The sequence below is a fragment of the Collimonas sp. OK307 genome (assembly GCF_900113705.1).
In the GTDB taxonomy this organism is placed as follows: domain Bacteria; phylum Pseudomonadota; class Gammaproteobacteria; order Burkholderiales; family Burkholderiaceae_D; genus Collimonas.
Genome location: NZ_FOQI01000001.1, coordinates 343,677 through 401,347, shown reverse-complemented (window position 1 = coordinate 401,347; position 57,671 = coordinate 343,677). Strand labels below are relative to the sequence as shown.

Genomic DNA, 57,671 nt, shown 5'->3' with positions numbered 1-57,671 from the left:
TCGGACATAATCCGGTCGTATTGCGCCCGCGTAGCTTTGAAGGCGATGAAATTGGCTCTGTCCTCATTCTCGAAAATGGTCTTTTCGTAGTCCTCTACCAGCTTATCCATTTTTTCCGAGTAGGCGTGCATTGCCGCCAGATCTTTTTTTCGTTGCTCCGGGTTATCCAAAGCTATCACCTGCAACGCCAGCAGATAACTCTGAGACCAGTTCGAGCGGATGCCGGTGCTCAACTCCAGACCGGGTATGGAGTCGGTCTGGAAACTGACGGTTTCATGTTCGATCGCTGCCAGCTTCAGGTAGGTGATGCCGGCCATGAATCCCATGAGCGCCAGAATGACACTAAAACTCACCAGCATTCTTTGCCGAATAGTCCATTGCTTCACGTGTTATTTCTCCTGTCGGAAATCGATGATCGCCGCGTTCTTTTTGGTCCGCGGCTTGAAATGTGATTTATTTGCTAAATTGATAACTGTTCCGTCATCGGCTAATCGTCAACTAATTTCTATGTGGACACAATAAACCAGTCAGATCTAATGCGCACGAGTTTTTAGCTACGCTGAGTCGGCTTCGGCGCGATTGCGCAAAATTTTTGTTGCTCCCCCTTCAGCTACACAACAACGCCGGCGTTAATGCAAAGGAAAGCTTGGAAGACGATCGCTTTCCGTGCCGACGCATGATCGCTGCACGCTACTAATAATTGCTTAGGAAAACGGGGACCCATTAATGAATAAATTGTCTTTTACGCAAAAACTCTGGCTGCCGCTGCTGGTCAGCCTGGTCGCATTATTTTCGATCTCCGTATTCAACGCTTATCAAGCGCGGCAGATCCGGCTGGAAGAACGTAAAAGCGATTTGATGAACGTATCCCACGTCGCCATGAGCATCATCAAGGAATACGGCGCCATGGCCGCCAGCGGCGCGCTCAGCAAGAACGAAGCGCAACAGCAGGCGCTGGCGCGGCTGAAGGCCATGTGGTTCGGCAAGGATGGCTATTTTTCGATTATTACTTCGAATGAGGTAATGGTCATGCATCCGATCAAGCCGGAGATGAACGGACGCAAGATGAGCGATTTCAAGGACCCCGAGGGCAATCTGGTATTTGCCTTGATTTCCAAGGCTGGCAGCCAGCCAGGCGGCGGTTTCATCGAGTATGTCTGGCCAAAAGTCGGCGCTGCCGAGGCCGTGCCGAAGATGTCGTTCGCGCTCGGCTACCAGCCATGGGACTGGATCGCCACTACCGGCATTTATGTGGATGACCTGAACCAGGCCTTCATGCAATCCCTGTATCAGGGCGGCGCCATATTGCTGGTGGTGGCATTGGCGCTGGGCGCGCTGATTACCTATTCCAACCGTAGCATGCTGAATGCGATAGGCGGCGATCCTGGCCAGGCGGCAGATATCGCCAACCGTATTGCCGACGGCGACCTCAGCCTGGATATAGCGACCCGTCCGGGCGATACGCGCAGCCTGGTGTATGCAATGAAATGCATGCGCACATCGCTGCTGCATACGATTTCCAACATCAAAAATTCCGCCGACACGATTGCCACCGCCTCCAGCCAGATCGCCAGCGGCAACCTGGATCTGTCCAGCCGCACGGAACAACAGGCCGGATCGCTGGAAGAAACCGCTTCGGCAATGGAACAACTGACCTCGACCGTCAAGCAAAACGCCGACAACGCGCGCCAAGCCAATCAACTGGCGGTTAGTGCTTCGCAAGTGGCAAGCGACAGCAGCGCGGTGGTGTCGCAGGTGGTCGATACCATGGGCAATATCCGCAGTTCGTCGAAGAAAATCGTCGACATCATCGGCGTGATTGACGGTATCGCCTTCCAGACCAATATCCTCGCCTTGAACGCTGCGGTAGAAGCGGCGCGCGCCGGCGAGCAGGGCCGCGGCTTTGCCGTGGTGGCCTCGGAGGTGCGCAGTCTGGCGCAACGCTCGGCCGCGGCAGCCAAGGAAATCAAAGTGCTAATCGATGAATCCGTCAGCCAGGTCGGCAGTGGCAGCAAACTGGTGGAGCAAGCTGGCGTGACCATGGGTGAAGTGGTGACCAGCGTTAAACGCGTGACCGACATCATCGGCGAAATCGCTACCGCCAGCCAGGAGCAAAGCACGGGTATCGAACAGGTCAATCACGCGATCACGCAAATGGATGAAGTAACCCAGCAAAATGCCGCCCTGGTGGAGCAAGCTGCCGCCGCCGCGGCGTCATTGCAAGAGCAGGCCATCCATCTGGCGCAGATGGTGGGCGTGTTCAAAACCGATAGCAGCCCGACTAACCATGGCGAGCCGGCCCGCCACGCCATGGACGTTACGCCACGACATGCGCAATTGTCTGCCAGAACGACGGCGCGGCGTATGGCAGCGTAGATCTATTTTTTTACAGGAAAGTGTGCAGGTATGAAAAATCTGAGTCTGAAAGCGAAGTTGTGGCTGGTGCTGGCGGTCATGTGGCTGGGGTTGTTGTTGCTGGCCGGCTGGTCCGCTTTAAATACCCGCGACACGATGATGCGCGAGCGCGAGGCAGGGTTGAAGAATGTGGTGGAGACAGCGGCCGGCATTGTCAAAGGCTATGCCGATGACGTTGCCGCCAACAAGCTCAGCCTGGCGGATGCGCAAAGCCAGGCTTTGCGGCGCGTCAGCAGCATGCGCTATGCGGACGGCAACTACGTGTTTGTCTTCGATTCGCAGCCGGTGGTATTGATGCACCCGACCAGCAAGGACATCGTCAACAAGAACGTCAGCGACCGTAAGGATACCGACGGCAAGTTGTATTACGTGGAGATGGTCAAGCTGGGCAAGCAGCAACAGCAGGGCATCGTGCATTACATGGGGCGCCTGCCCGGCACCGTCGATACCCGCGCCGAGAAAATCAGCCAGGTTAACTATTTTGCGCCTTGGGACTGGTACCTGGTATCGGGCGTGTTTGTGAACGATGTGGAAGCGGCATTTTATGACAATCTGCTCAAGCTGCTGCTGATCATGATCATCATCGGCGTGACGGTATCGGCGACCATGTTGCTGATCATCCGCAGTGTGACACGCAGCCTCGGAGGCGAGCCCGGCTACGCAGCGGCTATCGCCACCAGAATCGCCGCCGGCGAACTGGATTTGACGGTGCTGGTCGATGCCGGGGATAAAACCAGCTTGCTGCATGCGATGCGGCAGATGCAGCAGCAACTGGCGGCAGCCATCACCGAAATTCGCGAAGGTTCGCACAATATCGGCGCTTCGATCAAAGAGATTTCCGCCGGTAACAGCGATTTGTCGGCACGCACCGAGCAGCAGGCGGCTTCGCTACAGGAAACCGCCGCCAGCATGGAGCAACTGACTGCCACGGTGCGGCAAAACGCCGATAACGCCCGGCAGGCCGGCCAGCTGGCGCAGAGCGCTTCCAGCATCGCGGCCAAGGGTGGCGAGGTGGTCGGACAGGTGGTGCACACCATGCAGGGCATTACCGATAGCTCCAAGCGCATCGCCGACATTATCGGCGTCATCGACGGCATCGCCTTCCAGACTAATATCCTGGCGCTGAATGCGGCAGTGGAGGCGGCCCGGGCCGGCGAGCAAGGCCGTGGTTTCGCGGTGGTGGCGGCTGAAGTGCGCAATCTGGCGCAGCGCAGCGCCCAGGCAGCCAAGGAAATCAAGGAATTGATAGGGGATTCGGTCGACAAGGTTGACGGCGGCTCAGAACTGGTGGCCCGTGCCGGCCAGACCATGGATGAAATCGTGCAGGCGGTCAAGCGTGTGACCGACATCATGGCGGAAGTAACCGTCGCCTCGGAAGAGCAAAGCAGCGGCATCGAGCAGGTCAATCAGGCCGTCATGCAAATGGACAAGGTCACGCAACAGAATGCTGCGCTGGTGGAGCAGGTGGCGGCTGCCGCCAATTCACTGGAAGGGCAGGCGCAACGCTTGCAGGACGCGGTATCGGTGTTCCTGGTGGCGGAGCCGCAGCATAGCGGTAGCAGTAGTAACAACAATGCGCCGGCAGCGCCCCGGCGCACGGAGCCATCGTTCGCCGCCAGGCGACCGCTTGCGTCGCCTGCAAAGCGCGCCTCACCCCCGGTTCTGAGAACGGTCGGCGTAAACAAGGTGCGCGCCGCCGCTAACGTCGGCAAGGCCGCCGCCGAGGGGCCGCAGGCGCCGTGGAAAGCGCCCGCGGCCAAATTGGCAGCGTCTAACGCCGATGACTGGGAAACGTTTTAACGCTGAATGATCTAAGTTGTTTTACTGGCAAGAAACAAAGAAACGGCTCACTGCGGTGGTCAAGAGGTATACTTCGGATCTATCGAAGATGCCCGTTTGCTGCGATGGCAAACGGGCTGCGCAGATGATGCATTGGTAATGCGTTATGACCTGCTTCCTCCCTACCCACACTGATCGAGATCCTTCCATGCGTTTGATGCGTTTGAATTCCCCCACTGCCGGATTGCCTTTGGCCGAACGTCTTGCAGGCGTCCTATGACTACGACGGCAGGCGAACAGCCGACGATCCATTGGATCGAAGAAGATCAGCCACGCTCGGCGCGCTGGCGCTCGGAAAATGGCAATCCCGCGCCCAAGCGGGTGGTGATTGCCGACGACCGGATGACTGCCGATACGGCCTATCGCCTGGCTTGCGAAGGTACCGGCATGCTGTGGCGCGGAGATTTCCAGAATGCGCGCCAGTTGTTGCAGGCGCTCGCGCGCCGCGCCGAACCGAAGGCGGAAAAGCGCGGCAAGCCACGCAAGCAGCCAACTTCACCGACCGACGCCTTCAATCTGCATCGTCAGGCGCAATCGCAACGCGCCCGCACCTTGGGCATGCTGCTGCTGCCGTTTAACGCCGACTACAGTATCCCGCTGCGGCGCGCGCCCGATGTGCATCTGGCTTGCAACGAAGCCTACGGCGCGCCGACCGAACCGTTCGTGGCGTCGCTGCGTGAATTGCTGGGACTGATTGGCGCTCACGAATGGCGCAAGAAGGGCGTTGAGATTACCGCGTTAGGTGAAGGCGGGCGCATTCATCCTCACTATGGCGTGTATTCACCGGTCCGTGGCGAATACATCGAATTGGCGGCGGCGGCGCCGTTGCCGTCGATCAAACTGGCTTTTGATATCGGCACTGGCACCGGCGTGCTGGCGGCCTTGTTGGCTAAGCGTGGCGTGCAGCGTGTAGTGGCCACCGATATGGACCCGCGCGCGCTGACTTGCGCGCGTGAAAACCTGACGCGGCTCGATCTGAATGGCCAGGTAACCCTGGTGCAGGCCGACCTGTTTCCCGAGGGCCGTGCGCCGTTGGTGATTTGCAATCCTCCCTGGGTTCCAGCGCGCCCGAGCTCACCCATCGAGCATGCTGTCTACGATCCCGAGAGCCGCATGTTGCGCGGATTCCTGAGCGGCCTGGCGCAGCATCTGGAGCCTGCCGGCGAGGGTTGGCTGATCCTGTCCGATCTGGCTGAGCATCTGGGCTTGCGTTCGCGCGCCGAACTGCTGGCGGCGATCGATGCCGCAGGCTTGCAAGTGTTAGGGAAAACCGATATCCGGCCGCACCATCCGAAAGTTTCCGATCAGGCCGATCCGCTGTATGCGGCGCGTGCCGCTGAACTGACTTCCTTATGGCGGCTGGCAGTCCGTTGAACAGGATAGATTGCATAAAATTATAATTTCATTTCCGCACGGAAAGTATTTGTTGTAAATTCACCGGTTTCGCTTGATGAGACCGGTGTTTTTTGCGACGCAATGTTAAGGATTGTGAAATATATAAGTTTGCTATTGCGGCAATTAATCTCCAAACCTAGGCTATCTCTGTTCATCTGGCGATAAAAGGTGAATACAAGGGTGCTTGCTTCGTTCTGGGCTGTTTGCAGACGGTCAAGATGACATCAAGGGATAAATACTAGAGTGGACGAAATGAACAAAAGCAAGCCTAGCAAACCTAGCCAGCCTGAGCCAGATTCGCTATCGCCCATGAACGAGTCCGAGCTAGGACTTGACGATCTGTTCCTGGCCAGCGCAAGGCAAGATCTGCTCAGCATCGAGCAGGCGCTAGCTCGCCGCGACTACTGTGCCATACAGCAAACGGTACATAGCCTGAAAGGCGCGGCAATGATTTTCCGTGTACCGGCAACGGCTAATGCCGCGCTACACATTGAGGCGGTCCTGAACACCGGTTTGGCGGTCGATCATGATCAACTCACTGCGGCGTGTGCCGCGTTGCGACTGCAGATCGAACTGCTTTGAGCGCCCATGCAGCGCGTCTTTGCGCTAGTGTTGCCATGGCCGGTATTTACCTGACGCTTGTCCGGCAGCGGATTAGCAATATCCTCTTCTTCTAAAACAGCTATAGTCTCTATATCAGATCCGCGCATGCCAAGCCGGCATTCGTGGATTGGCAGTTTCACTTTGATATGGAGAGCGCATGGCATCTGTACACTTACAAAGCACAAGCGGCTTTGCCCAGCAAATCCAGGCCAGGTCGCACCAGCTGCGTGCCGACGAACCGCTCAGCAACGGCGGTACCGATAGCGGCCCCGCGCCTTACGAATTGCTGCTGGCCGGATTGGCCGCCTGTACCTCCCTGACGTTACGTATGTATGCCGACCGCAAGCAATGGGAGCTCGGCCTGATCGATGTGCGGTTGCGTTTTTCGCGCGACGAGCAGGGACGGGAAAAGATAGATCGCACAGTCGCTTTCGGGGCGCAACTTAGCCCGGAGCAGATAACCAGGCTGGCCGAGATTTGTGAAAAGACGCCAGTCACCAAAACCATCAGGCAGGGCACTGAAATTGTGACTACGTTGAGCCAGGTCAGGGTTGAAGGACAAGCTTGACCTGGTTGCTGATATACGTACTTGATATACGCACTTGAGCAACTCAGTCCGGTAACTCAAAGGAGAAGCGCATGACCAAGATAATTGGTGTGGCAGGCAGCCTGCGCAGCGGTTCGCTGAATGCCGCATTGTTACGCGCGGCGGCTGAACTGATGCCGGCGGGATCGGCAATCGAAATCGGTACGATCAAAGGAATTCCCTTATATGACGGCGATCTTGAGCAGGCAGAAGGGATTCCAGCTGCCGTGACCGTGTTGAAGGAGCAGATAGCGGTCGCCGATGCTTTGCTTCTGGTGACGCCGGAATATAATAATTCCATGCCGGGCGTGTTCAAGAACGCGCTCGACTGGCTGTCGCGGCCGCCGGCCGATAGCGCCCGCATCTTTCGTGGCCGACGGGTTGCGGTAATCGGTGCGTCGCCGGGTGGTTTCGGCACGATCCTGTCGCAAAATGCCTGGTTGCCGGTGCTGCGTACGCTGGGTATGCAACCCTGGTTCGGCGGGCGCTTGATGGTGTCGCGCGCGGGTAAGGTATTTGATGAAAATGGGGAATTGGTTGACGAGCAGGTACGCGAGCAACTCAGGGAGTTCAACCGGAATTTTGTCGAGTTTTTAAAAGCCTGAAATGAAATTCAAAGACTATTACAGCGCGCTGGGCGTCGAACGTGACGCCAGTGCCGCCGAGATCAAGCAAGCCTACCGCAAACTGGCCCATAAATATCATCCGGATGTCTCCAAGGATCCGGCCGGGGAAGAGAAATTCAAAGACATTGCGGAAGCCTACTCAACGTTGAAAGACAGCGAGAAGCGCGCTGCCTACGATCAACTGGGTAGCCATCATGAAGGAGAAAACGTTGAGCCGCCGCACTCCTGGCAACAAGGATTCGCGGCTGGCGGCGCGACGTTCGGCGATGTCGACATGGCCGATATCCTGGCCGCTTTTGCGGCTTCGCGCCATGGCGGCGGAGCGGGCGCCAGGACGCGTCCGACCAGAGGTGAAGACTTCGAAGTCAACGCACCTATCACTTTGGAGCAGATTTATGAAGGCGGCGAAACCGATGTCCGCCTGAGCATGCCCGAGTACGATGAACACGGCACCCTGCACCGGGTGCCGCGCACCTATCGGGTGAAGATACCGAAAGGCGCGGAAGACGGTCAAAGACTGCGCTTGTCGGGTAAAGGCGGGCAAGGGCTGGATGGCGGAAAACATGGTGATTTATATGTCGTGATGAAGGTGATTCCGCATCCGCTGTATCGGGTGAGCGGAAACGATCTGTACCTCGATTTGCCTCTGACGCCGTGGGAGGCTGTGCTGGGGGCTGCCGTGCAGGTACCCACTTTGGGCGGCAAGGTCGAACTGACCATTCCTGCCGGTACCGCCGCCAATCGTCAGTTCCGTCTGGCCAAGCGTGGCTTGCCGTCCGCCAAAGGCGAGCAAGGTAATTTATATGCGGTGGTAAGGATAGAAGTGCCGCCGGCGGCAACTGCACGCGAGCGCGAGCTATTTGAGCAACTCGCGGCCGAATCGAAATTCAATCCGCGTCAGCATCTTATTTAGGAGGGCGACAATGACTGCTCTGTTAGTAGAAGCCGTTTGGTTAAACGACATTGCGTTGTGTTCGCTGGATGAGCTGGCGGAATTTTCCGGACTTAGCCAGGACGAACTGGCGGACCTGATGGCGATTGGCGCCATCGAGCCCGATCGTAGCGCCGCGCCGGCCCATGTGTTTCCGGCGCAAACCATCGTGCTCGCCAGGACCGCGCGTCGTTTGCGCGACGATTTCGAACTTGATATACACGGCGTGGCGATGGCGCTCAATCTATTGGAAAAAATACATGCACTGGAAACCCGACTGGCTGCCTTGGATGCCAAATTGCCGCATCTGCCTTGATGCCTTGGTTGGTAACTAAGTCGGCAACCGAGTCAGCACTTCAGGATTAACGACATTGCGCGTAGCGTTGCCACTCAATGCATCCAGCAAATTTTGCGCTGCGCAGACCGCCATCCCGTGCCTGGTCTCGTGGGTGGCGGAGCCGATATGAGGCAACGCCACAACATTCGGCATCTTCAGCAAGCGCGAATCCGGCGCCACAGGTTCGCGCTCGAACACATCCAGTCCGGCGCCGCGCAGGCGGCCGTTTTCCAATGCTGAAATCAGCGCAGTTTCATCGATGATGCTGCCGCGGGAAATATTGACCAGGATGGCGCCGGGGCGCATCTGCGCCAATTCCTGCGCGCCTATCATGCCATGGGTTTCCGGCGTCAGCGGCACCGTGACGCAGACGAAATCGGCGCTCTGCAATAGAGTGTCGAGCGAGCAGAAGCGCGCGCCATAGGCTTTTTCAGCGGCAGGATCGGGGCGGCGATTATTGTATAAAACCGGCATGCCGAACCCTAACGAAGCGCGTCGCGCTATAGCGCCGCCGATCCGTCCCATGCCGACGATGCCCAAGGTTTTTCCTTGGACATCGGTGCCAAAACAGTCTTCGCCGATGCTGTGCGTCCAGCGGCCCTGGCGGACGTAATCTGCCAGTTCCACCACTCGCCGCGCGGTGGCCAGGATCAGCGCGAAACCGGTATCGGCCGTGGTTTCCGTCAGCACGTCCGGTGTGTTTAGAAGCACAATCCCACGCTTGCTCAGGTCGGCGGGGTCGAATTGATCGATACCGACGGAAATAGTGGAAATCGCCTTGAGCCTGGGGGCGTGATCGAGCACCGAGGCATCGATTTTGACGCTGGCGCCGATCAGGCCTGCAGCGTCTTGCAACTCTGCCATGAAGGCTGCGCGATTGTCGGCATTGATGTCGTCAAATTGCACAACCCGGTGCGCCTGCTGCAGCATCGCCAGGACATCGTCAGCGACTTTTTTATAAAGTACTATTTTTTCTTGCATAAGAATTCCTTCAGGATGCATGTCAACTTATCGGTGAGCCAGGGCGACCTCGGGAACGGCTGCTTCCGGTTTGACTGAAATCGTCAATGCCACAGCGGCCAATAAACCACCCGCCATGAACAGATAGGATGCAAACGGACTGCCGGTTGCGCCATTCAGGTAGCCAACCACATAAGAGCCAAGGAAAGAACCGAGCGCTCCCATGCTATTAATCAGCGCCATCGCACCGCCGGCGACATTCTTCGGCAATAACTCGGGAATGATGGCAAAGAAGGGGCCGTAGGGTGCATACATTGCCGCGCCCGCAATCACCAGCAGGGCATAGGACAACCAAAAACTGCTGCTGCCGAGTAAATAGGAACCGAGGAAAGCCAGGGCGCCAATCAGCAGTGCCGGCCAGACGAATAATTTGCGGTTTTGCATTTTGTCGGAAGCCCATGACGTCAGCAGCATGGCAATCACGGCGACAAGATAGGGTAAAGCCGACAGCCAGCCGGTTTCCACCATACTGATGTGGCCGGCGTTTTTCAAGATGGATGGCAACCACAGCACGAAACCGTACACACCGATGCTCCAGCAAAAATACTGGGCGCACAGTTTGACCACGGCTGCGGACTTGAATGCTTCGGCATAGTTACGCATCGGCTTCATGCCGACCTGCTCCAGATCGAGTACGGCTTTGAGATCGGCCTTTTCCTGCGGTTTCAGCCAGGTCGATTCTGCCGGTTTGTCCTGGACTACAAACCACCAGATGCACGCCCACACAATCGCCGGTAATCCTTCGGCAATCATCATGTGACGCCAGCCGAAACTGTTCACCAGATAGCCAGACAGCACGGACATCCACAACACGGTGACGGGGTTGCCTAAAATCAAAAACGTGTTGGCGCGGGAGCGCTCGGTTTTGGTGAACCAGTTACTGATGTAGATCAGCATTGCCGGCATCACTGCGGCTTCCACCACCCCGAGTGAAAAACGAATCACCATCAGCATCGGGATATTGCTGACCATGCCGGTCAGCGCGGCGCAAGCACCCCACAGCACCAGGCTCCAGAAAATCAATTTTTTGACGCTGCGGCGTTCGGCATAGATGGCGCCGGGAATCTGAAAGAAGAAATAGCCGAGAAAGAAGAGGGCGCCGATCAATGAAGATGTGCCCTGGGTAATACCCAGGTCATGATTGATGCCGGCAGCACTGGCAAAGCCGAAATTGGCGCGGTCGAGATAGGCCAGGCTATAAGTGATAAAAACGATCGGCATGATGAACCACCAGCGCCGGACTGCTAATTTTTTTGTTTCCATGTTGTGTCTCCTTAGATTTTTTCGCATTTTCAGGTTTGTACCTGTATTGTTTTTAGCGACTTTACTGATTTAACTGCTCTCTGGTCGGCAATCCTTCACTATCGCCGATTACCTGAATTGCCATCGCACCGATCTGATTACCACGCTCGACTGCCAGGCGGGGCTCATGTCCATCCAATAATGCGCTGATCACGCCGACCGCGAAACCGTCGCCGGCGCCGACGGTGTCGACCACGTTTGTTACCAGCGGCGCCGGAACGGTGGCTTCTTGTTCTGCGGTGCGCAAGTAGGCCCCTGAACTACCCAGTTTGATGATGACGCCAAGCGCGCCGCGCGCCAGGTAGAAGTCGGCGATCTCGCGCGGTGTCGTCAAGCCGGTCAGGATCCGGCCTTCTTCGAGGCCCGGCAGCACCCAGTCGGCGTACGAAGCCAAGGCGTTGAGCCGGTCCACCATGAGCTCACGTGAGCGCCACAATGTCGGCCGCAAGTTGGGATCGAATGTAATGCTCTTGCCGGCTGCGCGCATTTCGGTCGCGATATGGAAAGCCAGTTCCAGCGATGATTCGGAAATCGCCGGTGCGACTCCGGACAAATGCAGATGGCGTGCAGCCTTGAAATATTCCGGCCGGTAGTCTGCGACCGACAGGTGGCTGGCCGCAGAGCCTTTGCGGAAATATTCGATTTCCGGATCGCTGCCGTCGTCGTTGCGCGATTTCAGCTGAAAGGCGGTGGGGTAACGCTCATCAATTGTCACGGCGTCGCTATCGATGCCTTCATTCGCCAGAGTCTCCAGTACGTAGCGGCCAAACGAGTCTTTGCCGACACGGCTCATCCAGCCAACCTGAAACCCCAGGCGCGCCAGGCCGGTAGCGACGTTGAGTTCGGCGCCGGCAGCGCGCTTGATGAAATTTTTGGCTTTGGCAAGGTCGCCTGTTTCGGCGGCGACAAACATTGTCATGGCCTCGCCGTAAGTCACCACGTCCAGTTTTTTCATTGCGGCCGGTTCGTTTGCGGATTGCGCTGTTATTGACATGCATTCACTCCTTCAAGTGCCGCAAATGTCGGCTTGCAAGCCGAACGCAAGCGTTCAACATGCGTTGCCTGCGCATCTTCGCCCGCTGGCAGCGGATATTCAATTGCCCGCGGTACGTGGCCGGGTAACTTTGACAGGCAGGCACGCCAGTCGACGCTGCCATCGTCGGGCGCCACGGTAAAACGGCGCATGCCTTCGCCCCGCACGCCCTTGCAATGAATGTAACGTACGTGTGAAGCAAGCGTGGCAGCGGCTTCGATGGCGTTCTCCCCGGCCCAGCTCCAGTTACCGATATCAAAAGTCATGGCTACAGGGATGGCGGGTGCATACGCTTTGCATGCGGCAAAAAAGCTGGCGAACTCCGTGATCCGGCTGCCGCTATCTTGCTGGCCATTTTCAAGCAGTAATGTAACCGGTGTGTCGCTCAGCGCCTGTTGCAGGAGTTTTACGTCAACCCGGCCGGCGTAGCGATGCATTTGTAATTTGAGGGTTGCCGCACCCAGCGTTTCTGCTTCACCCAGACGCGTAATCAGCTCTTGCAGATTGAGATCGCCGTTCGGCAGGAACAAGGATTCCGGCGCGGAATACACTGCTTGCAATCCGTTTTCAGCTAATAGCGGCTTTAAGGCGGCAAGCTCCAGCGCGATTTCATCATCCGCCCGCAGGAATAACTCCCGGCGAATTTCGAGGCCATTGGCGTTGGCGCCGGCCGCAAGTGGAACTAGCGCGGCATGGCCGTTCTTCTGTACAAAATCGACGCCGTAGGCTGAGGCCACGATGAAGATATCCATGGTAGATGGCAAATCTGTCTCCTAAGTATTTCTAGTTGCTTTAATATTTTTATGTTTGGAACCGGTTCCATAACAAATTAAAAAAATTGCCAATAATTTATTAAATGAACATATAGATCAAGCTATTGGGTACAAGAATCTATGGAACCGGTTCCAAGTTAATCCAAAAAAAATCAACAGTCAAGCCTAAGTTACACTTTTCAGGGCTGCCGTGGAGCCGCGTATCTCCAATTCTCCGGGGAACGCCAGAAACCGCGGCGGAGCATTTGCGCCATCGATGCGTTGCACCAAAAATTCCAGCGCCGCATGACCGATATCGAAGGTCGGTTGACGAATGCCGGTAATGCCGCTGCCGGCCAGCACCGCCCAGTTAGGATCGTCAAAACCCAATAAGCCGACATCATCCGGCCAGCGCGCGCCCAAGCCTTGCAAGCCGAGCGCGGCATTCAGCAACATGCGGCCATTGCCGGCAAGAATTGCGCTGCGCTGTTTGCTATGCAGCGCAGCCTGTAACGCTAACTGCAATGCTGCGGCATCCGCTATATCGACTTCTGCGGTAATCGCGGCGTATTGTTTTCCGGCTTTCTTCACCGCTTGGTGGACGGCCTGTTCACGTTCGCTGCGGCTGCTGACCTGGCCAATCGGCTCCGTAAGAAAGTGAATCGCATGAAATCCCTGGGCAATCAGGTGTTGGGTCGCCAGGGTTGCAGCCTGGGTATTGTCAAGTCCGACCATGTCGCATTGCAAACGATCGGCGCGGCGATCGATAATGACCATGGGCAGTCCAGTGTTGCTGATGGCCGCCAAATCTTCCTCAGGCAAACCGATTGGATTGACTACCAGGCCTTCCACGCGGTAATTGACCAGCAAATTCAGATAACGCTTTTCCAGTTCAAGCTGGTTATCGGAATTGCAGACCATCAGCATGAAGCCTTGCTTTTGACAGGCGGCCTCGACGCCACGCATGACTTCAACCGAATACGGATTGCCGATATCGGCGACTACCATGCCAACCATGCGCGTGCGGCCGCGCTTGAGCCCGCGCGCCATCTGATTGGGGCGAAAGCCCAGCTTGCGGATGGCGTGCTGTATGCGTAGCCGGAGTGCATCGGAAAGGCTGTCAAATTCGCCGTTCAGATAGCGGGATACGCTGGTTTTCCCTGCCTTGGCTTCGCGCGCGACATCGTTGATTGTAGGCGTGCGGGTAGTATCGGTGTCGCGCATGGAGAGAGCCAGGAAAATGTCGAGAGTAGGGTGATTCGGATAATGTTGCTCACGCATTATTCCATGCTTGTGTTTGCCGTGACCAGAACCTTTTATTACATTGTGCCGGCCGCCTAACGCAAACCAATAGACATGCGGGCAGCCATGTCGTGCAATTTTACTTCGATCTTTTAGGGCTATAAATGCATCGTCATGGGTTGTCGCACTTCGTCATGCATAGCCACGCATTGCCACGCATCACCAATTAATATCGCGCAATGCTCAGGTGATGCCGCATCAGTGCGGCTGCCCATTCCCTGTTACCGCTTTCCAGCGCCTGGATGATTTGCAAATGCTCGTGGCATGAGTCGATCTGGCGCGGAGCGTGGTGAACCGCGATATGTTCGCTCTGGCGCCGAAGTTGATTCTGTTGCTGTACCGCTTGCAGCACAAAGCGATTGTTGGAAAAGCGCGCCAGCATTTCGTGAAAAGCGGCATTGAGCGAGAAAAACGCCAGGGCGGAATATTCGGCCGGACTCTGGCACAGCAGTTTTTCATGCGCCAGCCGGCTGTTCCGCAATGGAACGGCATCGATTTTGAAAGTGCTTTCCAACAGTCCGCCGCACTCCACCATGGTACGAAACTGGTAACTCTCCGCCATCAGCTCAGGCGAGCCTATGGCCGGCGAGAAATTCCAGCCCTGGCCGCGGCGTTTCTCTATCAGGCCGTCTGCCGCCATACGTACCAATGTTCCACGCAACAAACTGCGCGACACCGCGTAGCGGCCCAGGAAATCGGTTTCCGTCATCATGTCAGGCAACAGATTATTGGTGCGATCGTCGATCAGCCGCAAATACAGGGTGTCGCCGCTGACGCCGTCCACCACCATCTCCTCCGCTTTGCCGAGCGTGGCGTTAGCGCTGACGAAATAGCCGCTGTTCACGTGGTATTCCAGCAACTCTTGTGCAGCCACCAGGCGCAATGCCGCTTTGACCGGAGTCCGCGAAACATCAAACTGGTTTGCCAGGCCTTCCTCAGTCAAATGTGTTCCGGCAGGCAATTCACCGGTCGTTATCTGTTGGATCAGCCGATTCGCCAAGTCGAGTTGCAAGGGGCTCGGACGGCTGGATTTTTCTGGTTTTGTCATTCTCTTGCCACTGTCAGGTTTACATTTGATTGATGTTAAATGATTAATATCATTTAAGTAAACTATCGGGCAGATTCGGTTGGGATACTTAACAGATAAGACGATTCTTAAAAAACAGCATTCGTTTGGCTTTATCAAAAAATTAATACAGGCTATTTTGTGGTTATCTATTTGATAATAAATATGCAGGAGAGGCGTCCACATGGGACAAATAGCGCTGCGGTACAGGAATGTGGCGCTCAAAAAAACACATGTCCATGGCGGGTACGCAACCACAGGAGGGACAAGGAAACATGAGGCAAAAGACAAAAAAGACAATCGCTGCAGCAATGGCGGCCATGGCAGCCATGCTGGCCGGTGGCGCGCATGCGCAGTCCGGCCTCACCATTTTCGGCGGGATAGATACCGGCGTCGAAGTACTGAGCAATGTACCTGACGCCAATGACAATGCCAGCCGCAACCTGGCTCAGTCCGGCGCGGGCTTGCTATATTCCTTTATTGCTTCAACGCTGATGTGCAAGGTCACCGCGTCGCTGACAAAGGGCACGTAGCGCGCAAGCTTGTAATCGCTGCGTAAAATCTTGGCCGAGCCGTTGGCGCCGCAGGCCTGCTTACCGTAAGCGAGCATGAAACGGCAATTGAAATTGCTGATTTCCAGCGTTACCGGATGCGTGATGCCCTTGATCGTCAGGTCGCCGTCGACTTTCGTCAGCTGCTGTTCTTCGAAATGCAGGCTAGAGGATTTGAAACTGATCTTCGGGTAGTTGGCAGCGTCGAAAAAATCGCCGGAGCGCATGACCTGGTTGAAGCGGTCGCTACCGGTACTGACCGATGCCGCATCGATTTCGATGTCGATACTGCCGCTATGTGTGTCCTGGTCGATTTCAATCGATCCGGTGGTGGTGTCAAAGCGGCTGCGCTGCTTCGACAGGCCCCAATGGTTGTACTCGAAATACGAAAAAGTGTGTTCCGGATCAATCAGGTAACGGTCTGCAGCAAAACAGGCGCTGCTGCCAAGCATCAGCAGCAATAGTAAAGAGCGCGGCAAAGCGTTTTTCTTTGGTAACTGCTTTTGCAGAACTGCCATCTGGCTGTCGCTGGTTTGCATGGTGAGACATCACCTTCAATTTTTGGTTCTCTACTAAGCTTAACGATACAGATAGTACATATATTCCGATCCGGAAGCATATAAAATAGTTCTTTCGCAGCAACGCCAAAAATCCGTTGTCTGTAATCATTGTATGTAGTCATTGTCTGTATCTGGGATTAATCGTAGCAACTCAAAGCGGAGCGCCTTCCATCATGTATGAGCTGTATATCGCCAACAAAAATTATTCATCATGGTCGTTGCGGCCATGGGTACTGATGCGTCAACTCGGATTGACGTTTAACGAACACATTGTGCCGTTTACCGACGGCGCCGTAGGCTCTAACTGGGATACATTCCGCAGTTTTTCGCCATCCGGCAAGGTGCCGGCCTTGATACACGACGGTACTTCGCTATGGGATTCGCTCGGGATTGTCGAGTATCTCGCCGAGCGCCATGGCGGCGTCTGGCCGAGCGACCCGCAAGCCAGGGCCTGGGCGCGCTGCGCCGCTGCCGAGATGCATTCCGGCTTTGGCGCCTTGCGGCAGCATTGCACCATGAATTGCGGCATCCGGGTGCGGCTTGAGCACGTGTCTGAAGCGTTGCAGGGCGAAATCGCCCGCCTCGACGAATTGTGGAATGAAGGCCTGGCACGTTTTGGCGGACCTTTCCTGGCTGGTGCAAACTTCAGCGCCGTCGATGCATTTTTTGCGCCGGTAGCGTTCCGGGTACAAACCTACGGCCTCAAGTTGAGCCCGGCGGCACTAGCCTACGTGACGCGGTTGCTCGATTTGCCGGCCATGCGTGAGTGGCAGGCCGACGCATTGGCGGAAACCTGGCGTGAACCTGGCCATGAAGACGAAGCCAGCGCGGCAGGCACGTTGCTGGAAGATCTGCGTGGCGCGCCGTCGAAGTGAAACAGAAGCGCACAGTGGCGTGCCATAATATCGCGCATGTTTCCACCTAACGACGACAAACTGCTGCGCATCACCGACTCACTCGCCATCGCGCTGAGTGAGATCGAGATAAGCGCCGTCCGCGCTCAGGGGCCGGGCGGCCAGAACGTCAACAAAGTCTCGTCGGCGATACATCTGCGGTTTGACATCGGCGCATCGTCGCTATCCGATTTCTACAAGGAAAAGCTGCTGGCGTTGAACGACCAGCGCATTACCAAGGACGGGGTTCTGATTCTCAAGGCGCAACAGTCGCGCAGCCAGGAAAAGAACAAGGGCGAAGCCTTGCAACGCCTGCAGGAATTATTGCTGAGCGTGACTGTGATTCCCAAGAAAAGACGGCCAACGGCGCCCAGCCGGACTGCAAAATTAAAGCGGGTCGATAGCAAGACCCGGCGCGGCAAAGACAAAGCCATGCGCGGCAAGGTAATTCTCTGAAAAAGCCGGCGCTCCCGATTGGCGCACCGCGCCAGGGTTACGCAGGCACCAATCGCAAGCGCGTGATTTCCGATGGTGCGAACAAGCGTTTCGGCGGCCCCCAATAACCGGTGCCGCGGCTGGTATACACCCATAAATTGCGTAAGCGGCGCAGGCCGGAGGTATATGGCTGCTGCATCGGTACGAACAAATTCCAGGGAAAGAACTGGCCGCCATGCGTATGGCCGGATAACTGCAGGTCGAAACCGGCGTCGGCTGCGGCGGCGGCCGAGCGCGGCTGATGCGCAAGCAGCAGTTTCAACGCTACATGCCGCGGACCGCCGGCCAGTGCTGCATGCGGATCGCTGCGCTGGGCTTCGTCAAAATGATGGGCACTATAATCGGTGACACCGGCCACCAGCAGTGAGGCGCCCTGATGGTCGATCACCACGTGCTGGTTCATGAGCACCGTCAATCCAAGCCGGCGCACTTCCGCTACCCATTCTGGTGCGTTCGAATAATATTCGTGATTGCCGGTAACGAAATAGGCGCCGTGACGGGAGCGCAGCTTGGCCAGTGGCGCAGTGTGTGCCGCCAGCTGCTGCACGCTGCCGTCGACCAGATCGCCGGTGACCGCGATCAAGTCTGGCTTGAGAGTGTTGACCTTGTTGACGATAGCATCCAGGTAACTATGCTTGATGGTCGGGCCGACATGAATGTCGCTGATCTGCACGATGCTGTAGCCGTGCAGGGCGGCGGGCAAGCCGTTGATCGGGACATCGACGTCGACCACCGCAGCCAGGCGGCGCGCATTGAAAAATCCGATGACGCTGGTCAGGGCGGTCACGAGCAGCACCGCCACCGCGCTCCAGAATGCGAATTGATCTTGCTTCAGTGTGAACCAAGGTGACAGCCACAGGCATAGCTCACGTAACAGAGTCGTCAGTAACAGCGATGAAAATACACCCATGGCCAGCATGCCGGCCCATGCCATGCGATCGGACAGGGGCTGGCGCTGGATGGCGCGGGCCAGCAGGCCGGCTGGAATCAGCAGGAACGACAGCAGTAGCCAGCTACCTAGCAAGACTGGCAAGAGCGGGATAGCCGACAGCGCCGGTATCAGGAGCCAACCGATAAGCGCATGCAATACGCCCAGCAAAAACAGAACAACCACGATGGCAAAGCGCGAAGGCATGAGGGTACCTGTGAAAAGAATGAAGGGACATGAATGGAACGCTTTGAAGCAATCACCATTAACGATCTAGTGGCGAGTGGTGCGCTTTTTACCCATATCAGGGCGTAGATGCCGGCTTCAATAGCAGCACGCCTGTATACGGCATGCGATGTATTGAGGAAACTGTTGGTTTATTCAAATATAATCGGGAAGTTAATTCTCTAATAATTACTTTCACAATCACAATATCAGGTGTTTTTCCGCTAGTTATGCCTCTTTCGAAGCGAAATCAAGTCATTTCCCGTCTGTTCCGCAGCTTGTGCCTGTTCCTGGGTTGCCTGCTTTTCGGTCTGGCTCATGCGAACCCGGCACCGGCCGCGCCGATAACGGCTGCCGACGCCAAAAATGCAAATTCCACCCGGCCTCGCATCGGCCTGGTGCTGTCAGGCGGCGGCGCGCGCGGCTACGCGCATCTGGGCGTGTTGCAGGCGCTGGAAAAAATGCACATCCCTATCGATTATGTTGCGGCAACCAGCATGGGAGCGGTGGTCGGCGGCTTGTATGCGAGCGGGCTGTCGGTGGAAGAGCTGGATCGCATCCTGACCGAAACCAACCTGAGCGATATCGCCTTCGACCGTAATGACCGGGCAGAACTGCCGCAGTCTCAGCGCGAGGACGATTTCCAATATCCCATCGGCTTGTCGGCCGGCTACGGCGACGGCAAACTGAAACTCCCGGCTGGCCTGGTGCAGGGTAATAATCTGCTGTTGCTGTTGCAGAACTGGACCCCGCAGCTGCCGGCGAATATTTCTTTCGATAAATTGCCAACGCCTTTCCGTGCTGTGGCGACCGATCTGGGCAGCGGCCAGGAAGTCGTGCTAAGCCAGGGCTCGCTGCCGCGCGCGATTCGCGCCAGCATGGCGGTGCCGGGACTGTTCGCGCCGCTCAAGCTGGATGGCAGAACCTTGGTCGACGGCGGACTGGTACGCAACTTGCCGGTATCGCTGGCGCGCAGCATGGGTGCCGACATCATCATTGCGGTCAATATCGCAACCGATCTGGCAGATCCGTCTACGCTCGATTCGCCGACCGCGGTGGCGCAGCAGATGGTGACCATCCTGATTCATCAAAACGTCAAGCAACAGATCGATTCGCTCAAGAAAGACGATGTATTGATAGAGCCGGAACTGGGCGATTTGTCTTTTGCCGATTTTTCGCGCGGCAAGGACGGCGTCAAGGCCGGCTACGATGCAACCGAGCGCCAGCGCGCCAAACTTGCAGCACTGGCGTTACCGCCGCAGCAATGGAAGGAATATCTTGCTTCGCGTACCGGTGGCCCGGTGCTGGCGCAGGAAACCCATATTGACGCAATTGAAATCAAGAGCAACGGCCGGGTGCCGGCAGCGGTAGTGCGGCGCGCGCTGGACGTCAAGGAAGGCGATTTCTACAACCCGGTCGCACTCAATAAAGATGTGGCGCAGCTGGCGACCAACGGCGATTTCAAAAGCGTGACGCAAGAACTGGTGACGGAGAATGGCCGCAATGTGCTGAAGGTCGATGCCGACGATAAATCCTGGGGACCGCACTTCTTGTTGTTCGGCCTTGGCGTGTCGAATAATTTTGACGGTCGCGGCGATTTCAATCTGCAAATCGGCCATCGTTTGCCATGGATTACCGAAAGCGGCCTGGAGTGGCGCAACGATGTTGTGCTGGGTAGCAATCAGGGTAGCTTGCATACCGAATTGCGGCAGCCGATCTGGGGCCAGGTCGGGTTATATGTGGCGCCGTACGCCGAATACGCACGTCGTCATCTTGATATCTATGCCGACGATGACGTCACCTCGTCTACAGTTCCTGTTACGGCCTATCGGATCGATACCACCAAGGTCGGTATTGATCTGGGCATTCCGATTGGCCGCCTCGGCGAGTTCCGGGCGGGGATTAATTATCAATGGCTGGTGGCCCGGCCTTCATACAATTTTCCTTTCGGAGGGCAACTGTCGGACGGGATATTCCAGTCATACCGTATCAAGCAGCCGGTATTCCGCGCTCAACTCACCATCGATCAACTTGACGATCCGTTGTTCCCGCGCAAAGGTTACTACCTTTCTGCCATCAGTAACGTTGGTTTCGGTGGCGCGGCGAACAGTTACAGCGATTCCCAAAGCAAGGCATTATGGGCGATCAGCCGCGGCGGCAATACGCTTAACGTGGCGTTGGAAGCAGCGGGCACCTACGGCAATGAAGCGAATGACGCCACCGGCAATGGCGGGCTTGGATTTTCCCTGGGAGGATTTCAGCATTTGTCGGCGTATGCCCCAGATCAATTTAATGGAAATTACCTGCTGTATAGCCGCCTGACTTACCTGCGCGACATGCCAGGACTGGAATTGCCAGGATTACGTAATACGGTGCTGGGTACCAGCCTGGAAGTGGGCGACGTCTGGCAGACCCGTGAGGCCTTTGGCAGCGGGCCACTCAAGAAAAGCGCCAGCATGTTCTTAGGTGGGAGCAGCTTCCTTGGTCCTCTGTATTTCGGCCTGGCGTTGGCGCCGCGCGGGGTCTGGAACGTGTATTTGCAATTGGGCCGGGTATTTTAAAGTGGCCGCTGAGGGCGGTGTGCTATAGATATCAGGTCTTGGTATCAGATCTTGTCAGCACCGCGCACCCGCCGCGGCGGCGCTGGCGGATAGCCGAAAAATTCCAGCACGCTGTTGACCACTTGTTCCCGGTCATTGTCGACGCAAATCATGTGATAACTGTTTTCCAGCACCACGACGCGTGCATCCGGCAACGTCGCTTGCAGGAATTCGGCCGATTTCAGGCTGGTCAGTTCATCTTCGCGCGCATGGACCACCAAGGTCGGGCTGGCGATCCTGTGGGCTCCCGCCAGTACTTTCTTGCGTAAGCGGTCGACCTGGCGGATGCAGGCCAGCGGCACCCAGCGATAGTGGAAATTGTCGCCGCGTGCGAATTTGGCCTTGACGATGGCGCGCACCGTGGCATTCTTGATGCCGAACGGCTCGTCTTCTTCGACCTTCATCCGGCTCGCCATGCCGGGTATCCAGTACACCAGATGGCGCAACTGGCGATACCAGGGAGTAGACCAACCATCGATGAAGACCGGCGGCGCCAAGGTCACCAGCTTGCCATCGGCATTACCTGCGCCTTTCCCATGCTGCACACGCTCGCACAATGCCAGCGCCAGCAACGAGCCCAGACACATGCCCATCACGTGGAAAGTGTCATACTGCGGCGCCAGTTCACGGTAACTGGCGGTGACGCTGTCCAGCCAGTCCTCGTAGCTTACCGTCACCAGATCTTCAGGTTGGCCGCCGTGGCCGGGCAAGGTAACCGCGTGAGTTTCCACGCCGGCGCGCTGCAGCACTTTGTGCATCGAGCCGAGATCGAATTGGGTGCCGCCCAGGCCGTGAATCAGCAAGGCGCCGGTACGACCACTCATATCCGGCCCCGTTGCCGCGCATCCTCCTTGAGATTGAGGCGCCAGGCGCCGGCCACCATGGCGACCGATTCGTCGGCATCGAGTAGTACGGCGCTCATGTCGGTCACCTGGCTTTCTCCTCCAGCCGGCAGCAGCAGGCGGAAACTCAGGTCAGGGCGGGCATCGTCGTCGGTGTCGTCGAGCCAACGGCTGCGCAATGGCTGGCGATCATCTGGATGGACGTGTGCCAGAACCTGGTCCAGGTCGCTGAAGGCGGTGTTCGCTACGCCAAGCAATCCCTGCAGATCTCCATGCCAGCACAGCTTTTTGCTATGCGGGTCTATGTTGTAGACCAGTTGCCGGCTGGCGGTCAGGGCTAGCTCGGTGTCGTTTTTCCACTGCGCGGCATCTTCATGCAGTTGTTCGCGGGTAGTCTTGAGGGCGCTGATCAGCAGGCTGAGCAGGGCGGCGACAGCGAGATAGAGCTGGGCTTCCAGCAATGAATGTTTGGAATAAGTATCCGCAAAAGCGGCAAAAGGCCCTTCGCCCTGGACCGTGTTCAACAAGGCGAAAAAGGCCAGCATGGCGACTGCCAGCGAGCCGCCGCGGCCGCCCCACAACAAGGTGACAACTGCAACGAAAAAAAGCGGTACATAAGTCAGCGCAAAATTGACGCCGGCAGAAAAATTGCTGATGCCATGACCGTCGAAGATGATAAAAGCAGTCGCTCCCAAGGCGACGAACGCCGCCAGGCCGAGCAGGAAGTCGCTGCGATCCATACCGCCGGAACGCATCGCGTGGAAGCGCGACCAGCCTGCCAGTACAGGTGTGACAATCAGGATGCCAACCAGATCGGAGGCAGCCCAGATGCGCGCAGTCGGCCAGAACGGCACCTGTTGCACCAGCAAGAACCAGGCAGCGCCAATGGCTGCGCTGATGGCGCTGCAGGCGACGCCCGCGATCAACAGGCCACGCACGAAATTCAAACCTTCCATTGGTAATTGGAGCATGCGCACCAGCGCCACCACGATTGCCGCGACGCCGATCTCGTCGAGAGCAAACAGTGCAACCCGCAGCAGATTGCGGTCTTCGATCCAGCCCAGAAGCAGTTGCGCCAGCACGAAGCCGATAGCCACCGGCAGCCAGCGTCCGGTCTTGGTCAGCATGAACGCCGCCACGGTGACGCCGGCCGGCAGCCAGATATAACCGGTCGCCGCAATCGGGCCATTGAGCTGATGCGACACGTAGCCGGTGGCCAGGTAGAGCAAACCCCACAGCAATGCAATGACAGATTGGTTGGTCAGTTTCACACTAGATATCCTTATGGCGTTGGCGCAGTCGTCATCCCGGAAATGATGATCGTGGCGCCGCTCATTATATGGTGAATCTGGAAAGAATTTGGTTGGTGGCAAGATTGATGACGCGTCTGCAGACGTTCGCCTGTGAGCCGGGAGATGGGGCAGGCGAGCCGATGGCGGCCAGGAGAGGTTACGTACGCGTGCTGCGTCCGCGACTGCATCCGTATTATTGCAATTTGCTGATATTATGGGATTTGATGCTGGTTAGTTCTGATATCCGTCATGCATTCCGATTGGCTCGGTAATGCAGGGAATTTTGCGGAGACTAGACCCCCGGAAGGGTCTAGTCTATGGTATATGGTGCCCACGGAGGGACTCGAACCCCCACACCTTGCGGCACATGGACCTGAACCATGCGCGTCTACCAATTCCGCCACGTGGGCTTGAGAGAGCAAGATTATAAGCTAACCTGAAAATAAGTCAACTCAGTCATAACGATATGAAGATATAAATTGCTTGGTTAGGAGAATGTCATATTCCTCCGTTACACTAAGCCTTGATGAATAACAACCTGTTGAAAATAGCCTTTTGAGCCAATATTCCTACACAATCCCCAGCCGGGAGGAAATTCTCGGCCTTCTGCGAACCTCTTCCGAGGCGCAAAACGCCGCCGCTCTAGCCGCCGCGCTTAATGTCAAACCTGATGAAATGGATGGTTTGACGCGCCGCCTGAATGCCATGGAACGCGACGGGCAAATCAAGCCCGACCGCAGCGGCATCTACAAACTGACCAATTCACCCGGCTTTATCGAGGGCCGCGTCAGCAGCCATCGTGACGGTTTCGGCTTCCTGATTCCGGACGAAGGCGGCGACGACGTTTTCCTGCCTGAAAAGGAAATGCAGAAAGTGCTGCATGGCGACCGGGTCCAGGCGCGCATTATCGGCACCGACCGCCGCGGCCGTCCCGAGGGAACGATTGTCGAGGTGGTGTCACGCGCGAATACCCATGTGATTGGCCGTTTGCTGAATGAAAACGGGGTTTGGGTGATCGCTCCCGAAGATAAGCGCATCGGACAGGACATCATCCTGGCCGGTTCGCCGGGCAAAGCCAAGGCCGGGCAAGTAGTCAGCGTCCAGCTGACCGAACAACCTTCGCGTTTTACCCAGCCGGTCGGCAAGATTGTCGAAATCCTGGGTGATATTGACGATCCGGGCATGGAAATCGAAATTGCGGTGCGCAAATACGGCGTGCCGCATGAGTTCTCCGAAGCGGCCAAGAAGCTGGCTGCCAAGCTGCCGGGCGAAGTACGTGCCGCCGACCTGGCCGATCGCGTCGATTTGCGCGATGTGCCGATGGTAACGATCGACGGCGAAGACGCCCGCGATTTCGACGATGCTGTTTATTGCGAGCCGGTCAAGATCGGCCGCGCCAACGGTTACCGGCTGATTGTGGCGATTGCCGACGTTAGTCATTACGTCAAACCTAACGATGCGCTGGATGTCGATGCGCTGGAGCGCAGCACTTCGGTCTATTTCCCGCGCCGCGTGATTCCAATGCTGCCGGAGAAATTATCCAACGGCCTGTGTTCGCTCAATCCCGACGTCGATCGCCTGACGCTGGTGTGCGATGCCGTGATCAGCGCCAAGGGTGAGATCAAGGCTTACCAGTTCTATCCCGCGGTGATTCATTCCGCGGCACGCCTGACGTACACTGAAGTGGCGGCTATCCTGGGTAATACCAAGGGGCCGGAAGCAGCCAAACGTCCCGGCCTGGTGCCGCATTTGCTGCATTTGTATGAGGTCTTTCACGCCCTGCTGCAAGCGCGCCAGGCGCGCGGCGCGATCGATTTCGAAACCACCGAGACCTACATCGTCTGCAATGCAGCCGGCAAGATCGAAAAAATCCTGCCGCGCACCCGCAACGATGCGCACAAGGTGATTGAAGAATGCATGTTGGCGGCTAATGTCTGCGCCGCCGACCTGATGGAGCGTCACAAGCATCCGGGCCTGTTCCGGATCCATGCGCATCCGACCAAGGAAAAGCTGACGATACTGCGCACCTTCTTGAAGCAGGTTGGCTTGACGCTGGCTGGCGGCGATACGCCTGCGGCTTCCGATTATGCCGAGCTGATGCCTAAGATCAAGGCGCGGCCGGATGCCTTGCTGCTGCAAACCATGATGCTGCGCTCCATGCAGCAAGCGGTCTACAGCCCGGAAAATATCGGCCACTTCGGTTTGTCGTATGAATCGTATGCGCATTTCACCAGTCCGATCCGGCGTTATCCCGATTTGCTGACGCATCGCACGATCAAGGCGATCCTGCAAGGCAAGCGCTATGATCCGAAGGGATTGGACACCAGTGCCCTGAACACCATGCTGTCGCCGGCCGGCCGCAAGAAACAGGCGGAAGACAAGGCAGCGGGCAAGAAGAAAAACGAAGGCAGCCTGGCCATCTGGGAAGCGCTCGGTGTACATTGTTCCGCCAATGAGCGGCGTGCCGACGAGGCTTCGCGCGATGTCGAAGCGTGGCTCAAGTGCTATTTCATTCGCGACAAGCTGGGCGAAGAATTTACCGGCGTGATTTCCGGTGTCGCCACGTTCGGTATTTTTGTGCAGCTCGATGCGTTGTACATCGAAGGCCTGGTGCATGTCACCGAACTTGGCGCCGATTACTTCCAGTACGACGAAGCGCGGCACGAATTGCGCGGTGAGCGTACCGGCATCCGTTATCAGTTGACGGACCGGGTAACGGTGCAGGTAAGCCGGGTTGACCTGGATGCACGCAAGATCGATCTGCGCCTGGTCAACGAGCCCGGTATCAAGACCGTACTCAAGAATGAAGCACGGCGTGCGGACAATGCGCAAGCACGCAGCGCCAAGCCAAAGGGCGGCGCCAAGGCGGCTCCACCTAGGAAAACCGGTGGCGTCACCACTGCGGCCAAGACCACCAGCCCAGGTAAGGCGACCAAAGCAAAGAAGGCCAAGACGGCAATCGTTCCTGAAAAGACGCGTGCACCGAAGGCCTTCACGAAGTCTAGTAAACGTAAACGATAGACCCTGTAATAGATTGACCCTGATAGATAGAATATGAAAAGTAAAATGATTTTCGGCTTTCACGCCGTCACCGCGCGTTTGCGTCACGAAGCATCGTCGGTGGAAGAGATTTATGTGGACGCCAGCCGCGTCGATCGCCGCATGCAAGATCTGCTGAATGCCGCCAAAGCGGTTGGCGTACGTGTGATCCCGGTGGATGACGCGCGTTTGTCGAATATCGTCGGCACGCGCCGCCACCAAGGCGTGGTAGCAAAAGCCGGCGAGTTGTCGCTGGCGCGTAACCTGGATGAGCTGCTGGATGCGATTGTCGGTCCGCCGCTGTTGCTGGTTCTCGATGGCATCACCGATCCGCACAACCTCGGAGCCTGCCTGCGGGTCGCCGATGGCGCCGGCGCGCATGCCGTGATCGCACCGAAGGACCGCGCGGTTGGCTTGAACGCCACTGCGGCCAAGGTCGCCAGCGGGGCTGCCGAAACCGTTCCCTACATCACGGTGACCAATCTGGCGCGTACCTTGCGCGAACTGAAAGAACGTGAAATCTGGCTGATCGGCACCGACGAAGACGGCGAAAAAGGCTTGTATGAAGCCGATTTTTCCGGCCCGGCAGCGCTGGTAATGGGTTCCGAAGGTGAAGGTATGCGCCGCCTCACGCGCGAAACTTGCGATGTGCTGGTCAACGTGCCGATGTTCGGTTCTGTCGAAAGCCTGAATGTGTCGGTCGCGTCCGGCGTTTGCCTGTATGAAGCCCGTCGCCAGCGCATGGTAAAGGGTTGTTGATCCCATTCCGCCTTACCCATTCTGAATCAGGCCGCCGGTTTTTCATGCATGGCGGCAATTCAGGATTTCCCAGTCCAGCCTGAAACCGGCCTGCCGGTTTTTCCGGACTTTCGCAGTAAAAGACGGCAGGCGTAATTTGGAATAACATTACGCCTCCGCATACATCCGACATCCTTATGTTCAGCCGCATTCGTGAAGACATTGCCAACATCATGGCACGTGATCCCGCCGCTCGTACCCAGTGGGAAGTACTGACTTGCTATCCCGGCCTGCATGCCATCATCCTGCATCGCTGGGCGCATCATTGCTGGCACAACGGCTTCAAATGGCCGGGACGTTTCATTTCGCAGATAGCCCGCACTTTGACCGGAATTGAAATCCATCCCGGTGCAACCATCGGCCGGCGCGTGTTCATCGACCATGGTTTTGGCGTGGTGATCGGCGAGACTGCCGAAGTCGGCGACGACTGCACCATTTACCAAGGCGTGACTCTGGGCGGAACCTCACTCAACAAGGGCGCCAAACGCCATCCAACCCTGGCGCGCGGAGCGATCATCGGCGCCGGTGCCAAGGTGCTGGGTGGTTTCACTGTGGGCGAGGGTGCCAAGGTTGGTTCCAATGCGGTAGTGGTCAAGGAAGTGCCGCCGGGCGCGACTGCGGTGGGCAACCCTGCGCGCATCGTGCAGAAAGAAAGCAACAACGGCAAGGATGAAGCTGCGGCCCGCATGTTTGCAGCTTACGGCGTCACGCCCAATGGCGATGATCCGCTGTCCAAGGCTCTGCATGGTTTGATCGACAACGCAGCGGCGCAGGAGCACCAGATCGACCGCATTATTGCCTTGTTGAAGAAGTCGGGCATCGCTTGCGAGAGCTTGCCCGAGCTCGAAAAATTTGATCCGGACCAGCTCAACAAACTGGTTGAGTAAGACGGTCGCAGTGAGCCAGGAGAGAGTGTGATGAATCAAGAAGCAGACGGTATTCCGACTGGTGATAATGATGGCGAGCGGGTGGCGGATTCTGGCCGCTCCGATGAGTTTCTGGATCAGTTTGAAATTCGCGTGTTGGCGGTTCTTGCAGAAAAAGAAGCGCTGACGCCGGACAATTATCCCTTGTCCCTGAATGCGCTGACCAATGGCTGCAACCAGTTGTCGAGTCGCGATCCGGTGATGGCTATCGCCGAGTCGACGGTGCTGGATGTGCTGCAGCGCCTGATGCAGCGCAAGCTGGTGGTGGAGGTGAGCCAGGCCGGCGCCCGGGTGGCTAAATACGAACACCGGATGCGCGTCAAATGGCTGCTGGAACAAGACAAGCTGGCGGTATTGACTACCTTGATGCTGCGCGGGATTCAGACGGCTGGCGAGTTGCGTAGCCGTAGCGGCAGGCTGCATGATTTCGCCTCTGTCGGCGAGGTTGAAACAGCCTTGCAATTCCTGGTCGATAAATATCCGCCATTGGTGGCGCGCCTGGCGAAAGCGCCCGGCACCAAGGAATCGCGCTATGCCCATTTGCTGGCGGGCGAGGAGATACTGGAACAGCAGGCAATGGCCGATGCAATGGCCGGCAGCGCCTCAGTGGTGAAAAGTGGAAGCCAGGACCGGATCGCCCAGCTTGAAGATGAAGTTGTCAGCCTGCGGCGCCAGATGGATGATCTGTCGGTGCAGTTTGCCGAGTTCAAGCGACAGTTCGACTAATCGCTCAAGGGGTGGTTCAATCGGCTAATTCCTGGCCGTCGTGGCCAAAGCGCCGAATCACGCCATTCGCATCAATCGCAATCCAGCCGCCTCGCTGCGTCTTGACGTCATACTCCCAATCCGGCAACACATAGCGCGTATGGGCGGCCTCGCCGTCACCGGAATGGTGGCGCGCCGGCCTGTGGGTGTGGCCATGAATCAGCGTGGTGGTAGCGGTAGTGTCAAACAAGGCGGCTACCGCTGCCTGGTTGACGTCCATGATTTCCATGGATTTGTGACGCTGTTCTTCCTGGCTTTCCTTGCGGACGCCGGCAATGATTGCCTTGCGTTGTGCCAGAGGCAGCGCCAGAAATTGCGCTTGCCATTGCGGCTGGCGCACCTGCGCGCGAAACTCCATGTAGGCAAGATCGTCGGTGCATTGCGCATCGCCATGGGCGATTGCCAGGCGGTGCCCACCCACGGTAATTACCGATGGGTCGGGCAACATGGTCAGGCCGGCCGCTTGCGCGAAGCTTTCGCCAACCAGGAAGTCCCGATTGCCGGCGATCCAGAAAACCTGTACGCCGCTATCGCTGACTTGCCGGATCGCTTCGGCAATTTCACGGTTATACGGCGTTTCCAGATCGTCGTCGCCAGCCCAGTACTCGAACAAATCGCCCAACAGATACAGTTGTGGCACCCGCATGGCCTGTTCCTGCAGAAAATCCAGGAACGCTTGTGTAGTGCGCGGGTGCGCCGCCTGCAGATGCAGGTCGGAGATAAACAGCGCAACGGCGGCGCCGGGCGAGTTCGAGGCTGAAGCTGTCATAGGATCCGCTAAAAAATAGAAACCAAGTCCGGATTAAGCGACTACTTCGGCTTTTTCGATGATGACGTCATCCACCGGTACGTCGGCAAACATGCCGGTACGCGTGGTCTTTACGCTTTCGATCTTGTCGACGATATCGGTGCCTTCAACTACTTTACCGAAAACGCAGTAGCCCCAGCCGTCCTGGCCTGGATAGTCGAGGAAGCTGTTGTTCTTGACGTTGATGAAAAATTGCGCGGATGCAGAATGCGGCGCCGAAGTGCGGGCCATCGCCAGGGTGTACGGCTCGTTCTTGAGGCCGTTCTTGGCTTCGTTTTCGACCGGATCGTTGGTCGGCTTTTGTTTCATGCCAGGCTCGAAACCGCCGCCCTGGACCATGAAGCCTGGGATTACGCGGTGGAAAATCGTACCGTTATAGTGGCCGGCATTGACGTACGCCAGGAAATTTTCCACGCTCTTTGGCGCTTTTTCTGCCTCGAGTTCGATTTTGATCGTGCCGTGGTTGGTGGTGAGAAGGACAGCCATGGTATTTCCTATTAGATAGATTGATGGAGGTTGAAAAAGTTGAAAAAAAGGGCAGTAAAAAGCCGGTTTTATTTAGTCACTGTAGCCGATTCGATGATAACCGGGGTTGTCGGCACGTCTTGATAGGCGGTTTTCACCTTCTTGATCTTGTCGACAACGTCAGTGCCCTTGATAACCTGGCCGAATACCGCGTAGCCCCAGCCGTCGCGGCCAGGATAGTTGAGGAATTCATTGTTGTTCACATTGATGAAAAATTGCGCGCCGGCTGATTGCGGATCTGCGGTGCGGGCCATTGCAACACTGTATGGCACGTTCTTGAGGCCGTTCTTGGCTTCGTTTTCGACTTTGTTCGGTGCCGGTTTCTCACGCATGTCCGTGGTCATGCCGCCGCCCTGGACCATGAAATTGTCGATGACGCGATGGAAAATGGTGCCGTTATAGTGGCCGCTGTTCACATAGCTTAAAAAATTCTTGACTGTCTTCGGCGCTTTTTCCGGATTCAGCTCGATGACGATGTCGCCCATATTGGTTTTCAACAAAACGTGCGGCTTGTCGGCAGCGCTGGCAAACGACGGATTACCTATCAGGCAAGCCGCGGCAAATGTAGAGGCAAGCGCCAGTGTAAAGCTGCGGCGTGGCAAGCGAAAAGTCAAGCGTAGAGGTGTTGGCATCAAAGTTCCTTCTTGTAAGTGGCACCGTTTTCGTGTCTCATGTGCTGCATTTTCAGATTTCAGTAATGATATACTGCGGCGAAAAGCAACATTTTATCAAACTAAGCACTGCAAAAGAGTTTTGGCTATTCAGTTGTCCTGACGTCTCGCACGGTAAGCGTGCAGGTAGATGGAACGGCTTGCAATATTTCTGTGCTTTATTTCTGTGCCCTAAGCCGTAACTTCCCATGAGCGACCTGAAAATATATAACACGCTGGCGCGTGAGAAGCAGCCGTTTTCTCCAATCGAACCGGGCAAGGTCCGCATGTACGTCTGCGGCATGACGGTCTACGACTATTGCCATCTTGGTCATGGACGGGTGATGGTGGTGTTCGATATGGTGCAGCGCTGGCTGCGCCAGTCGGGGTTGGACGTTACTTATGTGCGCAATATCACTGACATCGATGACAAGATCATCAAGCGCGCCGTCGAGAACGGCGAGACGATCTCGCAACTGACCAGCCGTTTCATACAAGCCATGGATGAGGATGCTGCCGCGCTGGGTGTGCAAAAGCCGGATCACGAGCCGCGCGCGACGGCGTTCGTGCCGCAGATGCTGGCCCTGATTGAAAAGCTGGAGCATAAAGGCCTGGCGTACCAGGGCAGCGACGGCGACGTCAATTATTCAGTACGCGATTTCGCCGGCTACGGTAAGTTGTCGGGCAAGTCGCTGGATGATTTGCGCGCCGGCGAACGCGTCGATGTCAATCTCGGCAAGCGCGATCCGCTGGATTTCGTCTTGTGGAAAGCAGCCAAAGAGAGTGAGCCGGAAGAGGTTAAATGGAACTCGCGCTGGGGGCATGGCCGACCGGGCTGGCATATCGAGTGCTCTGCCATGGCGGAGCAATTGCTGGGCGAACAGTTTGATATTCACGGTGGCGGCCAGGATTTACAGTTCCCGCATCATGAAAATGAAATTGCGCAATCTGAGGGCGCGCATGGCCACCAGTTTGTCAATTACTGGATGCACAACGGCTTTGTGCGCATCGACAATGAAAAGATGTCCAAGTCCTTGGGAAATTTTTTCACGATTCGCGACGTCCTGAAAAAATATGATGCGGAAGTGGTGCGCTTCTTTATCCTACGGGCGCATTACCGTAGTCCATTGAATTATGCCGACACCAATCTGGATGACGCCAAGCATGCCTTGACCCGCTTGTACACCGCGCTGAAGGAAGTGGCTGCGGACGCCTTGCCGCTGGATTGGAGCGAGGCCCACGCCGAGCGTGTCGCGCAAGCCATGAATGATGATTTCAATACGCCTATGGCCATTTCCACTTTGTTCGATCTGGCCAATGAGGTTAACAAAAATCGTTCGCCGGCAGCAGCACGCCAGCTTAAGGCATTGGCCAGCGTACTGGGTCTGTTGCAGCGTGCTCCTGAAGATTATTTGAAAGGCCGTGTACTCGCCGGTAATGAAGTTGTCGGAAATGGCATTGCACAAGCTGCTTTGTCAGAGCAAGATATCCTACTCAAAATTCAAGCTCGTCAAGCAGCAAAAATAGCCAAGGATTTTTCTGCAGCAGACCAGATCCGTAAGGAACTGCAAGCCGATGGCATTTTGCTGGAAGATAAGCCCGGTGGTCAAACCGAATGGCGAAGGGCGTAAGCGTATGCAAAAAGCGATAGCTGTCGACAACAATTTCTTTGTGCCTTCGTATTGGGAAGACGCCAAAGTTGAGTTGATGAAGCGTGACCGCATCATGCGCAAGCTGATTCCGCAATTCGGCGACCTGCATCTGGTTGGCCGCGGCGAGGCGTTTACCACGCTGGCGCGCTCGGTGGTCGGCCAGCAGATTTCGGTCAAGGCAGCGGAATCCGTATGGCAAAAATTTCTGTTAGTCTGTCCTAAGACAACTCCCGCCCAGGTATTAAAAGCCGGCCCCGAGCAACTTGCCGCTTGCGGATTGTCTAAGCGTAAAGCAGACTATATTCTGGATCTGGCCGATCATTTCAAGGCGAAACGGGTCAATGCCGAGCAGTGGCAAGAGATGGACGATGAGGATGTCATCGCGGATTTGACGCAAATTCGTGGCATCGGACGCTGGACAGCGGAGATGTTTTTGATATTTAATTTGCTCCGGCCCAATATTTTGCCTTTGGACGACCTGGGGTTGCTCAAAGGCATTAGTGTCAACTATTTTTCAGGAGAGCCGGTTTCGCGTAGCGATGCACGCGAGGTATCTGCCAACTGGGAGCCGTGGCGCACCGTAGCGACCTGGTATCTATGGCGTAGCCTGGATGCGGTATCTGCAGAATATTAAGTCATTGCCGATGTTAGTTTTAAGTAACCTTATTTGGGTAAAATTATCGGCAGTGGCAGTTTAATCAAGGGAATAATATGAGTAAAACAACATTTCTCGGCTTCGAACAACCGATTGCCGAGTTAGACGCCAAGATTGAAGAGCTGCGTTTTGTCCAGGACGACTCCGCGGTAGATATTTCGGAAGAAATCGACCGTTTGTCGAAAAAAAGTCAGCAATTGACCAAGGATATCTACGCAAAACTGACTCCTTGGCAAGTTTCTCAGATTTCACGTCATCCGCAACGCCCATACACAATGGATTATGTGAATGAAATATTCACCGATTTCCATGAGTTGCATGGCGATCGTACCTATGCCGACGACCAGTCGATAGTCGGCGGCCTGGCGCGCTTCAATGGCCAGGCTTGCATGGTGATAGGCCATCAAAAGGGGCGCGACACGAAAGAGCGCGCATTGCGTAATTTCGGCATGCCTAAGCCGGAAGGTTATCGCAAGGCCTTGCGCCTGATGAAAGTAGCAGAGAAATTCGGCCTGCCGATTTTCACCTTTGTCGATACCCCTGGCGCGTTCCCTGGCATCGATGCTGAAGAGCGCGGACAATCGGAAGCTATCGGCCACAATTTGTACGCGATGGCGGAATTGAAAGTGCCGCTGATCGCCACCATCATCGGCGAAGGTGGCTCCGGCGGCGCGTTGGCGATTGCGGTCGGCGATGCAGTCCTGATGCTGCAGTATGCGACTTATTCGGTGATTTCGCCTGAAGGTTGCGCCTCGATCCTGTGGAAAACCGCTGAGCGCGCATCCGATGCTGCCGACGCCCTGGGCCTGACCGCGCATCGCTTGAAAGCAGTCGGCCTGATCGACAAGATCGTCAGCGAACCATTGGGCGGCGCCCATCGGGATCCGAAGCAGATGGCTTCCCTGTTGAAGCGCGCATTGGCGGATACCTTGCGCCAGTTCCAAGGTGTGAAGACCAAGGATCTTTTGAATGCGCGTCATGAAAAATTGATGAGCTACGGTAAGTTCAAGGAAGTACTGGCTGCAGAATAGGCGTGTCGAATTCATCTACTGCAAGTATCTACGCATACCTGGAAGCTACCCTGGCGGAGATCGCGCAAGCGTTCCCTGCCACGGTTCAACAGCAGCCGGCGCGGCTGGCAATTGCCTATAGCGGCGGGCTGGATTCCAGCGTCCTGCTGCATGCGGCCGCACAGTACGCCAGCGCGCATGGCATCAAGCTATTCGCCTTCCATATCCACCACGGCCTCAGCCCCAATGCAGATCAATGGCAAATCCATTGTGCAGAGACTTGCGCAAAGCTGAATGTCGAATTCGATACCCGGGGTATCGAATTGCACAATCGCGACAAAAGCGGGGTGGAAGAAGCGGCCCGCATCAGCCGCTACGCCGCGCTGGGCGACTTGTGCCGCCAACATCGGGTTCCTTTACTCTTGACCGCGCATCACCTGGATGACCAGGCCGAGACCGTGCTGCTGCAACTGTTGCGCGGCTCCGGCGCGGCCGGCTTGTCGGGCATGGATCGCTGGAACACGGCGCCGACTTTGCTGGGTGATAGCGAGTTACTGATGGCGCGGCCGTTGCTGAAAGTGTCGCGTGCAGCGTTGGAAGAATATGTAGCAAAATATGCCGCAACCCAACAGCTGACGTATATCGAAGACGAGTCAAATCACGATCCACGCTATGCCCGCAACGCCTTGCGCCAGCAAGTCATGCCGGTGCTAAGCCAATACTTCCCGGGATTCCAGGAGCGTTTCTCGCGCAGTTCCGGGCACATGCAGACCACCCAACGCTTGCTGATCGACCTGGCGGCGCAAGACATGGCCCTCTGTGCCGACGGCACATGCCTCGATCTGGAGCACGTGCGGAAGTTGAGCGGCGAGCGGATCGATAATCTGCTGCGCTACTGGTTCGGCTTGCATCATTTGCGTATGCCGTCCAGCGCCTGGCTGAGTGAAATGCGCCAGCAATTGCTGGAAGCTAAAGCCGATGCGCAATTGTGCGTGACGCATCCGGATTGCCATATCCGCCGTCACAGGAACCGTGTGTTCCTGACGCCGCGCGACGATATCGATCGTTCCGAGATCGAACCGCAAGCGTTTCGCTGGAACGGCGAAGCCGAAATGCGTTTCCCTGAGTTCGGCGGCGTGCTGCATTTCGACCAGGCAGAGCAGGGCATTGCTGCCGACTGGCTGCGCGTACAACCGTTGCAAATTCAATATCGCTCCGGTGGCGAGCGCCTCAAGCTGGCGTTCAATCGCCCCACAAAAAGCATCAAATATCATTACCAGGCTTTCGACGTGCCGCCCTGGGAGCGTGAACGCCTGCCGTTGGTAAGCAGCGGCAAGCAGATTCTGTTTGCGGCGGGCATTGGCATGGATTGCCTGCAATTGGCGAGCGAACCGGGACTGCATATCAGTCTGCGCTGGCAACCCGATGAAGTTCCATTTAAGCAAGATATCTTAAGCTAAGCGACGTTACCGGCAGCACTTTCTCTCTGGTAAGCCTCTTGTCATAATCGGCTGTTGCGGGTACATTAAAGGGTTGATTTTATTTTTTTGCACCACACCCGCTTCTAGCACCCACCTACATTCCCTATGGCTTTAATTGTCCACAAATACGGCGGCACTTCGATGGGCTCACCCGAGCGCATCAAGAATGTCGCACTGCGCGTCGCCAAATGGCATGACGCCGGCCACCAAATCGTCGTGGTGCCCTCCGCGATGTCCGGTGAAACCAACCGCCTCCTGGGCTTGGCAAAGGAAATTACCGCCCAGCCCGATCCACGCGAACTCGATATGCTGGCCGCCACCGGCGAGCAGGCATCGGTCGCCTTGCTGGCCATGGCCCTGCATGCGATAGGCAAGGACGCAGTCTCCTACGCCGGCTGGCAAGTCGCCATTGAAACCGACTCGGCCCACACCAAAGCCCGGATTCGTTCGATTGACGACGTCAAGGTGCGGCAAGACCTGGACGCCGGCAAAGTGGTGATCATCACCGGTTTCCAAGGTGTCGATGAATTGGGTAATATCACGACCCTCGGTCGTGGCGGTTCCGATACGTCGGCCGTCGCCGTGGCTGCTGCGCTGAAGGCCGCGGAGTGCATGATCTATACCGATGTCGACGGTGTCTACACCACCGACCCGCGCGTAGTATCGGATGCACGCCGCCTGAAGACCGTAACCTTTGAAGAAATGCTGGAGATGGCATCGCTGGGCTCTAAAGTGCTGCAGATTCGCTCGGTCGAATTTGCCGGCAACTACAAGATGCCAACCCGCGTACTGTCTTCGCTGACTGACCCATTAATGCCATTGGAAGAAGAAGCAATTTCCGGCACCCTGATTTCGTTTGAGGAAGACACCAAGATGGAACAAGCCACCATTACCGGCATCGCGTTCAATCGCGACGAGACCAAGATCACCGTACTTGGCGTGCCAGATCGCCCAGGCATCGCCTACCAGATTCTTGGCGCAGTCGCTGACGCCAATATCGAAGTCGACATGATTATCCAGAATCAGTCGGTCGACGGCAAAACTGACTTCACCTTTACCGTGCCGCGCGGCGAGTACACCAAGGCGATGGATGTCTTGAACGAGAAGGTCAAGGCACACATCGGTGCTGCCAGCATCACTGGCGACGCCAAGGTGTCGAAAGTGTCGGTAGTGGGCGTAGGCATGCGCAGCCATGTCGGCATCGCTTCGCAAATGTTCCGCACCCTGGCCGAAGAGGGCATCAATATCCAGATGATTTCGACCTCCGAAATCAAGATCTCGGTACTGATCGACGAGAAGTACATGGAGTTGGCAGTGCGTGCTTTGCACAAGGCTTTCGGGCTGGAAAGCGCGTAATTGCACTTAATCGCGCTTAATCGAAAAAATTTTCGAAAAAAGCTGATAATCTTGCATGGCGTTATTGACCAAAACCGCATGAAAAGTTATTATTCGTGTCCTTAACGCGGCGTTGTAAAAAAGCCGTTTAAGTTTGGAGGCGTGGCCGAGTGGTCGAAGGCACTTCCCTGCTAAGGAAGCATATGGGCTTAAACCTGTATCGTGGGTTCGACTCCCACCGCCTCCTCCAAGAACATGTTCTGCAATTTTGGGAACGTACAAAAAGCCGCTTCTAGCCTCGTGCTGATGCGGTTTTTTTGTTTTTGAAGGACTTTTCTTTGTCAATTTATTACTTGCTGTAGCGAACCTTGCTTTGTAAACTGGCTCTTATCAGTTATTACAGCAGTCAACGGCTGAACTGATCGAGGTTCAGCCGGATAGATAAAGGTTTCATGGCACATCACTCATCCCCATCCCAAACTGACAATCCGACACTTGGCGCTAGTCTTGATGCCACTCCTGTTGTCCAGAAGACGGGCGTAAGCTGGCGCTTCTGGCTGACGGTGCTGGTGGTGCTGATCCTGGGCGCCATGGTATTCAAGTCCTTGCATACCTTGCTCGCCGATGTGCACTATCGCAGCATCGTGCATGCGGTCAAACATACGCCGCTGAGCAATCTTTTACTGGCGGTGCTGGCGACGGCGGTCAGTTATCTGTCGCTGGCCGGCTACGATGTGTCAAGCTTGCGGTACGTCGGCGCCAAGGTCAAAGGGACCACCATCGGCCTCACCTCATTCATTGCCTACGCACTTGGCAATACCGTAGGACTCGGGGTGCTGACCGGCGGCACGATACGCATGCGCTTGTACACCGCGAGCGGCGTCGAAGCGTCGCAGGTGGCGCAGGCCATCGCCTTCAATGCCGGCGCATTCGGCCTCGGCATGACTACTTTCGGCGCCATCGGCTTGCTGTGGGGGGCGCCGCAGGTCCAGGCGCTGGCGCATATTCCGAGCTGGCTGTTGCGAGCGATCGCCAGCCTGGTGCTGCTGGGCGTTGCCGCTTTTATCCTCCTGTGCCGCGTACGCCGTGATGTGCTGTTGTTCGGGCGCTGGAATTTGCGTTTGCCGGAAGCCGGCCTGGCGATGCGCCAATTGTTGATCTCGGCCGTAGATTTGAGCGCCGCAGCAGCGACCTTGTGGTTCTTGCTGCCTGGCGGGGTGGTCGATTTGCCGACTTTCGTCGCGTTCTATGCGATAGCTATGGCGCTAGGCGTGATCAGCCATGTGCCGGGCGGCGTCGGCGTATTCGAAGCAGTGATCTTGCTGGCTTGCGCCAATCACGCGCCAACCAGTGATATCGCGGCCGCCTTGCTGTTGTACCGGGGTGTCTACTTCCTGCTGCCGCTGTTGTTGGCAACGATCTTGCTCGCCGCATTTGAAATGCGTTCCGGCGTCGGCGCACCGGTAGCGCGCGCGGCGGTGAAATTGTCGCCATGGCTGCTCACCGCGTTGACGCTGGTGACCGGCACCATGCTGCTGATATCCGGCGTGACACCTGCCACTCGCCATGCTGAAGAACTGCTGAGACTGCATGTGCCGCTATTTGTAGTGGAAGCATCGCACCTGATCGGCAGCGTGGCCGGTTTGGCGATGCTGTTCCTGGCTCGTGGCTTACTGCATCGGCTCGATGCGGCCTGGTGGGCCTCGCTGGTGTTGACGGTGATCGCCGGGATCCTGGCGCTGCCTAAGGGTATCGCGATTTCCGAATTCATCGTGCTGTTCCTGCTGGCCTCGTTGTTGGTGATTTCGCGCAAACAATTCGATCGCCGCTCGTCTTTGTTTTCACAAACCTTCGAACCGGGCTGGATGATTGCGGTTGCCTGCGTACTCGCGGCTTGCGGCTGGATATTGTTGTTCGCCTATCGCGATATTGATTTTGCCGACCGCATGTGGTGGCAATTTGCGTTTGACGATTATGCACCTCGCTCGATGCGGACGCTGATGGTGGTGGCTGTCATGGCCCTCGGCCTGGGCTTGTGGCAATTGTTCCGGCGCTCCACGGGTAACGCCGAACGTCCGGGCGAAGCAGAGTTGCAGCGCGCCGCCGAGATTGTTCGCAAGCAGCCGGCGGCAGATGCCTGCCTGGCCTTGATGGGCGATAAAAGCCTGCTGTTTTCTGCTTCCGGCAACAGCTTCATCATGTTTGCCAAGCACAATCGTTCCTGGGTCGCCTTGTCCGATCCGGTTGGCGAGCAGAAAGAGTGGTCGGAGCTGATCTGGCGCTTTATCGAACTGGCCGATGGCCATGGCGGCCGCGCGGCATTTTACAAAGTGCGGCCGCAAACCTTGCCGCTATATCTGGACGCCGGTTTGCGGGTTTATAAGCTGGGTGAAGAGGCTTACGTGCCGCTGGATCAATTCAACCTGCAAGGCCCGCGCCGCGCCAATCTCAGGCATGGCGTCAATCGGGCCGAGCGCGAAGGCTTGAGTTTCGAGATGCTGGCGGTTGAACAGTTGCCGCCGTTGCTGGATCAACTCAAAGTGGTTTCCGATGCGTGGCTTGCCGATCAAGACACGCGCGAAAAGAGTTTTTCGCTAGGTGGTTTCGATGAAGCCTATATCCTGCGTCAGCCGGTTGCCGTGATTCGCCGCGAGGGTAAGATCATCGCCTTCGCCAGCTTGATGTGCCCGGAAGTATTGCGGATCGAAGCCGCCATCGATTTGATGCGGCAATTACCGGATGCGCCTCCAGGCACCATGGATTTCCTGTTCTCTCAATTGATGTTGTATTTCAAGGAGCGGGGTTTTCAGCATTTCGGGCTGGGCATGGCGCCGATGTCGGGCATGAAAGATCATCAGCTGGCGCCGCGTTGGCAGCGCTTTGGCCGCATGTTGTTCATGCACGGCGGGCGTTTCTATAACTTCCGTGGGCTGCGCAATTTCAAAGACAAGTTCGATCCGGTGTGGGAGGCGCGTTACCTGGTAACCAAGGGCGGCCTGGGACCGTTGTTCGCTTTCACCGATACCGCCGCGCTGATCAGCGGCGGCCTTAAGGGAGCCATCAGTAAATGAGTCCAAATCGGGATCTGGATCTGAAACGGAAATTCATATGCCTGGCGTTGTGCGCAATGGCGCTCATCGGCAATGCGGCAAATGCAGCCAATGCCACGAGCGCCAGCGACGCGCACCACAGCTTAAGCCACGGCCGCTTCAAGAATATTGAAGTCTACCGGCCGGAGGCAGCAATCAATGGCGTCGTCTTGCTTCTGTCCGGCGATGCCGGCTGGGACAAGAGCGCCGCCGATAAGGCGCAGGCCCTGGCGCAGCAAGGTGCTTTGGTGGCTGGCATCAGCACGCAGCAACTATTTGCCAGCCTCAATGCCGACGGCGGCGACTGCGCATTTCCTGATGGCGATCTGGAAAACCTGAGCCGCTTCGTGCAAGCCTATGAAAAAGTACCGGGATATTATCCGCCGCTTCTGGTGGGAGAAGGTTCCGGCGCGAGCTTTGCCTACGCCATGTTGGCACAAGCGCCTGCGAACACTTTCGGCGGCGCCGTATCGCTGGGATTCTGTCCCGCCTTGAGTTTGCGAAAACCGCTCTGCAAAGGTGAGAACGTGCATTTCAAACCGCACGCAAAAGGCAAGGGCGTGGATCTGTTGCCGGTCTCCAGGTTGCCCGCAGCCTGGCGCATCTTGCTCGACGAAAAATCCACCGGGACAGGGCATTGCGAAGCTAGCGTTGCGCGTACCTTTGCCAGCGGTGTCGCTGGCGCAGAAGTGATTACGGTGCCCGGCACGGACCAAGGCGGATTGGCGCAGTTGAAAGCGGTCTATGCCAGCCTGAATGCAAAACAAGCTGTAGTGGTGCAAGCACCACCTGCAGCGGTGTCCGATCTGCCGGTGGTCGAGGTTGCCGCACTGGGCCAATCCGCACCTGGCCGTGATGCCGACACCATGGTCATCTTGATCAGCGGCGATGGCGGCTGGGCGGGGATCGACCGTGATGTCGCGACCGCGCTCTCGAAGCGCGGTGTGGCGGTAGTCGGCATTGATTCGCTACGCTATTTTTGGAGCACGCGTACCCCGGCATCGACCGCGAAAGATGTGGAACGCCTGATGCAGTTTTATATGGCGCGCTGGAAGAAAAGCAAAGTGATATTGATCGGTTATTCGCAAGGAGCCGATGTCTTGCCGTTTGTGGCTAGCCGCTTGTCGGGCAAGGCGCTAGCGTCCGTGCCGTTGGTAGCGATGATGGGCCTGGGTAAAAAAGCCGATTTCCAGTTTCATCTGGCCAACTGGGTCAGTTCCGTCAATGACGGCCTGCCGATTCCGCCCGAAGTCGCAAAACTGCCTGCCGGCCTGGCAATGTGCATCTACGGTAGCGAAGAAACCGATTCCGCCTGCCCGAGCCTGGATGCAAGCCGCGTCAAATTGCTGAAGCTGACCGGCGGTCATCATTTCGACGGCAACTACGAGCGCCTGGCCGGCATGATCCTGGACGCGGCGCGTAAGTAACGCGGTAACTCGTGGTCCCGCGCCTCGTTACACTATTTAATTATCACACTATTTATCTGGTGAATATCAGGTATCACAACAATCAAGCAGACTGATATGTTGCGGTGCGATATAGTGCTCTCGTCTCCTCCAACACCTCTCAAGGTTTGGATTCAGCCCGCAACGAAAGTTAGCGGGCTTTTTTTTTGTCCAAAATGCGCCTGGTCTCTCTGTATCAGCCGACAAGCGAATGCCCCGGCATTGCCGCACAGATACTCAAACACGTATCTGTAACCTCAAAAAATTCATTGGAAAATGGCCGGATTAGCTCCTAGTATGGGTCCCGCCCTTCAAAGATTTTATCTATCCAAAAACATAATAACGGAGACTAGCAATGAAAATGACACGCCGAACTATATTGAGCGCAACCCTTTACCTGGGCCTGGGATTGGGAATTGCCGGTAGCGCATTTGCTGAAAAACCGCTGGTGCTTGGTTTTTCCCAGGTCGGCGCCGAAAGCGAGTGGCGCACCGCAAATACCGCGTCGATCAAGGATGCGGCAAAACAGGCTGGCGTCACGCTCAAGTTCGCCGATGCGCAGCAAAAGCAGGAAAACCAGGTGAAGGCGATTCGTTCCTTCATCGCGCAAAAGGTTGACGTCATTGCATTTTCTCCGGTAGTTGAATCGGGCTGGGACACTGTTCTGCGCGAAGCAAAAGCTGCCAAGATCCCGGTGATCCTCACCGATCGTGCGGTCGACGTCAGCGACAAGTCTCTGTATGTAACTTTCATCGGTTCCGATTTCGTTGAAGAAGGCCGTCGCGCCGGCCGCTGGTTGCTGGAACGGGCCAAGACCATGCCCGCCGGCGATATCAATATCGTTGAATTGCAAGGGACAGTCGGCTCCGCCCCTGCGATCGACCGCAAGGCAGGTTTTGCAGAAACCATCGCCGCTAATCCTCATCTGAAGATCATCCGCTCGCAAACTGGCGATTTCACCCGGGCCAAGGGTAAGGAAGTGATGGAAGCCTTCCTCAAGACAGATGGTAAAAAAATCAATGTTTTATACGCGCACAATGACGACATGGCGATCGGCGCTATCCAGGCCATTGAAGAGGCGGGTCTGAAACCTGGCAAGGATATCCTGGTGATCTCGGTCGACGGCGTTAAAGGCGCATTTGAAGCAATGATGGCTGGCAAGCTCAACGTCACCGTCGAATGCAGCCCGTTGTTGGGACCGCAGCTCATGAAGGTGGCCAAACAAGTGCTTGCCGGCGAGACCGTTCCTAAGCGCATTACGACGGAAGAAAGCGTATTCCCGGCCGAAGTGGCAGCCAAGGAGTTCCCAAACCGCAAGTACTAACCGGTACTAGTTAAGTACCGGATACTGAGCCATAAGTTTGGCAAATCAGTTGCTGCAGGCGGCGGGCAACTCGCCCGTCCGCCGTATTGACGTAGAGTTTTGCAGGCATGCGCAGGTCTCCAGGACTGCGCGTGAGAAATTCGGGATCGCAAGCGGATGAATAAAACGGTAACAGGCGCTTCTGCTCAAGCAGCGAACGGCGGGGTTTCACCGACGCTGGAATTAAACGGTATCTATAAAGCATTCGGCGGCGTGAAAGCGCTTAGCGATGTCGCTTTACGTCTGTACCCCGGGGAAGTGCATACCCTGATGGGACAAAACGGCGCCGGCAAATCCACTCTCATCAAAGTACTGACCGGCGTCTATGCGCCCGACAGCGGCGAGATCCGCCTGGACGGCAATGCCATACAGCCGTCTTCAACCCATGAGGCACAGAATCTCGGCATCAGCACGGTGTATCAGGAAGTCAACCTGTGTCCGAACTTGTCGGTCGCTGAGAATATTTTTATCGGCCGTTATCCCGGAAAATATACCGGCATAGACTGGAAAACCATGCAGCAGCAGGCGCAGCGCCTGCTAGGCGACCTGCAAATCCATATCGATGTGACGGCGTCCCTGGACCGGTATCCATTGGCGATCCAGCAGATGGTGGCGATTTCACGCGCGCTGAGCGTCTCCGCCAAAGTCTTGATTCTCGATGAACCTACCTCCAGCCTGGATGAGGCTGAAGTGCGTTTGTTGTTTGACGTTTTGCGCAAGCTGCGAGGGCAGGGCATGGCGATCCTGTTCGTGACGCATTTCCTGGAACAGACCTACGAAATTTCGGACCGTATCACGGTATTGCGCAACGGCGTTCTCGAAGGCGAGTACATGGCCAGTGCGTTGAGTCGTTTCGATCTGGTGAATAAAATGGTTGGCTTGCAGACGCGGCCAGCGGCGGAGGTAGTCGGCGCTGATAGAGAGCCACGCGCGGCAGGCGCCGGCGAAACTGTGTTGCAGGCGCACGGACTGGGCCGCAAAGGAATACTTGCACCGCTGGACCTGGATTTTCGTGCCGGAGAGGTATTCGGGTTTTGCGGTTTGCTTGGTTCCGGCAGAACCGAGGCCGCGCGGTTGCTGTTCGGCGCCGACAAAGCCGATAGCGGCAGCATATCGGTGAAAGGTAAAGCCGTCAGATTCAACTCGCCGCGTGACGCCATCGCAGCCGGTATCGGTTTTTGCTCCGAAGATAGAAAAGCGGAAGGCGCGATACTTGCACTGTCGGTGCGAGAAAACATCATCCTGGCGCTGCAGGCGCGCATCGGTTTGCTGCGCGTCATTCCGCGTAAGCGCCAGCAAGCGATTGCCAACGATTACGTCAAATGGCTAGGCATCAAGACGCCGGATATCGAGGCGCCGATCAGCTCCCTGTCCGGCGGCAACCAGCAGAAAGCCTTGCTGGCGCGCTGGCTTGCTACAGATCCCGCGATGCTGATATTAGATGAGCCTACACGCGGCATCGATGTCCGCGCCAAGCAAGAGATCATGGATCACGTCATCGCCCTGTGCCGCAAGGGCATGGCGATCCTGTTTATTTCATCCGAAATCCCCGAGGTGCTACGCTGCAGCGACCGCATGCTGGTATTGCGCGATCGCCAGGCCTGCGGCGAGTATTCGCGTGGCGAGCTCGACGACGAATCGGTGTTGCAGGTGATCGCAGGAGAGTGCGCATGAGCATTCCGTTGAATTCCAATCCTGTGAATCACGATCCGATGAGTCACGATCCGCTATCCGGCGCCAGGTTGCAGAACGAGGCTGCCCCAGACTCATCAACATCTTTGCGATTGCTATTGCGTCACCCGTTGCTACGGCCGCTGGCGGCATTGGCGCTGCTGCTGGCAGTCGATTTTTTCATGATTCCGGGATTTTTCCGGCTTGAATGGAAAGACGGCCACCTGTACGGCAGCTTGATCGATATCGTCAACCGTGCTGCGCCTTTGATACTGACGGCACTCGGCATGACCCTGGTAATCGCAACGCGCGGCATCGATATTTCCGTGGGTGCGGTGGTGGCCATCTCCGGCACCGTTGCCGCACTACTGATAGGCGGCACGATGGAGATGCACAACGGCGTACCGGAATATGCCAGCCGGATACCCATGATATGGGCGCTTGCCGCCGCCATGGGGGCGGCCATCCTGTGCGGTGTGTGGAACGGCTTCCTGGTGGCCACGCTCGGTTTGCAGCCGATCATAGCGACCTTGATCCTGATGGTGGGCGGGCGCGGACTGGCGCAATTACTGACCGACGGCCAGATCATCACGGTGTACTACAAACCGTTTTTCTATGTTGGCAGCGGCTATCTGCTCGGCTTGCCGTTTTCTCTGTTTATCGCCATAGGCGTATTTATTGCGGTTGCGCTGCTGATGCGTAAAACCGCGCTGGGCCTGTTCATCCAGACGGTCGGCATCAACCCGGTGGCGGCGCGGCTGGCCGGCATCAGGACTGCAGCCTTGATCTTTTTCGTCTACATGTTTTGCAGCGCCTGCGCCGGTGTCGCGGGATTGATGATCAGTTCCAATATCAAGAGCGCAGACGCCAACAACGCCGGCTTGCTGCTGGAGCTGGATGCGATTCTGGCGGTAACGCTGGGCGGTACTTCTCTGGCCGGTGGAAAATTCAGCCTGGTCGGCAGCGTCATCGGTGCGTTGATCATCCAGGCGCTGACCTATACGATTTATTCGATGGGCGTGCCGCCGGAGGTGAACATGGTGGTGAAGTCGGTGGTGGTGTTCGCGGTGTGCCTGTCGCAATCGCCTGAGTTTCGCGGATTGGGGACGGAACTGCTTGGCGGCGCTGGCCGGTCGCGCTCTTCTAACGGTAAAAAGAAATGAAACCTACGATGAGATTTTTTCGCAAGTCACTGTCGTCTCCTTACTTCACTTCGCTGGCGACAGTAGCCTTGCTAGTCGTGATGTTTGCCCTGGGATCGTTCACCTATAACGGATTTTTCTCTTTGCAGGTGGTGTTAAATCTGCTGATCGACAACGCATTCCTGCTGGTGATTGCCATCGGCATGACCTTTGTCATTTTATCCGGCGGCATCGATCTGTCGGTCGGTTCGGTGCTGGCCTTGACTACCATGATCTCGGCCTACCTGCTGCAGTCATGGCATTGGCCGCCACTGCTGGTGATCGGCTGCGTGCTGGTGATCGGCAGCGCGTTCGGCGCGCTGATGGGCGCAATGATACATTTTTTCAAACTGCAGGCATTCATCGTCACGTTGGCCGGCATGTTCCTGGCGCGCGGCTTGTGCTACCTGATCAGCATCAATTCGATTACGATCGACCAGCCCTTGTATGTGACCCTGTCGCAAGCCCGCATCGAATTTCTGGGCGCCTTCGTCTCGCCTAGCGTAGTGATCGCGATGCTGATGCTTGCGGTGGCAATCTACATCGCCCACTACACGCGCTTCGGGCGCGCGGTGTATGCCATCGGCGGCAACGAGCAGTCGGCGCTGCTGATGGGATTGGCGGTGGGGCGCACTAAAGTGATGGTGTACGCCTTCAGCGGATTTTGCGCGGCCCTGGCCGGCGTCCTGTTCTCGTTCTACATGTTGTCCGGTTACGGCTTGCATGCGCAGGGCACGGAACTGGATGCTATCGCCGCCGTGGTGATCGGCGGTACCTTGCTTACCGGCGGCTACGGCTATGTCGCCGGCACGCTGACCGGCGTGCTCATCCTCGGCCTGATCCAGACCTTGATTGCATTCGACGGGACATTGAGTTCATGGTGGACCAAGATTGTGATCGGCGTGCTGCTGTTCGTTTTTTGCATGGCGCAGCGTTTGCTGTCTTTGGGAGCGGCTAGCGGGACATCGGCGCCGCCAGCAGCGGCGGCGGCTTGATCGGCAAATGAACCACGTACGTTTAACGAAGACACCAGTGCCGGAGAACGGTATACATTATAGATTCACGACCTTATCCCAATCCAATCCAGACGCGTGAAAAGTCACCTCCAGCAAGGGTAAATTGTTGCGTCGACTGACAGCGCGGTCCTGGGCAGGGCCAGCCGTAGCATTAATGCCAGGCGTTACACATCGATAGCTGAATCCGATTTCATGCGCTTGCGCAGTTCGAATTTCTGAATCTTGCCGGTGGATGTTTTAGGCAGGGATCCGAAGTAAATGGTTTTTGGAACCTTGAAGCCGGCCAGGATGTTCTTGCAGAATGCGATCAACGTTTCTTCATTGAGGTTGCTCCCTTCCTTTAGCTCGACAAAGGCGCAGGGCGTTTCTCCCCATTTTTGATCCGGTTGCGCGATGACCGCTGCAGCCAGTACGTCGGAATGTTGATACAGGGCATCTTCGACCTCGACGCTTGAAATGTTTTCGCCGCCGGAAATGATGATGTCCTTGCTGCGGTCCTTGATTTTGATATAACCGTCCACGCTCATGACGCCGAGATCGCCGGTATGGAACCAGCCGCCCGCAAATGCATCTTGCGTGGCTTTCTGGTTTTTCAGATAGCCTTTCATGCAGATATTCCCGCGAAACATGATTTCGCCGATTTCCTGGCCATCGGCTTGCACCGGCCGCATGGTATCCGGGTCGAGCACGGCTATAGCGCCTTGCAGGTGATAGCGTACTCCCTGATGCGATTTCTTGACGGCACGTGCATCTTGCGACAGTGCGGCCCATTCTTCCTGCTCGGCGCAGATGGCGGCAGGGCCGTACACTTCGGTCAGGCCGTAGGAATGTATCAAATCGAAACCCATGGCTTCTATCTTGGCTAGTATGGCCGTTGGCGGCGGTGCGCCCGCGACCATGCCGCGGACCTTGCCTGGCAGTCCCTCGCGCCAGCTTTCCGGCGCATTGGCCAATGCGGCATGCACAATCGGCGCGGCGCAATAGTGGGTAACGCCATGTTCGCGAATCAGGTCAAATACCAGTTTCGGTTCGAATTTTCGCAGGCAGATGTTGACGCCGGCACGGGCTGCAATCGTCCAGGGAAAACACCAGCCGTTGCAATGGAACATCGGTAGCGTCCAAAGGTACACCGCATGCTTGGGCATGTCCCATTCCAGGATATTCGATATTGCGTTCAGCGCGGCGCCACGATGGTGATACACCACGCCTTTAGGATCGCCAGTGGTGCCGGATGTGTAATTCAGCGCAATGGCGTCCCATTCGTCTGCTGGCAGCTCCCATTGGAAATCGGCATCGCCGCCCGCGAGCAGGCTTTCGTAATCGGTGTTGCCAAATGGCATGACATCATCGGGGCCGAGCACGTCGTTTACGGCAACCACATACAAGCCCGGAATCTGTTGCGCCAGCTGACGTGCGGCGTCGGCGAACTCACTGTCGGCCAGTAGCACCTTTGCCTCTCCATGGCGCAGCATGAATGCCAGGGAGGGCAGGTCAAGGCGGATGTTCAATGCATTCAGTACCGCGCCTGACATCGGTATACCGAAATGCGCCTCCACCATTGCGGGTGTATTCGGCAACATCACTGCAACCGTATCGCCTTTTTCCACGCCCATTTTGCGTAGCGCGCTGGCCAGCCTGCGTGCGCGCAGGTAAGTGTCGCGCCAGTTTTGACGTAACGGGCCGTGTACGATAGCCAAACGATTGCCGTATACTTCGGCGGAACGCGCGATATGGTCAAGCGGGCTCAGTGCCGCGAAGTTGGCAGGGTTTTTGCCAAGGCCAGAGTCGAAATCAACCGTCATGATGCTATTGTCTCCTGAAGAATGTAAGCATTCCCTATACGACCCGGAATGTATTTATTCTAGGCTATCATCAGTTGGATGACGGGTTTGTCATCGTGATGACAGCTTAAGGAAGCGATTTGTATGAGCAGCAACGCAGTACAGCTTGGCATGCACGATTGGTTCATAGTACTTTCACCCCCGCATCAGGCGCTGGTACAAGGCGGTGTGGTGTCGCAACATTTTTCTGCGGGTACCTTCATAGCGCGCCGTGGCGAACAATCCCGGTATTGGATTGGCGTGCACAGCGGTTTGATTAAACTGGCTGTATACAGCCTGGACGGGCGGGGTGCGACGTTTTCCGGCATTCCGGCGGGAGGCTGGTGCGGTGAAGGCAGTGTCATCAAGCGAGAATTGCGAAGATACGATGTGATTGCCATACGCGATTCCGACATCTTGCTGGTGCCGGTCGACATTTTTCATACTCTGATGACCGAAAGCCTGCCCTTCGCGGCTTTCGTGATCCGCCAACTCAACGAACGCATGGGGCAATTCATCGCAACGATACAGAATGAACGCCTGTTGGGGGTGGATGCGCAAGTAGCCCAGGCGATTGCACAGTTGTTCCATCCCATGTTGTGTCCGCGCACATCTGCGGTGCTGGAGCTGTCGCAGGAGGAAATCGGCTTGCTCACCGGTCTGTCACGGCAGCGAGTGAATCAAGCCTTGAGTCAGTTGGGGAAGTTGAATCTCGTAAATGTTTCCTATCAATCGATTCGTGTCGTTGACCTGCCGGGCTTGCGTAGTTTTGGTCTGTCGGAACTGTAGAGCGCCGGTAGTCATCCTGACGACAGACAGGAGATGCGATTTTGAACAAAATTGGCCTCTCAACATCGAGACGGTACCGACTCATGACAATCAGGGTTCATCATCCGCTGCATTTGCTGCGCCTACGCTTCCCGGTGATGTTTCGGATCACGGTATTGAACGGAACGCTGTATCTGCGTAATCACGGCGCGAGCAAAAAACTGCTCTGCGGCGAAAGCACGGCGGTCCCGGCGTTCCTGCGCTTCGACTGCGATGTGATGCCGCTACAGCACCGGGCCGCAGAATTCTCGCTGGAGGTGGCATCTGCGCCAGTTGATGCGCATCAGGTCACGGAACGGAAAAAAGAGTGGAGCCGGCCGCTGGCGCAGCATATATTCATGTCGCCGCAAGGTAGTTGGACGGCCGCTTGCGTGGCGCATCAATGGCAGGTGACACCGCAAAAGGCGCGTGCGCGTCTGTTTGCCGAAGGAGAGGCCTTGCGCAGCCTGGTGCGCGAGCAAAGGGTTGCCCACGCACTGTATATGGCCGCAAGGGCGGACGGTTCAGATTCTCATGATCTGGCAACGATAGCGGTACGCTCGGGATTTGCATCCATGGCGGCGTTCTCGGATATATGCGAAGAAATGACCGGTGTGCCGGCCGATGCTTTTCTGCAATGAAATCAAGTTACGCCATCAGTGCGCGCTTTCGGCAAGGAGCGAGTGATTGCGCCGCTGATGAATACACGGGACAGCTTTTTGTAGATTATGAAAGCGTCACTGATGATTTTATGACCGTACGTGCGGAGCAGGCACAGCAAGAGAGAGAAACGTTTTGATGCTGAAGTTCATGCTTGATACCAATATTGTCATTCACGTGATATACGAGCTGTCGAAGGATTGCACTGAAAGGTCGCGAGCAGGCAAGCTTGCATGAGAGGATGGTCTTGGCAATAAGAACCTGTTAGAATGCGGCCCTGTCCCGTATCGCAGGTAGTCTCTGCAGATATAAGTTTTGCGCGTTTCTTCGGATCGGCAGAATTGCCCGAGTGGTGAAATCGGTAGACACAAGAGACTTAAAATCTCTCGCTCGTAAGGGTGTGCCGGTTCAAGTCCGGCCTCGGGCACCACTATACATTGCAGTAAATGCAAACAAAACGCCGCAAACCAGGTAAATACAAGGTTTGCGGCGTTTTTTCATTTACGGCTCCCTGCCTGTGAGTCTAATTTGTGAAATGCAATTCAGAGGTGGCAACTGCCTTGATTTCCGGGCCGAAACTCTCGATGTCGGGCAGCGTCGCATTTTCATGCGTGCGTATCTGCAGCCCGGTCGCATGCGGCTTGTCGTGGGTGGTGTGGGCGTCGGCCACCAGCGTCACCGGATAACCCAGTGCGGCGGCGCGGCGGGTGGTGGTGTCGACGCAGAATTCTGAAGCGTAACCGCAGATCACGACGTGTTCGGTGCGCCATGACGCCAGCAATGCTTCGAGTTCAGTGCGGAGGAAGGAATCCGGCGTGGTCTTGCGCAGTTTTACGTCGCCTTCCTTTACCTGCAGTCCGGGCTGGAGTTGCCAATTTGCAGAGTTGTATTCGATATCGCCGGCTTCGTGCTGGATAAACACCACGGGGACTCCCGCAGCGCGGGCTCGGGCGGTCAGGATGTTGATGCGCTCTATGACTGCTTCGGCTTCGAACGGGCGCGGCGTTTCATCAAATAAGCCATGCTGGACATCGATAACTAGGAGAGCGGATTTCATGGGTTCCTGAGGGGGTGGGGGTGGGGCGGGAACTTCGACGAATTCCCATCGTTGCAGCACTGCCCCGACGCTTGGAGGAGGCAGATGCCGGCGCTGTTTCAGGTTTCCGGAATGCTTGGAACAACCGGTGCCGCACCGAAATTGTTTGGTTCTTTTGCTTCCTGAATCAGGAAATATATGATGACAATCCAGCCGATGACCGGGAGAAGTGCGATCAGTTGCCACCAGCCGCTGCGATTCGTGTCATGCAGGCGTCGCGCTGCAACCGCAATGGATGGCAGCAACGTGGCAACTGAAACAAGCAGGCTGAACTTGTCGCTGATCGCACTGGCGGCGAACGACAGCAGCACCGTAAACAGCACGAACCACCAATATTCGGAGCGGGAAGCCCTGCCGTTGAAGTCGGCGTACTTCGAAAAGCAGACTTTAATTGACTCTGTAAACGTCATGTTTATCCCCTGAGATTTTTCAAACACATGCTGCCCTCTTGAGGCGGTGTATGTGTCTGTGGATTTAGGTAAGGTTACCGGAAAGTAATAATAACAAAAGCCGTCGCAATTACGGCATTAAAGTTGCCGAACCATAAATTTCCTGAGTCAACGGCGGTCAGGATGCAGTTGGAAATCATGTCAGCCGAAAAGTCCCCTCCCGATCCCCTCTCAGGTGCGCCTTCTACGACAATTTATTGCCGAATTAAAAATGTGCCTATAAAGAAACAATTTCAGTAAATAAACAAAAATAGGGAAATGTTGCAATAAATGCGAGCATAATAAATTGCACAAGGGAAATTAAAAGAAATTCTTACTAGTAATGCGCGACTGAGTATGTGAATGCAGCAAGCCGATATGCCGGCCTTGGCCGGATTGAAGTTAGTGCACATATGGGGGGAGACGTTATGGACAAAGAATTGTCTCGTCGGAGGTCCTTGTCGATTATCTCCGTTGCTGTATTAGTATTGATTTCCGGTTGTGGCGGCGGTGGGGGGGGGAGCAGCAATCCGAATCCACCGGCAAACCCGGCCCCAAGCACTCCGCCAGGGGCTGCTACGCCACCGGCGTCAAGCTCGCCACCTGCTGACGGCAGCGGCAATGCGGCAGCAACAGCGGTACCGGTCGCGACGCCGCCACCGCCAGCCATGTTGAACGTGCTGGATCCCAGTAATATCAAGGTTGCCCGTAGCCAGGGCCTGACTGGCGCCGGCATCACGGTCGGCATCGTCGATACCGATTTCGATGTCAGCGATCCGCAACTGGCCGGACGCATCAGCAAGACGGTCTACAGCGTCGGCGGCGCCAACGGCAATACACACGGCACGGAAGTGGCGGAGATGCTGGCAGGGAGCACTTCGGGTGTCGCTCCCGGCGCGTTCTTGCAAGTTGCCGCCGCCGGCACTACCGACAGCGGTCTGCTGCTCAATAACCAGATGTATCAGGATCTGTTTAGCAAGGGCGTGCGGATTTTCAACCAGTCCAATGGCATCAGTCCCGTCGGCGCTTCTGTCAGCCTGACACTTGCCCTGCATACTCTGTACCAGCCGTATGTGGCCCGGCAGGGTTTGTTCATCTGGTCTACCGGTAACGATGGCGCGGCGCAGCCGAATCTTACGGCCAGCCTGCCCAGCTTGTTCGCTGACCTGCAAAGCGGCTGGCTGGCGGTGACGGCGGTCAATGCCGCCGGCGGCACTAACGGCTATTCTTTCAGCGACACGGTGCCGGGTGTGATCTCAAGTTACGCCAACCGTTGCGGCGTTGCCGCCAACTGGTGCCTGGCGGCGGCCGGCGATTTTATCTCTGGCGCCACCGGCACCCGCGTCTACGGCACTTCGTTTGCCGCGCCGGCGGTGAGCGGTGCGGCAGCCCTGGTGCAGCAAGCCTATCCCTGGATGAATGCCGACCTGATCCGGCAAACCATTCTCTCGACGGCCACCGACATGCACGATCCTGCCACTTACGGCTGGGGATTGCTCAATGCCAGCAAGGCAGTCAACGGCCCGGCGCTGTTTGACCAGCGGCTGGCGCTGGGGCCGAATGTGAATGTCCAGTTTGATAACGCCAGCTCGGTATTCAAGAACGATATCGGTGGCGATGCCGGCTTGAACAAGAGCGGCAGCGGGCAGTTGACCCTGGCCGGCAATAATACCTACACGGGCGCCAGCAATATCCTTGGCGGCCGCTTGAATATCACCGGCGCAGTCGCTTCCAGCGTCAATGTCAGCGCGTCCGGCCAGCTCGGCGGCGACGGCGGCCGTATCCACGGCAATGTCAACAATAGCGGCCGGGTCAACAACAGCGGCGCCGGCCTGACGATCGACGGCAATTATATTGCGGTGCCGACGGCGGTACTGGCCAATCAGCTCAATACCACATTGACGGTGGGCGGCGCGGCGATACTCGGCAATTCGCACCTGATCGCCACCACGCCTGCCGGCAACCAGGATCCTTCCGGCTATGTCACGCAGCAGGCCGGCGTCACGGGTAAGGTGCTGAGCGCTGCCGGCGGCGTTAGCGGCCAGTTCAAGGATCTCAGCTTCGAGGCCGACGGTGTCAGCTTCACGCCGGGAGTGTTTATTGCGGCGGCCTTGTCGTACCAGGCGCAGCAAGTCGATCTGCAGATCAGCCGCACCAACGTGGTCAGCATGGCTGCGGCGGCGTTTGGCAACGATCCTACCCGTACCAATGCGGCGGCCAACCTGGAGACGGGCCTGAAGGCGGCGGACCAGATGGTCGCCAGCGGCAATGTGAGCGGAACCAACGGTGCGTTTTTGGCGAGCGCTGCGGCTTTGCAGAAGAGCGCCAGCGTGGAAGTGGCGGGGCAGGTGCTGGATAGCCTGTCGGGGCAGATCCACGCTTCGGCCCAGGCGCTGACGTTCCAGCAATCGCAGGCGCTCAATCGTGATCTGGGCAATCGGCTGGCGGCATTGGGGAGCCAGGCGGAAGGGAAAGACGGTACCGGTTTGTGGGTCAGCGCCATCGGTGCTTCGGGCAAGTTGAGCCAGAGCGGTTATGCCACGGGCGACACCTCCCTCTGGGGCGGCCAGTTCGGGGTCGATACCCACCTCAGCGCCGATACGATCATTGGTGCAGCGCTGGCGTATGCTGACAGCAAGGCCAGCTTTGACCGGCTGGGCGGGCAATCCAAGGGGCACAATACCGGTGTTTCCCTGTATGGCCGCCACGCGTTTGGCGATAGCGGCTGGTATGTGTCGGGGAGGACCGGCGTGGCCAGCATCGTCAGCACGGTGTCGCGCACGGCGGTGATCGGCAATACGCAGCAGAACCTGGGTGCCGGACACACAGATAGTCTGTGGTCGGCTTATGCGGAGAGCGGTTATGTGCTGCCCTTGTCCGCTGATGCCCGGCTGACACCCTACGCCGGACTGGCTTACGATCACCTCAAGCGCGGCGGCTTTACGGAAAGCGGCGGCGTATTCGGACTGACGGCGGACGGCCAGGCGTATCAGCAAACGGCCGGTTTGCTGGGTTTGCGTGGCGCTAGCAGTTTCCAATGGTCGGGAGGTTTGAGCACAGTGCAGGCGTATGCAGCCTGGCAGCATGCATTCACGGCGGGCAGCCTGGATTTCAGGGCGGCATATGTGGGTGCGCCGGCGGCGGGATTTACGGTGCAGGGGATCGGCTTGTCGCGCAATGCCGGCTGGGTCGGACTGGGCTTGACTACGGCGGTGGACAAGCGCTGGGGCTGGTATTTCAACTACGATGCGCAGCTGGGCAACGGTGGCTTGGGTAACAATGTGCTGTCGCTGGGGCTGCGCTTTAATCTCGATTGATTACATTTCGCTGCTGGCTGGCGCGTCGACGTGCGCAGGTGCTGGTGCCGGTACTTCCGGCGCCATTGCCGGGCTGGTTTTCATGATGCGTTTCTTACCCATCAAGCCCAGATCCGCACCGGTAATGCCATATTCGTTCATCTTGGCTTTGATTTCGGTGATGACGTCAGCGATTTCGGCTTGACGCAGTTCCTCTGCCTGTTTTCTCAATTGTTCGATTTGTGCTTGCAGCTCTTTGTAGGTCGTCATTTCTGGTGCTTTCTTTCTGCGTTTGGGACGGGCAAGTATACCGTAACCAAGAAATGAGATGGATGTGTCCTTACCGCTGTTTGCTGCGGATCCGGTTGGTTGCATCGATACGTGTGCATAGATACATGTTGTTGCAAACATTACCGATTTGTAGTTCCCCTTTTTATTGCCCAATATATATTGAATACAAGGAGTACAGTTTGTACTGTCGTTGTGGCGTTGCCTTGGCAGTAAGCGAAGCAAACGCGGGAAGTAAAAGGTGTCGCTATGAAAAGGTTCACGGTTTTATGGTTTGCGGTAGCCGCGTTGATGTTGAGCGCTACCGGTGGTTCTGCGCTTGCGCAAAATCACGAGTTTCACGGACATGGCGGCGGCTTTCATGGCAACGCCGGCGGCTTTCACGGCGGTGGAATGCAAGCTCGCCACGGGTTTCATCGGTTCAACGATTTCCATGGGCGCAGCAGGATAATCATAGGCGGCCCGTTTTTCTGGCCACCGTTTTACTACGATCCAGCTTTCTATCCAGGCCCCGCGTCATTGATGTATGTGCCGCCAGGCGCTGATTTCAGTTACTACTGTAACGACCCGGCGGGCTATTATCCTGATGTGCCGAGTTGCCCGAGCGGCTGGTTGCGGGTGGTGCCAGGCGACGCCCCATATTAGTCAGCCGTAGCCTGTGCAAAAACGCTATCCAATTCAATTTGGGTAGCGTTTTTTTTACGCATGTCTTGGCCGTAGGGCGCCAGCAAAATTTTGCCAGGCATCTTGCTGGCAATTAACATGGCGCGTACCATGATGTGAAAACTTTTTCAACTTCCTATCCCGGAGAAATGCATGTCCATTCATATGATTGAAGCGGTTCGTTTTAATGGTGCCGGCGATCGGGTCGAAGAAGTACGTTGGGGACGGGCAAAACCCAAAGATGACGGCTCTATCGGATGGGAGCACAAGACTTCGGAACAAGATGTCAGCCTGGTGGTCGATGCGCTGCATTTCGGCGATGAGGTCGCCACCGCATTTTCAGTCGATGGAAAAATTGTGCGCGGCCCCAGCATCGCGCTGGTGATTTACGAGCACGGGATTGAAGGTATCGGCATTGCCGAGTCCGAAGTGTCGGGACGCACGCTGGCAGATTTGCCGCGATTTTGAGCCGGATTGAATCTGCCACCCATTCGCTTCAGCTGACTCGGGCCTTTCTTAAAGCTGTCGTCTAGCAATTTTCTGTATTATTGCCCAATGCGAATATTTCAAAGCATGAAATTCCGCTTTATCGGGCTCGGCGTGGTGCTTATCGTTGCCGGTGTCTCACTTCGCTTGTTCTTTGCGCTGCCGTTCGCGCAAGGACTGCTGCGTGATGAAGTTGCAAATCAGCAATTGTCCATTGCTTCTTATGTCGCACGTGATATCGATCATAGTATCGAAACGAGGCGCGCCCTGATTGGCGAACTGAGCACGGCGTTGCCGCAGGAACTGCTGCAGCAGCCGGAGAAACTGGCGACCTGGCTGCGGGAACGGCAGCGGCTGAATCCCTTGTTTAATAGCGGTTTGCTGGTGATGCGGCCGGATGGCGTTGGCTTGCTTGCCGAATATCCGATAGTAGCGGGGCGTAGCAAGCTGGTCTATTCAGGTACCGACTGGTTCCAGGTTGCGCTGCATGCCGATGCCCCCGTGATGAGCAAGCCGGAGCGTGGGCGCGCCAACGGTGAACCGATCTTGATCATGGCGGCGCCGGTACGCAACGCCGCCAGGCAGGTGGTGGCGGTGCTGGCGGGCGTGGTGGTGCTCAACTCACCTGGTTTTCTCGATCGCCTTCAGGAAATCCGGCTCGGAGCAAGCGGCGGCTTTCTTTTAATTTCGCCGGCCGACAAGTTATTCGTCGCCTCCAGTGACCCTGCGATGGTGTTAAAGCCGACGCCGGCACCCGGCGTGAATCTGTTGCACGATCGCGCCATGGCCGGCTTCCGCGGCACCGGGATAACGATTAACGCTAAAGGTGTGGAGGAGTTGTCTTCCATGGCGACGGTGCCGAGCACGGGATGGTTTGTGGTCGCACGGATACCCACCACGGAAGTGTTCCACCCGATTCAAGCCATGCGGAATTTTTTCCTGAAGAACACGCTGGTGGTACTGTTTGCGACGATTGCGATATTGATGCTGGTGTTGCCGCGCTTGTTGCGGCCGCTGACGAGTGCGGCGCAGGCGATGCGCGAAATGGCGGATGGCAAGCGGCCGTTGGCGCCGCTGCCAGTCAAGCGCCGCGACGAAGTAGGCGATCTGGTGCTCGGCTTTAAC

At 56.7% G+C, this 57,671-nt stretch carries 51 protein-coding genes and 3 tRNA genes (2 of these 54 cut by a window edge); 35 read left to right on the top strand and 19 right to left on the bottom strand.

Annotated features, from left to right (window positions below; genetic code table 11):
• On the bottom strand, positions 1-386 hold the 5' portion of the coding sequence (locus BM205_RS01780; protein ID WP_092411949.1) for a methyl-accepting chemotaxis protein. 1,243 nt of this gene lie to the left of the window's left edge; the window shows 386 of its 1,629 coding nt (coding positions 1-386); its start codon is at positions 384-386; its stop codon lies beyond the left edge, outside the window.
• Positions 387-726: 340 nt separating this feature from the next.
• On the opposite strand from BM205_RS01780, the gene BM205_RS01775 reads away from it, so the two are divergent.
• From BM205_RS01775 to BM205_RS01740, 8 genes are all read left to right on the top strand, one after another.
• Complete coding sequence (locus BM205_RS01775) at positions 727-2,376, top strand: methyl-accepting chemotaxis protein (RefSeq protein WP_092411948.1); 1,650 nt, start codon at positions 727-729, stop codon at positions 2,374-2,376.
• Between the two features lie 30 nt (positions 2,377-2,406).
• Entirely contained in the window at positions 2,407-4,215 is a 1,809-nt protein-coding gene (locus BM205_RS01770) for a methyl-accepting chemotaxis protein (RefSeq protein WP_092411947.1), read from the top strand.
• A 255-nt stretch (positions 4,216-4,470) separates the two neighbouring features.
• On the top strand, positions 4,471-5,628 hold the full coding sequence (locus BM205_RS01765; RefSeq protein WP_092411946.1) for a methyltransferase: 1,158 nt from the start codon (positions 4,471-4,473) through the stop codon (positions 5,626-5,628).
• Positions 5,629-5,901: 273 nt separating this feature from the next.
• On the top strand, positions 5,902-6,231 hold the full coding sequence (locus tag BM205_RS01760) for an Hpt domain-containing protein (RefSeq protein ID WP_092411945.1): 330 nt from the start codon (positions 5,902-5,904) through the stop codon (positions 6,229-6,231).
• A gap of 178 nt (positions 6,232-6,409) precedes the next feature.
• On the top strand, positions 6,410-6,820 hold the full coding sequence (locus tag BM205_RS01755; protein ID WP_092411944.1) for an OsmC family protein: 411 nt from the start codon (positions 6,410-6,412) through the stop codon (positions 6,818-6,820).
• A 71-nt stretch (positions 6,821-6,891) separates the two neighbouring features.
• On the top strand, positions 6,892-7,443 hold the full coding sequence (locus BM205_RS01750) for an NADPH-dependent FMN reductase (RefSeq protein WP_092411943.1): 552 nt from the start codon (positions 6,892-6,894) through the stop codon (positions 7,441-7,443).
• A gap of 1 nt (position 7,444) precedes the next feature.
• Entirely contained in the window at positions 7,445-8,377 is a 933-nt protein-coding gene (locus BM205_RS01745; RefSeq protein ID WP_092411942.1) for a DnaJ C-terminal domain-containing protein, read from the top strand.
• A 10-nt stretch (positions 8,378-8,387) separates the two neighbouring features.
• Positions 8,388-8,711 carry a chaperone modulator CbpM gene (locus BM205_RS01740; RefSeq protein ID WP_092411941.1) on the top strand — a complete coding sequence of 108 codons (324 nt, stop codon included), beginning with the start codon at positions 8,388-8,390 and terminating at the stop codon, positions 8,709-8,711.
• Between the two features lie 15 nt (positions 8,712-8,726).
• Here the strand turns inward: BM205_RS01740 and BM205_RS01735 are convergent, their stop codons facing one another.
• The 6 genes from BM205_RS01735 to BM205_RS01710 all read right to left on the bottom strand — a co-directional run bounded on the left by BM205_RS01735 (position 8,727) and on the right by BM205_RS01710 (position 15,189).
• Positions 8,727-9,713 carry an NAD(P)-dependent oxidoreductase gene (locus BM205_RS01735; protein ID WP_092411940.1) on the bottom strand — a complete coding sequence of 329 codons (987 nt, stop codon included), beginning with the start codon at positions 9,711-9,713 and terminating at the stop codon, positions 8,727-8,729.
• 27 nt (positions 9,714-9,740) lie between these two features.
• On the bottom strand, positions 9,741-11,015 hold the full coding sequence (locus BM205_RS01730; protein WP_092411939.1) for an MFS transporter: 1,275 nt from the start codon (positions 11,013-11,015) through the stop codon (positions 9,741-9,743).
• Between the two features lie 61 nt (positions 11,016-11,076).
• A complete protein-coding gene (locus tag BM205_RS01725) occupies positions 11,077-12,048 on the bottom strand; it encodes a sugar kinase (protein ID WP_371326442.1) in 972 nt (323 codons plus the stop codon).
• On the bottom strand, positions 12,039-12,851 hold the full coding sequence (locus BM205_RS01720; RefSeq protein WP_139227198.1) for a sugar phosphate isomerase/epimerase family protein: 813 nt from the start codon (positions 12,849-12,851) through the stop codon (positions 12,039-12,041). Before BM205_RS01720 ends, BM205_RS01725 begins: the two co-directional genes overlap by 10 nt.
• Positions 12,852-13,025: 174 nt before the next feature.
• Positions 13,026-14,120: a LacI family DNA-binding transcriptional regulator gene (locus BM205_RS01715; protein WP_254783690.1), complete on the bottom strand. Its 1,095-nt coding sequence runs from the start codon at positions 14,118-14,120 to the stop codon at positions 13,026-13,028.
• Positions 14,121-14,307: 187 nt separating this feature from the next.
• Positions 14,308-15,189: a GntR family transcriptional regulator gene (locus BM205_RS01710; RefSeq protein WP_092411936.1), complete on the bottom strand. Its 882-nt coding sequence runs from the start codon at positions 15,187-15,189 to the stop codon at positions 14,308-14,310.
• Between the two features lie 293 nt (positions 15,190-15,482).
• Here BM205_RS01710 and BM205_RS23930 point away from each other — a divergent pair, with 293 nt between their 5' ends.
• Positions 15,483-15,740 (top strand): porin, encoded by a 258-nt coding sequence (locus tag BM205_RS23930; protein ID WP_139227197.1) that lies wholly within the window; start codon positions 15,483-15,485, stop codon positions 15,738-15,740.
• On the opposite strand, the gene BM205_RS01705 is transcribed toward BM205_RS23930, so the two are convergent.
• Complete coding sequence (locus BM205_RS01705; protein ID WP_254783689.1) at positions 15,656-16,297, bottom strand: YceI family protein; 642 nt, start codon at positions 16,295-16,297, stop codon at positions 15,656-15,658. The genes BM205_RS23930 and BM205_RS01705 overlap by 85 nt on opposite strands.
• A gap of 194 nt (positions 16,298-16,491) precedes the next feature.
• Between BM205_RS01705 and BM205_RS01700 the strand changes: the two genes are divergently transcribed.
• Both BM205_RS01700 and arfB read left to right on the top strand, forming a co-directional pair.
• Complete coding sequence (locus tag BM205_RS01700) at positions 16,492-17,193, top strand: glutathione S-transferase family protein (protein ID WP_092411935.1); 702 nt, start codon at positions 16,492-16,494, stop codon at positions 17,191-17,193.
• A gap of 36 nt (positions 17,194-17,229) precedes the next feature.
• On the top strand, positions 17,230-17,667 hold the full coding sequence (gene arfB / locus BM205_RS01695) for an alternative ribosome rescue aminoacyl-tRNA hydrolase ArfB (protein ID WP_217646002.1): 438 nt from the start codon (positions 17,230-17,232) through the stop codon (positions 17,665-17,667).
• A gap of 37 nt (positions 17,668-17,704) precedes the next feature.
• Here the strand turns inward: arfB and BM205_RS01690 are convergent, their stop codons facing one another.
• On the bottom strand, positions 17,705-18,841 hold the full coding sequence (locus BM205_RS01690) for a metallophosphoesterase (RefSeq protein WP_092411934.1): 1,137 nt from the start codon (positions 18,839-18,841) through the stop codon (positions 17,705-17,707).
• A gap of 248 nt (positions 18,842-19,089) precedes the next feature.
• On the opposite strand from BM205_RS01690, the gene BM205_RS01685 reads away from it, so the two are divergent.
• A complete protein-coding gene (locus BM205_RS01685; RefSeq protein WP_092411933.1) occupies positions 19,090-21,420 on the top strand; it encodes a patatin-like phospholipase family protein in 2,331 nt (776 codons plus the stop codon).
• Between the two features lie 44 nt (positions 21,421-21,464).
• On the opposite strand, the gene BM205_RS01680 is transcribed toward BM205_RS01685, so the two are convergent.
• From BM205_RS01680 to BM205_RS01670, 3 genes are all read right to left on the bottom strand, one after another.
• Complete coding sequence (locus tag BM205_RS01680; protein ID WP_092411932.1) at positions 21,465-22,283, bottom strand: alpha/beta hydrolase; 819 nt, start codon at positions 22,281-22,283, stop codon at positions 21,465-21,467.
• Entirely contained in the window at positions 22,280-23,572 is a 1,293-nt protein-coding gene (locus tag BM205_RS01675) for an MASE1 domain-containing protein (protein WP_092411931.1), read from the bottom strand. The genes BM205_RS01680 and BM205_RS01675 overlap by 4 nt, the downstream gene beginning before the upstream one ends.
• Positions 23,573-23,918: 346 nt before the next feature.
• Positions 23,919-24,003 (bottom strand) — tRNA-Leu (locus BM205_RS01670).
• Between the two features lie 145 nt (positions 24,004-24,148).
• On the opposite strand from BM205_RS01670, the gene rnr reads away from it, so the two are divergent.
• The 4 genes from rnr (at position 24,149) to BM205_RS01650 (ending at position 29,082) form a co-directional block, all read left to right on the top strand.
• Complete coding sequence (gene rnr, locus BM205_RS01665) at positions 24,149-26,614, top strand: ribonuclease R (protein ID WP_092411930.1); 2,466 nt, start codon at positions 24,149-24,151, stop codon at positions 26,612-26,614.
• A 33-nt stretch (positions 26,615-26,647) separates the two neighbouring features.
• The gene (rlmB, locus tag BM205_RS01660) at positions 26,648-27,391 is read left to right on the top strand and encodes a 23S rRNA (guanosine(2251)-2'-O)-methyltransferase RlmB (RefSeq protein ID WP_092411929.1); all 744 of its coding nucleotides are present in this window, start codon (positions 26,648-26,650) and stop codon (positions 27,389-27,391) included.
• Positions 27,392-27,567: 176 nt separating this feature from the next.
• Positions 27,568-28,317 (top strand): serine O-acetyltransferase, encoded by a 750-nt coding sequence (gene cysE / locus BM205_RS01655; protein ID WP_092411928.1) that lies wholly within the window; start codon positions 27,568-27,570, stop codon positions 28,315-28,317.
• Between the two features lie 30 nt (positions 28,318-28,347).
• On the top strand, positions 28,348-29,082 hold the full coding sequence (locus BM205_RS01650; RefSeq protein ID WP_092411927.1) for a YceH family protein: 735 nt from the start codon (positions 28,348-28,350) through the stop codon (positions 29,080-29,082).
• A gap of 16 nt (positions 29,083-29,098) precedes the next feature.
• Here the strand turns inward: BM205_RS01650 and BM205_RS01645 are convergent, their stop codons facing one another.
• From BM205_RS01645 to BM205_RS01635, 3 genes are all read right to left on the bottom strand, one after another.
• Entirely contained in the window at positions 29,099-29,890 is a 792-nt protein-coding gene (locus tag BM205_RS01645) for a UDP-2,3-diacylglucosamine diphosphatase (RefSeq protein ID WP_092411926.1), read from the bottom strand.
• 33 nt (positions 29,891-29,923) lie between these two features.
• Positions 29,924-30,415, bottom strand: a complete 492-nt coding sequence (locus BM205_RS01640) for a peptidylprolyl isomerase (RefSeq protein WP_092411925.1) — start codon at positions 30,413-30,415, stop codon at positions 29,924-29,926.
• A 68-nt stretch (positions 30,416-30,483) separates the two neighbouring features.
• Positions 30,484-31,086, bottom strand: coding sequence for a peptidylprolyl isomerase (locus tag BM205_RS01635; RefSeq protein ID WP_092411924.1), 603 nt, complete (start codon positions 31,084-31,086; stop codon positions 30,484-30,486).
• A 227-nt stretch (positions 31,087-31,313) separates the two neighbouring features.
• On the opposite strand from BM205_RS01635, the gene cysS reads away from it, so the two are divergent.
• From cysS to yjfF, 12 genes are all read left to right on the top strand, one after another.
• Complete coding sequence (gene cysS / locus BM205_RS01630; RefSeq protein WP_092411923.1) at positions 31,314-32,735, top strand: cysteine--tRNA ligase; 1,422 nt, start codon at positions 31,314-31,316, stop codon at positions 32,733-32,735.
• A 4-nt stretch (positions 32,736-32,739) separates the two neighbouring features.
• Complete coding sequence (locus tag BM205_RS01625; RefSeq protein WP_092411922.1) at positions 32,740-33,390, top strand: DNA-3-methyladenine glycosylase family protein; 651 nt, start codon at positions 32,740-32,742, stop codon at positions 33,388-33,390.
• A 77-nt stretch (positions 33,391-33,467) separates the two neighbouring features.
• Entirely contained in the window at positions 33,468-34,442 is a 975-nt protein-coding gene (locus BM205_RS01620; RefSeq protein WP_092411921.1) for an acetyl-CoA carboxylase carboxyltransferase subunit alpha, read from the top strand.
• A gap of 2 nt (positions 34,443-34,444) precedes the next feature.
• Entirely contained in the window at positions 34,445-35,881 is a 1,437-nt protein-coding gene (gene tilS, locus BM205_RS01615) for a tRNA lysidine(34) synthetase TilS (RefSeq protein ID WP_092411920.1), read from the top strand.
• A gap of 126 nt (positions 35,882-36,007) precedes the next feature.
• On the top strand, positions 36,008-37,258 hold the full coding sequence (locus tag BM205_RS01610) for an aspartate kinase (RefSeq protein ID WP_092411919.1): 1,251 nt from the start codon (positions 36,008-36,010) through the stop codon (positions 37,256-37,258).
• Between the two features lie 135 nt (positions 37,259-37,393).
• Positions 37,394-37,487: transfer RNA gene (locus BM205_RS01605), tRNA-Ser, on the top strand.
• 202 nt (positions 37,488-37,689) lie between these two features.
• On the top strand, positions 37,690-40,308 hold the full coding sequence (gene mprF / locus BM205_RS01600) for a bifunctional lysylphosphatidylglycerol flippase/synthetase MprF (protein WP_092411918.1): 2,619 nt from the start codon (positions 37,690-37,692) through the stop codon (positions 40,306-40,308).
• Positions 40,305-41,753 (top strand): AcvB/VirJ family lysyl-phosphatidylglycerol hydrolase, encoded by a 1,449-nt coding sequence (locus BM205_RS01595; protein ID WP_254783688.1) that lies wholly within the window; start codon positions 40,305-40,307, stop codon positions 41,751-41,753. Before mprF ends, BM205_RS01595 begins: the two co-directional genes overlap by 4 nt.
• A gap of 373 nt (positions 41,754-42,126) precedes the next feature.
• Positions 42,127-43,095 carry an ABC transporter substrate-binding protein gene (locus BM205_RS01590; protein WP_092411917.1) on the top strand — a complete coding sequence of 323 codons (969 nt, stop codon included), beginning with the start codon at positions 42,127-42,129 and terminating at the stop codon, positions 43,093-43,095.
• Positions 43,096-43,251: 156 nt separating this feature from the next.
• Positions 43,252-44,808 carry a sugar ABC transporter ATP-binding protein gene (locus tag BM205_RS01585; RefSeq protein ID WP_092411916.1) on the top strand — a complete coding sequence of 519 codons (1,557 nt, stop codon included), beginning with the start codon at positions 43,252-43,254 and terminating at the stop codon, positions 44,806-44,808.
• The gene (locus tag BM205_RS01580) at positions 44,799-45,968 is read left to right on the top strand and encodes an ABC transporter permease (RefSeq protein ID WP_371326441.1); all 1,170 of its coding nucleotides are present in this window, start codon (positions 44,799-44,801) and stop codon (positions 45,966-45,968) included. The genes BM205_RS01585 and BM205_RS01580 overlap by 10 nt, the downstream gene beginning before the upstream one ends.
• Before the next feature lie 8 nt (positions 45,969-45,976).
• Positions 45,977-46,981, top strand: coding sequence for a galactofuranose ABC transporter, permease protein YjfF (gene yjfF / locus BM205_RS01575; RefSeq protein ID WP_092411915.1), 1,005 nt, complete (start codon positions 45,977-45,979; stop codon positions 46,979-46,981).
• A 185-nt stretch (positions 46,982-47,166) separates the two neighbouring features.
• Here yjfF and BM205_RS01570 read toward each other — a convergent pair whose 3' ends face one another.
• On the bottom strand, positions 47,167-48,804 hold the full coding sequence (locus BM205_RS01570) for an acyl-CoA synthetase (RefSeq protein WP_092411914.1): 1,638 nt from the start codon (positions 48,802-48,804) through the stop codon (positions 47,167-47,169).
• Between the two features lie 123 nt (positions 48,805-48,927).
• Between BM205_RS01570 and BM205_RS01565 the strand changes: the two genes are divergently transcribed.
• The 3 genes from BM205_RS01565 to BM205_RS01555 all read left to right on the top strand — a co-directional run bounded on the left by BM205_RS01565 (position 48,928) and on the right by BM205_RS01555 (position 50,719).
• Entirely contained in the window at positions 48,928-49,611 is a 684-nt protein-coding gene (locus BM205_RS01565) for a Crp/Fnr family transcriptional regulator (RefSeq protein WP_092411913.1), read from the top strand.
• A gap of 83 nt (positions 49,612-49,694) precedes the next feature.
• Positions 49,695-50,270, top strand: coding sequence for a hypothetical protein (locus tag BM205_RS01560; RefSeq protein WP_092411912.1), 576 nt, complete (start codon positions 49,695-49,697; stop codon positions 50,268-50,270).
• A gap of 362 nt (positions 50,271-50,632) precedes the next feature.
• Positions 50,633-50,719: transfer RNA gene (locus BM205_RS01555), tRNA-Leu, on the top strand.
• 93 nt (positions 50,720-50,812) lie between these two features.
• Here the strand turns inward: BM205_RS01555 and BM205_RS01550 are convergent.
• Complete coding sequence (locus BM205_RS01550) at positions 50,813-51,346, bottom strand: cysteine hydrolase family protein (protein ID WP_092411911.1); 534 nt, start codon at positions 51,344-51,346, stop codon at positions 50,813-50,815.
• A gap of 98 nt (positions 51,347-51,444) precedes the next feature.
• On the bottom strand, positions 51,445-51,822 hold the full coding sequence (locus BM205_RS01545) for a DUF805 domain-containing protein (protein ID WP_371326440.1): 378 nt from the start codon (positions 51,820-51,822) through the stop codon (positions 51,445-51,447).
• A gap of 449 nt (positions 51,823-52,271) precedes the next feature.
• Here BM205_RS01545 and BM205_RS01540 point away from each other — a divergent pair, with 449 nt between their 5' ends.
• Positions 52,272-55,130, top strand: coding sequence for an autotransporter serine protease (locus tag BM205_RS01540; protein ID WP_254783687.1), 2,859 nt, complete (start codon positions 52,272-52,274; stop codon positions 55,128-55,130).
• Here BM205_RS01540 and BM205_RS01535 read toward each other — a convergent pair whose 3' ends face one another.
• Entirely contained in the window at positions 55,131-55,379 is a 249-nt protein-coding gene (locus tag BM205_RS01535) for an H-NS histone family protein (protein WP_092411908.1), read from the bottom strand. It lies immediately after the preceding gene.
• A gap of 267 nt (positions 55,380-55,646) precedes the next feature.
• Between BM205_RS01535 and BM205_RS23925 the strand changes: the two genes are divergently transcribed.
• The 3 genes from BM205_RS23925 to BM205_RS24690 form a co-directional block, all read left to right on the top strand.
• Entirely contained in the window at positions 55,647-56,042 is a 396-nt protein-coding gene (locus BM205_RS23925) for a hypothetical protein (protein WP_139227196.1), read from the top strand.
• 171 nt (positions 56,043-56,213) lie between these two features.
• Positions 56,214-56,528, top strand: a complete 315-nt coding sequence (locus BM205_RS01530) for a hypothetical protein (protein WP_254783686.1) — start codon at positions 56,214-56,216, stop codon at positions 56,526-56,528.
• A 105-nt stretch (positions 56,529-56,633) separates the two neighbouring features.
• On the top strand, positions 56,634-57,671 hold the 5' portion of the coding sequence (locus BM205_RS24690; RefSeq protein ID WP_175511114.1) for a diguanylate cyclase domain-containing protein. 588 nt of this gene lie beyond the right edge of the window; only the first 1,038 of its 1,626 coding nucleotides appear in the window; it begins with the start codon at positions 56,634-56,636; its stop codon lies beyond the right edge, outside the window.

Excerpts from the sequence above, each read along its gene's own strand:
- BM205_RS01690 (WP_092411934.1), bottom strand. The coding sequence starts at position 18,841 with ATGCCTTCGCGCTTTGCCATCGTGGTTGTTCTGTTTTTGCTGGGCGTA.
- BM205_RS01775 (WP_092411948.1), top strand. The coding sequence starts at position 727 with ATGAATAAATTGTCTTTTACGCAAAAACTCTGGCTGCCGCTGCTGGTC.
- BM205_RS01750 (WP_092411943.1), top strand. The coding sequence starts at position 6,892 with ATGACCAAGATAATTGGTGTGGCAGGCAGCCTGCGCAGCGGTTCGCTG.
- BM205_RS01765 (WP_092411946.1), top strand. The coding sequence starts at position 4,471 with ATGACTACGACGGCAGGCGAACAGCCGACGATCCATTGGATCGAAGAA.
- BM205_RS01770 (WP_092411947.1), top strand. The coding sequence starts at position 2,407 with ATGAAAAATCTGAGTCTGAAAGCGAAGTTGTGGCTGGTGCTGGCGGTC.
- BM205_RS01735 (WP_092411940.1), bottom strand. The coding sequence starts at position 9,713 with ATGCAAGAAAAAATAGTACTTTATAAAAAAGTCGCTGACGATGTCCTG.
- cysE (WP_092411928.1), top strand. The coding sequence starts at position 27,568 with ATGTTCAGCCGCATTCGTGAAGACATTGCCAACATCATGGCACGTGAT.
- BM205_RS01535 (WP_092411908.1), bottom strand. The coding sequence starts at position 55,379 with ATGACGACCTACAAAGAGCTGCAAGCACAAATCGAACAATTGAGAAAA.
- BM205_RS01730 (WP_092411939.1), bottom strand. The coding sequence starts at position 11,015 with ATGGAAACAAAAAAATTAGCAGTCCGGCGCTGGTGGTTCATCATGCCG.
- BM205_RS01635 (WP_092411924.1), bottom strand. The coding sequence starts at position 31,086 with ATGCCAACACCTCTACGCTTGACTTTTCGCTTGCCACGCCGCAGCTTT.
- BM205_RS01590 (WP_092411917.1), top strand. The coding sequence starts at position 42,127 with ATGAAAATGACACGCCGAACTATATTGAGCGCAACCCTTTACCTGGGC.
- BM205_RS01550 (WP_092411911.1), bottom strand. The coding sequence starts at position 51,346 with ATGAAATCCGCTCTCCTAGTTATCGATGTCCAGCATGGCTTATTTGAT.
- BM205_RS01625 (WP_092411922.1), top strand. The coding sequence starts at position 32,740 with ATGCAAAAAGCGATAGCTGTCGACAACAATTTCTTTGTGCCTTCGTAT.
- rlmB (WP_092411929.1), top strand. The coding sequence starts at position 26,648 with ATGAAAAGTAAAATGATTTTCGGCTTTCACGCCGTCACCGCGCGTTTG.
- BM205_RS01640 (WP_092411925.1), bottom strand. The coding sequence starts at position 30,415 with ATGGCTGTCCTTCTCACCACCAACCACGGCACGATCAAAATCGAACTC.
- BM205_RS01685 (WP_092411933.1), top strand. The coding sequence starts at position 19,090 with ATGCCTCTTTCGAAGCGAAATCAAGTCATTTCCCGTCTGTTCCGCAGC.
- BM205_RS23925 (WP_139227196.1), top strand. The coding sequence starts at position 55,647 with ATGAAAAGGTTCACGGTTTTATGGTTTGCGGTAGCCGCGTTGATGTTG.
- BM205_RS01705 (WP_254783689.1), bottom strand. The coding sequence starts at position 16,297 with ATGCAAACCAGCGACAGCCAGATGGCAGTTCTGCAAAAGCAGTTACCA.
- BM205_RS01650 (WP_092411927.1), top strand. The coding sequence starts at position 28,348 with ATGAATCAAGAAGCAGACGGTATTCCGACTGGTGATAATGATGGCGAG.
- BM205_RS01530 (WP_254783686.1), top strand. The coding sequence starts at position 56,214 with ATGTCCATTCATATGATTGAAGCGGTTCGTTTTAATGGTGCCGGCGAT.
- BM205_RS01610 (WP_092411919.1), top strand. The coding sequence starts at position 36,008 with ATGGCTTTAATTGTCCACAAATACGGCGGCACTTCGATGGGCTCACCC.
- mprF (WP_092411918.1), top strand. The coding sequence starts at position 37,690 with ATGGCACATCACTCATCCCCATCCCAAACTGACAATCCGACACTTGGC.
- BM205_RS01560 (WP_092411912.1), top strand. The coding sequence starts at position 49,695 with ATGACAATCAGGGTTCATCATCCGCTGCATTTGCTGCGCCTACGCTTC.
- BM205_RS01565 (WP_092411913.1), top strand. The coding sequence starts at position 48,928 with ATGAGCAGCAACGCAGTACAGCTTGGCATGCACGATTGGTTCATAGTA.
- BM205_RS01740 (WP_092411941.1), top strand. The coding sequence starts at position 8,388 with ATGACTGCTCTGTTAGTAGAAGCCGTTTGGTTAAACGACATTGCGTTG.
- BM205_RS01570 (WP_092411914.1), bottom strand. The coding sequence starts at position 48,804 with ATGACGGTTGATTTCGACTCTGGCCTTGGCAAAAACCCTGCCAACTTC.
- BM205_RS01755 (WP_092411944.1), top strand. The coding sequence starts at position 6,410 with ATGGCATCTGTACACTTACAAAGCACAAGCGGCTTTGCCCAGCAAATC.
- BM205_RS23930 (WP_139227197.1), top strand. The coding sequence starts at position 15,483 with ATGAGGCAAAAGACAAAAAAGACAATCGCTGCAGCAATGGCGGCCATG.
- BM205_RS01620 (WP_092411921.1), top strand. The coding sequence starts at position 33,468 with ATGAGTAAAACAACATTTCTCGGCTTCGAACAACCGATTGCCGAGTTA.
- BM205_RS01585 (WP_092411916.1), top strand. The coding sequence starts at position 43,252 with ATGAATAAAACGGTAACAGGCGCTTCTGCTCAAGCAGCGAACGGCGGG.
- arfB (WP_217646002.1), top strand. The coding sequence starts at position 17,230 with ATGTTTCCACCTAACGACGACAAACTGCTGCGCATCACCGACTCACTC.
- BM205_RS01715 (WP_254783690.1), bottom strand. The coding sequence starts at position 14,120 with ATGCGTGAGCAACATTATCCGAATCACCCTACTCTCGACATTTTCCTG.
- BM205_RS01645 (WP_092411926.1), bottom strand. The coding sequence starts at position 29,890 with ATGACAGCTTCAGCCTCGAACTCGCCCGGCGCCGCCGTTGCGCTGTTT.
- yjfF (WP_092411915.1), top strand. The coding sequence starts at position 45,977 with ATGAGATTTTTTCGCAAGTCACTGTCGTCTCCTTACTTCACTTCGCTG.
- BM205_RS01700 (WP_092411935.1), top strand. The coding sequence starts at position 16,492 with ATGTATGAGCTGTATATCGCCAACAAAAATTATTCATCATGGTCGTTG.
- BM205_RS01595 (WP_254783688.1), top strand. The coding sequence starts at position 40,305 with ATGAGTCCAAATCGGGATCTGGATCTGAAACGGAAATTCATATGCCTG.
- BM205_RS01760 (WP_092411945.1), top strand. The coding sequence starts at position 5,902 with ATGAACAAAAGCAAGCCTAGCAAACCTAGCCAGCCTGAGCCAGATTCG.
- cysS (WP_092411923.1), top strand. The coding sequence starts at position 31,314 with ATGAGCGACCTGAAAATATATAACACGCTGGCGCGTGAGAAGCAGCCG.
- BM205_RS01725 (WP_371326442.1), bottom strand. The coding sequence starts at position 12,048 with ATGTCAATAACAGCGCAATCCGCAAACGAACCGGCCGCAATGAAAAAA.
- BM205_RS01710 (WP_092411936.1), bottom strand. The coding sequence starts at position 15,189 with ATGACAAAACCAGAAAAATCCAGCCGTCCGAGCCCCTTGCAACTCGAC.
- BM205_RS01680 (WP_092411932.1), bottom strand. The coding sequence starts at position 22,283 with ATGAGTGGTCGTACCGGCGCCTTGCTGATTCACGGCCTGGGCGGCACC.
- BM205_RS01745 (WP_092411942.1), top strand. The coding sequence starts at position 7,445 with ATGAAATTCAAAGACTATTACAGCGCGCTGGGCGTCGAACGTGACGCC.